This is a genomic window from Dryocola sp. LX212, assembly GCA_041504365.1.
Classification (GTDB): domain Bacteria; phylum Pseudomonadota; class Gammaproteobacteria; order Enterobacterales; family Enterobacteriaceae; genus Dryocola.
In genome coordinates this window covers 3,392,149-3,449,819 of record CP167917.1, presented here as the reverse complement: position 1 = coordinate 3,449,819, position 57,671 = coordinate 3,392,149, and the positions used below count along the sequence as shown (strand labels likewise).

50 protein-coding genes (2 of these 50 only partly in view) are annotated in these 57,671 nt (G+C 55.8%); 40 read left to right on the top strand and 10 right to left on the bottom strand.

What is annotated here, in order from left to right:
* The 7 genes from lepA to acpS form a co-directional block, all read left to right on the top strand.
* Positions 1-953, top strand: the 3' portion of a protein-coding gene (gene lepA / locus ACA108_16640; GenBank protein ID XEX94980.1) for a translation elongation factor 4. The gene continues 847 nt to the left of window position 1, outside the view; the window shows 953 of its 1,800 coding nt (coding positions 848-1,800); its start codon lies off the left edge, out of view; it ends in the stop codon at positions 951-953.
* A gap of 14 nt (positions 954-967) precedes the next feature.
* Positions 968-1,942, top strand: a complete 975-nt coding sequence (gene lepB, locus ACA108_16635; protein XEX94979.1) for a signal peptidase I — start codon at positions 968-970, stop codon at positions 1,940-1,942.
* A 172-nt stretch (positions 1,943-2,114) separates the two neighbouring features.
* Complete coding sequence (gene rnc, locus ACA108_16630; GenBank protein XEX94978.1) at positions 2,115-2,795, top strand: ribonuclease III; 681 nt, start codon at positions 2,115-2,117, stop codon at positions 2,793-2,795.
* The gene (era, locus tag ACA108_16625; GenBank protein ID XEX94977.1) at positions 2,792-3,694 is read left to right on the top strand and encodes a GTPase Era; all 903 of its coding nucleotides are present in this window, start codon (positions 2,792-2,794) and stop codon (positions 3,692-3,694) included. The genes rnc and era overlap by 4 nt, the downstream gene beginning before the upstream one ends.
* 3 nt (positions 3,695-3,697) lie before the next feature.
* Complete coding sequence (gene recO / locus ACA108_16620; GenBank protein ID XEX94976.1) at positions 3,698-4,435, top strand: DNA repair protein RecO; 738 nt, start codon at positions 3,698-3,700, stop codon at positions 4,433-4,435.
* 75 nt (positions 4,436-4,510) lie between these two features.
* On the top strand, positions 4,511-5,242 hold the full coding sequence (gene pdxJ / locus ACA108_16615; protein ID XEX94975.1) for a pyridoxine 5'-phosphate synthase: 732 nt from the start codon (positions 4,511-4,513) through the stop codon (positions 5,240-5,242).
* Entirely contained in the window at positions 5,242-5,622 is a 381-nt protein-coding gene (acpS, locus tag ACA108_16610) for a holo-ACP synthase (protein XEX94974.1), read from the top strand. Before pdxJ ends, acpS begins: the two co-directional genes overlap by 1 nt.
* Here acpS and ACA108_16605 read toward each other — a convergent pair.
* Positions 5,619-5,879 (bottom strand): YfhL family 4Fe-4S dicluster ferredoxin, encoded by a 261-nt coding sequence (locus ACA108_16605; protein ID XEX94973.1) that lies wholly within the window; start codon positions 5,877-5,879, stop codon positions 5,619-5,621. The two genes, acpS and ACA108_16605, sit on opposite strands and share 4 nt — an antisense overlap.
* A 780-nt stretch (positions 5,880-6,659) precedes the next feature.
* Between ACA108_16605 and ACA108_16600 the strand changes: the two genes are divergently transcribed.
* On the top strand, positions 6,660-7,409 hold the full coding sequence (locus ACA108_16600; GenBank protein ID XEX94972.1) for a S24 family peptidase: 750 nt from the start codon (positions 6,660-6,662) through the stop codon (positions 7,407-7,409).
* A 426-nt stretch (positions 7,410-7,835) separates the two neighbouring features.
* On the top strand, positions 7,836-8,138 hold the full coding sequence (locus ACA108_16595) for a hypothetical protein (GenBank protein ID XEX94971.1): 303 nt from the start codon (positions 7,836-7,838) through the stop codon (positions 8,136-8,138).
* Between the two features lie 265 nt (positions 8,139-8,403).
* Here ACA108_16595 and ACA108_16590 read toward each other — a convergent pair whose 3' ends face one another.
* The gene (locus ACA108_16590) at positions 8,404-9,252 is read right to left on the bottom strand and encodes a MurR/RpiR family transcriptional regulator (GenBank protein XEX94970.1); all 849 of its coding nucleotides are present in this window, start codon (positions 9,250-9,252) and stop codon (positions 8,404-8,406) included.
* A gap of 202 nt (positions 9,253-9,454) precedes the next feature.
* Between ACA108_16590 and yfhb the strand changes: the two genes are divergently transcribed.
* Both yfhb and tadA read left to right on the top strand, forming a co-directional pair.
* Positions 9,455-10,123 (top strand): phosphatidylglycerophosphatase C, encoded by a 669-nt coding sequence (gene yfhb, locus ACA108_16585; GenBank protein XEX94969.1) that lies wholly within the window; start codon positions 9,455-9,457, stop codon positions 10,121-10,123.
* Positions 10,124-10,220: 97 nt separating this feature from the next.
* A complete protein-coding gene (tadA, locus tag ACA108_16580; GenBank protein XEX98140.1) occupies positions 10,221-10,691 on the top strand; it encodes a tRNA adenosine(34) deaminase TadA in 471 nt (156 codons plus the stop codon).
* Here tadA and mltF read toward each other — a convergent pair.
* Complete coding sequence (gene mltF, locus ACA108_16575) at positions 10,582-12,132, bottom strand: membrane-bound lytic murein transglycosylase MltF (GenBank protein XEX94968.1); 1,551 nt, start codon at positions 12,130-12,132, stop codon at positions 10,582-10,584. The genes tadA and mltF overlap by 110 nt on opposite strands.
* Positions 12,133-12,399: 267 nt before the next feature.
* On the opposite strand from mltF, the gene purL reads away from it, so the two are divergent.
* Complete coding sequence (purL, locus tag ACA108_16570; GenBank protein ID XEX94967.1) at positions 12,400-16,284, top strand: phosphoribosylformylglycinamidine synthase; 3,885 nt, start codon at positions 12,400-12,402, stop codon at positions 16,282-16,284.
* Between the two features lie 358 nt (positions 16,285-16,642).
* Here the strand turns inward: purL and ACA108_16565 are convergent, their stop codons facing one another.
* Complete coding sequence (locus ACA108_16565) at positions 16,643-16,942, bottom strand: hypothetical protein (GenBank protein XEX94966.1); 300 nt, start codon at positions 16,940-16,942, stop codon at positions 16,643-16,645.
* Positions 16,943-17,000: 58 nt separating this feature from the next.
* Here ACA108_16565 and qseE point away from each other — a divergent pair, with 58 nt between their 5' ends.
* The 4 genes from qseE to glnB all read left to right on the top strand — a co-directional run bounded on the left by qseE (position 17,001) and on the right by glnB (position 20,941).
* Positions 17,001-18,437 carry a two component system sensor histidine kinase QseE/GlrK gene (gene qseE / locus ACA108_16560; protein ID XEX94965.1) on the top strand — a complete coding sequence of 479 codons (1,437 nt, stop codon included), beginning with the start codon at positions 17,001-17,003 and terminating at the stop codon, positions 18,435-18,437.
* A gap of 2 nt (positions 18,438-18,439) precedes the next feature.
* Positions 18,440-19,195 (top strand): two-component system QseEF-associated lipoprotein QseG, encoded by a 756-nt coding sequence (gene qseG / locus ACA108_16555; GenBank protein ID XEX94964.1) that lies wholly within the window; start codon positions 18,440-18,442, stop codon positions 19,193-19,195.
* Positions 19,192-20,529 (top strand): two-component system response regulator GlrR, encoded by a 1,338-nt coding sequence (gene glrR, locus ACA108_16550; protein ID XEX94963.1) that lies wholly within the window; start codon positions 19,192-19,194, stop codon positions 20,527-20,529. The genes qseG and glrR overlap by 4 nt, the downstream gene beginning before the upstream one ends.
* A 73-nt stretch (positions 20,530-20,602) precedes the next feature.
* Positions 20,603-20,941, top strand: a complete 339-nt coding sequence (gene glnB, locus ACA108_16545) for a nitrogen regulatory protein P-II (GenBank protein ID XEX94962.1) — start codon at positions 20,603-20,605, stop codon at positions 20,939-20,941.
* Positions 20,942-21,025: 84 nt separating this feature from the next.
* Here the strand turns inward: glnB and hmpA are convergent, their stop codons facing one another.
* Positions 21,026-22,216, bottom strand: coding sequence for an NO-inducible flavohemoprotein (gene hmpA, locus ACA108_16540; protein XEX94961.1), 1,191 nt, complete (start codon positions 22,214-22,216; stop codon positions 21,026-21,028).
* Positions 22,217-22,269: 53 nt separating this feature from the next.
* Complete coding sequence (locus tag ACA108_16535) at positions 22,270-22,440, bottom strand: hypothetical protein (protein XEX94960.1); 171 nt, start codon at positions 22,438-22,440, stop codon at positions 22,270-22,272.
* A 102-nt stretch (positions 22,441-22,542) separates the two neighbouring features.
* Here ACA108_16535 and glyA point away from each other — a divergent pair, with 102 nt between their 5' ends.
* Positions 22,543-23,796, top strand: a complete 1,254-nt coding sequence (gene glyA / locus ACA108_16530) for a serine hydroxymethyltransferase (GenBank protein ID XEX94959.1) — start codon at positions 22,543-22,545, stop codon at positions 23,794-23,796.
* 90 nt (positions 23,797-23,886) lie between these two features.
* Here the strand turns inward: glyA and ACA108_16525 are convergent, their stop codons facing one another.
* Positions 23,887-25,086 (bottom strand): ROK family protein, encoded by a 1,200-nt coding sequence (locus ACA108_16525; GenBank protein XEX94958.1) that lies wholly within the window; start codon positions 25,084-25,086, stop codon positions 23,887-23,889.
* Between the two features lie 115 nt (positions 25,087-25,201).
* Between ACA108_16525 and ACA108_16520 the strand changes: the two genes are divergently transcribed.
* The 4 genes from ACA108_16520 (at position 25,202) to ACA108_16505 (ending at position 32,088) form a co-directional block, all read left to right on the top strand.
* Positions 25,202-28,474 carry a DUF5107 domain-containing protein gene (locus ACA108_16520; protein XEX94957.1) on the top strand — a complete coding sequence of 1,091 codons (3,273 nt, stop codon included), beginning with the start codon at positions 25,202-25,204 and terminating at the stop codon, positions 28,472-28,474.
* A gap of 85 nt (positions 28,475-28,559) precedes the next feature.
* The gene (locus tag ACA108_16515; GenBank protein ID XEX94956.1) at positions 28,560-29,999 is read left to right on the top strand and encodes a sugar porter family MFS transporter; all 1,440 of its coding nucleotides are present in this window, start codon (positions 28,560-28,562) and stop codon (positions 29,997-29,999) included.
* Positions 29,999-30,835 carry an aldose 1-epimerase gene (locus ACA108_16510; protein XEX94955.1) on the top strand — a complete coding sequence of 279 codons (837 nt, stop codon included), beginning with the start codon at positions 29,999-30,001 and terminating at the stop codon, positions 30,833-30,835. Before ACA108_16515 ends, ACA108_16510 begins: the two co-directional genes overlap by 1 nt.
* Positions 30,836-30,957: 122 nt before the next feature.
* Positions 30,958-32,088, top strand: coding sequence for a 3-phenylpropionate MFS transporter (locus tag ACA108_16505; protein XEX94954.1), 1,131 nt, complete (start codon positions 30,958-30,960; stop codon positions 32,086-32,088).
* Positions 32,089-32,159: 71 nt separating this feature from the next.
* Here the strand turns inward: ACA108_16505 and csiE are convergent, their stop codons facing one another.
* Positions 32,160-33,440 carry a stationary phase inducible protein CsiE gene (csiE, locus tag ACA108_16500; GenBank protein XEX94953.1) on the bottom strand — a complete coding sequence of 427 codons (1,281 nt, stop codon included), beginning with the start codon at positions 33,438-33,440 and terminating at the stop codon, positions 32,160-32,162.
* Positions 33,441-33,565: 125 nt separating this feature from the next.
* Between csiE and ACA108_16495 the strand changes: the two genes are divergently transcribed.
* Both ACA108_16495 and ACA108_16490 read left to right on the top strand, forming a co-directional pair.
* On the top strand, positions 33,566-34,213 hold the full coding sequence (locus ACA108_16495) for a DUF1007 family protein (protein ID XEX94952.1): 648 nt from the start codon (positions 33,566-33,568) through the stop codon (positions 34,211-34,213).
* Positions 34,204-35,184 carry a nickel/cobalt transporter gene (locus ACA108_16490; GenBank protein ID XEX94951.1) on the top strand — a complete coding sequence of 327 codons (981 nt, stop codon included), beginning with the start codon at positions 34,204-34,206 and terminating at the stop codon, positions 35,182-35,184. The genes ACA108_16495 and ACA108_16490 overlap by 10 nt, the downstream gene beginning before the upstream one ends.
* Positions 35,185-35,259: 75 nt before the next feature.
* On the opposite strand, the gene suhB is transcribed toward ACA108_16490, so the two are convergent.
* Positions 35,260-36,063, bottom strand: coding sequence for an inositol-1-monophosphatase (gene suhB, locus ACA108_16485; GenBank protein ID XEX98139.1), 804 nt, complete (start codon positions 36,061-36,063; stop codon positions 35,260-35,262).
* A gap of 131 nt (positions 36,064-36,194) precedes the next feature.
* On the opposite strand from suhB, the gene trmJ reads away from it, so the two are divergent.
* The 11 genes from trmJ to sseB all read left to right on the top strand — a co-directional run bounded on the left by trmJ (position 36,195) and on the right by sseB (position 44,879).
* Positions 36,195-36,926, top strand: coding sequence for a tRNA (cytosine(32)/uridine(32)-2'-O)-methyltransferase TrmJ (gene trmJ / locus ACA108_16480; GenBank protein XEX94950.1), 732 nt, complete (start codon positions 36,195-36,197; stop codon positions 36,924-36,926).
* Positions 36,927-37,056: 130 nt separating this feature from the next.
* Complete coding sequence (gene iscR / locus ACA108_16475; protein ID XEX94949.1) at positions 37,057-37,545, top strand: Fe-S cluster assembly transcriptional regulator IscR; 489 nt, start codon at positions 37,057-37,059, stop codon at positions 37,543-37,545.
* Between the two features lie 118 nt (positions 37,546-37,663).
* On the top strand, positions 37,664-38,878 hold the full coding sequence (locus tag ACA108_16470; GenBank protein ID XEX94948.1) for an IscS subfamily cysteine desulfurase: 1,215 nt from the start codon (positions 37,664-37,666) through the stop codon (positions 38,876-38,878).
* 31 nt (positions 38,879-38,909) lie between these two features.
* Positions 38,910-39,296 carry a Fe-S cluster assembly scaffold IscU gene (gene iscU / locus ACA108_16465; GenBank protein ID XEX94947.1) on the top strand — a complete coding sequence of 129 codons (387 nt, stop codon included), beginning with the start codon at positions 38,910-38,912 and terminating at the stop codon, positions 39,294-39,296.
* A gap of 24 nt (positions 39,297-39,320) precedes the next feature.
* Positions 39,321-39,644: an iron-sulfur cluster assembly protein IscA gene (iscA, locus tag ACA108_16460; GenBank protein ID XEX94946.1), complete on the top strand. Its 324-nt coding sequence runs from the start codon at positions 39,321-39,323 to the stop codon at positions 39,642-39,644.
* Between the two features lie 62 nt (positions 39,645-39,706).
* Positions 39,707-40,222 (top strand): co-chaperone HscB, encoded by a 516-nt coding sequence (hscB, locus tag ACA108_16455; GenBank protein ID XEX98138.1) that lies wholly within the window; start codon positions 39,707-39,709, stop codon positions 40,220-40,222.
* 12 nt (positions 40,223-40,234) lie between these two features.
* A complete protein-coding gene (hscA, locus tag ACA108_16450; GenBank protein XEX94945.1) occupies positions 40,235-42,085 on the top strand; it encodes a Fe-S protein assembly chaperone HscA in 1,851 nt (616 codons plus the stop codon).
* A gap of 1 nt (position 42,086) precedes the next feature.
* The gene (gene fdx, locus ACA108_16445; protein ID XEX94944.1) at positions 42,087-42,422 is read left to right on the top strand and encodes an ISC system 2Fe-2S type ferredoxin; all 336 of its coding nucleotides are present in this window, start codon (positions 42,087-42,089) and stop codon (positions 42,420-42,422) included.
* Positions 42,423-42,432: 10 nt separating this feature from the next.
* Complete coding sequence (iscX, locus tag ACA108_16440) at positions 42,433-42,633, top strand: Fe-S cluster assembly protein IscX (protein XEX94943.1); 201 nt, start codon at positions 42,433-42,435, stop codon at positions 42,631-42,633.
* A gap of 73 nt (positions 42,634-42,706) precedes the next feature.
* A complete protein-coding gene (gene pepB / locus ACA108_16435) occupies positions 42,707-43,993 on the top strand; it encodes an aminopeptidase PepB (protein ID XEX94942.1) in 1,287 nt (428 codons plus the stop codon).
* 109 nt (positions 43,994-44,102) lie between these two features.
* Positions 44,103-44,879, top strand: a complete 777-nt coding sequence (sseB, locus tag ACA108_16430; protein ID XEX94941.1) for an enhanced serine sensitivity protein SseB — start codon at positions 44,103-44,105, stop codon at positions 44,877-44,879.
* A 39-nt stretch (positions 44,880-44,918) separates the two neighbouring features.
* Here the strand turns inward: sseB and sseA are convergent, their stop codons facing one another.
* Positions 44,919-45,761: a 3-mercaptopyruvate sulfurtransferase gene (gene sseA, locus ACA108_16425; GenBank protein ID XEX94940.1), complete on the bottom strand. Its 843-nt coding sequence runs from the start codon at positions 45,759-45,761 to the stop codon at positions 44,919-44,921.
* Positions 45,762-46,009: 248 nt separating this feature from the next.
* Here sseA and ACA108_16420 point away from each other — a divergent pair, with 248 nt between their 5' ends.
* From ACA108_16420 to ispG, 6 genes are all read left to right on the top strand, one after another.
* Positions 46,010-50,977 (top strand): alpha-2-macroglobulin, encoded by a 4,968-nt coding sequence (locus ACA108_16420; protein XEX94939.1) that lies wholly within the window; start codon positions 46,010-46,012, stop codon positions 50,975-50,977.
* 12 nt (positions 50,978-50,989) lie between these two features.
* On the top strand, positions 50,990-53,311 hold the full coding sequence (gene pbpC, locus ACA108_16415) for a peptidoglycan glycosyltransferase PbpC (protein ID XEX94938.1): 2,322 nt from the start codon (positions 50,990-50,992) through the stop codon (positions 53,309-53,311).
* A gap of 165 nt (positions 53,312-53,476) precedes the next feature.
* Entirely contained in the window at positions 53,477-53,908 is a 432-nt protein-coding gene (gene ndk, locus ACA108_16410; protein ID XEX94937.1) for a nucleoside-diphosphate kinase, read from the top strand.
* A 175-nt stretch (positions 53,909-54,083) separates the two neighbouring features.
* The gene (locus ACA108_16405; GenBank protein XEX94936.1) at positions 54,084-55,250 is read left to right on the top strand and encodes a bifunctional tRNA (adenosine(37)-C2)-methyltransferase TrmG/ribosomal RNA large subunit methyltransferase RlmN; all 1,167 of its coding nucleotides are present in this window, start codon (positions 54,084-54,086) and stop codon (positions 55,248-55,250) included.
* A 439-nt stretch (positions 55,251-55,689) separates the two neighbouring features.
* Positions 55,690-56,691 carry a cytoskeleton protein RodZ gene (gene rodZ, locus ACA108_16400; GenBank protein XEX94935.1) on the top strand — a complete coding sequence of 334 codons (1,002 nt, stop codon included), beginning with the start codon at positions 55,690-55,692 and terminating at the stop codon, positions 56,689-56,691.
* A gap of 37 nt (positions 56,692-56,728) precedes the next feature.
* A protein-coding gene (gene ispG, locus ACA108_16395; protein XEX94934.1) for a flavodoxin-dependent (E)-4-hydroxy-3-methylbut-2-enyl-diphosphate synthase crosses the window boundary here: on the top strand, positions 56,729-57,671 show its 5' portion. It continues 179 nt past the right edge of the window; 943 of the gene's 1,122 nt are visible here — the first part of the coding sequence; the start codon lies at positions 56,729-56,731; its stop codon lies beyond the right edge, outside the window.

Here is a 57,671-nt window from a genome sequence, read left to right as displayed (position 1 = left end):
AGGCGCTACCGGGCTTTAAGAAAGTGAAGCCTCAGGTTTATGCCGGCCTGTTCCCGGTCAGCTCCGACGATTACGAGAACTTCCGTGATGCGCTGGGCAAGCTCAGCCTGAACGATGCTTCACTGTTCTATGAGCCAGAAAGCTCAACGGCGCTGGGCTTCGGCTTCCGCTGCGGCTTCCTCGGCCTGCTGCATATGGAAATTATTCAGGAGCGTCTGGAGCGCGAATACGATCTGGACCTGATCACCACGGCACCAACGGTAGTTTATGAAGTTGAAACCACCGGCGGCGAAACGATCTATGTTGATAGCCCATCCAAGCTGCCAGCGCTGAACAATATCGCCGAACTGCGTGAGCCGATCGCCGAGTGTCACATGCTGATGCCGCAGGAATACCTGGGCAGTGTCATCACTCTGTGTATCGAGAAGCGTGGCGTGCAGACAAACATGGTTTACCACGGTAACCAGGTTGCACTAACCTATGAAATCCCAATGGCGGAAGTGGTCCTCGACTTCTTTGACCGTCTGAAGTCGACCTCCCGCGGCTATGCGTCACTGGATTACAACTTCAAACGCTTCCAGGCATCAGACATGGTGCGTGTGGACGTACTGATCAACGGCGATCGCGTGGATGCGCTGGCGCTGATCACCCACCGCGGCAACTCCCAGTTCCGTGGGCGTCAGCTGGTCGAAAAAATGCAGGAACTCATTCCTCGTCAGCAATTTGATATCGCTATTCAGGCGGCAATCGGTGCGCACATCATTGCCCGTTCTACCGTGAAACAGCTGCGTAAAAACGTGCTGGCTAAATGTTACGGCGGTGACGTAAGCCGTAAGAAAAAGCTGCTGCAGAAGCAGAAAGACGGTAAGAAACGTATGAAGCAGGTTGGTAACGTTGAGCTGCCGCAGGAAGCGTTCCTCGCCATTCTGCACGTTGGTAAAGACGGCAAATAATCTAAGGAGTTGGCATGGCGAATATGTTCGCTTTGATCCTCGTGATAGCCACGCTGGTGACAGGCTTGTTATGGTGCATTGATAAGTTTATTTTTGCGCCAAAGCGTCGTGAAAAGCAGGCGGCGGCTCAGGCTGCTGCCGGTGAAAGCATCGATGCAAAAACCCTCAAGAAAGTGGGACCTAAACCCGGCTGGCTGGAAACGGGCGCGTCCGTATTCCCGGTGCTGGTAATCGTACTGATTGTGCGCTCGTTCGTTTACGAGCCGTTCCAGATCCCGTCAGGTTCAATGATGCCGACGCTGCTAATTGGCGATTTTATTCTGGTCGAGAAGTTTGCCTACGGCATTAAAGATCCTATTTACCAGAAAACGCTAATTGAAACTGGTCATCCTAAGCGCGGCGATATCGTAGTGTTTAAATATCCTGAAGATCCGCGTCTTGATTATATTAAGCGTGCAGTTGGTTTGCCGGGTGACCGAGTAAGCTACGATCCGGTCGCTAAACAGGTCACCGTACAGCCAAACTGCAGTTCCGGTCAGGCCTGTGAAAACGCTCTGCCGATTACTTACAGTAACGTTGAGCCAAGTGATTTCGTCCAGACCTTTGCGCGTCGTAACGGCGGTGAAGCAAGTTCAGGCTTCTTCCAGCTGCCGCTGAACCAGACAAAAGAGGGGGGCATCCGCCTCGCGGAACGTAAAGAGACGCTGGGTAATGTCACCCACCGCATTCTGACCGTGCCGGTCGCACAGGATCAGCTGGGGATGTATTACCAGCAGCCAGGTCAGCAGCTGGCCACCTGGATTGTCCCGCCGGGACATTACTTTATGATGGGGGATAACCGCGACAACAGCGCCGACAGCCGCTACTGGGGCTTTGTTCCGGAGCAAAACCTGGTGGGCAAAGCAACGGCCATCTGGATGAGCTTTGAAAAGCAGGAAGGTGAATGGCCAACCGGCGTTCGTCTGAGTCGTATTGGTGGAATTCATTGATCAAATAAAACTATTCAGATAACGACTTTCTATGTCGTTATCTATAGAATATCCCCCCGTAATAAGGTTGGCTCCTCAATGAGGAGCCACGGCACACGAAACAGCGTTGGTTTCCCTTTTTCAGGTCTGTTCCGTGTGCTGAATAATTGACGCATTCATTAATTGGTATCGCATGAATCCCATCGTAATCACCAGGCTGCAGCGAAAGCTGGGCTACACTTTTGTACATCAGGATCTGCTACAGCAGGCTTTAACCCACCGTAGCGCCAGCAGCAAGCACAACGAGCGTCTGGAATTTCTCGGTGACTCCATTCTGAGCTATGTTATCGCTAATGCGCTTTATCACCGTTTTCCTCGTGTCGACGAAGGTGATATGAGCCGCATGCGTGCCACGCTGGTGCGAGGCAATACGCTGGCGGAAATTGCCCGGGAATTTGATCTGGGCGAATGCCTGCGTCTGGGGCCGGGCGAGCTGAAAAGTGGTGGTTTCCGTCGGGAATCTATACTGGCTGATACCGTGGAAGCCTTAATCGGCGGCGTGTTCCTCGACAGCGATATTCAGAACGTCGAGCGCTTGATTCTTGCGTGGTATCAAACCCGTCTGGATGAAATCAGCCCGGGCGACAAGCAAAAAGATCCGAAAACGCGTCTGCAGGAGTATCTGCAGGGTCGCCATCTGCCGCTGCCGTCCTATCTGGTAGTGCAGGTCCGTGGTGAAGCGCACGATCAGGAATTTACCATTCACTGTCAGGTGAGTGGCCTGCCTGAGCCGGTCGTTGGGACCGGGTCAAGCCGCCGTAAAGCGGAACAGGCTGCAGCTGAGCAGGCGCTTAAAAAGCTGGAGCTGGAATGAACGAAGAACAAACATTTTGCGGGTTCGTAGCCATCGTCGGGCGCCCGAACGTCGGCAAATCCACGCTGCTAAACCAGCTGCTTGGTCAGAAAGTTTCTATTACCTCGCGTAAGGCGCAAACCACGCGTCACCGTATCATGGGCATCCATACCGAAGGGGCATATCAGGCGATTTACGTCGATACCCCGGGGCTGCACATGGAAGAAAAACGCGCCATCAACCGCCTGATGAACAAAGCTGCCAGCAGCTCTATCGGCGACGTTGAGCTGGTTATCTTCGTGGTCGAAGGCACCAAGTGGACCGCCGACGACGAGATGGTGCTTAACAAGCTGCGCGATGCGCGAGCGCCGGTTATCCTAGCGGTAAACAAGGTGGATAACGTACAGGATAAAGGCATACTGCTGCCGCATCTGCAGTTCCTGGGCAGCCAGATGAACTTCCTGGATATTGTGCCGATCTCTGCTGAAACCGGCATGAACGTCGATACTATTGCCAGCATCGTGCGTAAGCGTCTCCCGGAAGCGATTCATCACTTCCCGGAAGATTACATCACCGACCGCTCCCAGCGCTTCATGGCTTCTGAAATCATCCGTGAAAAACTGATGCGTTTTCTGGGCGCTGAGCTGCCGTACTCCGTTACCGTTGAGATCGAACAGTTCGTGACAAACGCGCGTGGTGGTTACGATATCAACGGTCTGATTCTGGTGGAGCGTGAAGGCCAGAAGAAGATGGTTATCGGCAACAAAGGCGCCAAGATCAAAACTATCGGTATTGAAGCGCGTAAGGACATGGAAGACATGTTCGAAGCGAAAATCCATCTGGAGCTTTGGGTTAAAGTGAAATCCGGCTGGGCTGATGACGAGCGCGCGCTGCGCAGCCTCGGTTATACAGACGACTAACTAATGGAAGGCTGGCAGAGGGCTTTTGTCCTGCATAGTCGCCCCTGGAGCGAAACCAGCCTTCTCCTTGACCTGTTTTCTGAAGAGTCCGGACGAGTTCGTGTTATTGCCAAAGGCGCACGCTCTCGTCGCTCTAACCTGAAGGGCGCTTTACAGCCTTTCACCCCCCTCCTGGTACGCTGGGGAGGACGTGGCGAAGTTAAAACGCTACGTAGCGCCGAAGCAGTCTCCCTTGCACTTCCTCTCAGCGGTATCTCCCTCTACAGCGGTCTTTACGTTAACGAGCTTGTCTCCCGCGTGCTGGAGCAGGAATCGCGATTTTCAGAGCTTTTCTTCGATTATCTGCACTGCATTCAGGCACTGGCCGGAACCAACGGATCCCCGGAGCCCGCGCTGCGTCGCTTTGAGTTAGCGCTGCTGGGGCACCTTGGCTATGGGGTCGATTTTCTGCACTGCGCCGGAAGCGGTGATGAAGTTGCGGATACAATGACCTACCGCTATCGTGAAGAGAAAGGATTTATCGCCAGCCTGGTCATTGACAACAATAGCTTCACCGGCCATGAGCTAAAGGCGCTGGCAACTCGAGAATTCCCGGACGTCGCCTCTTTGCGAGCGGCTAAACGCTTCACTCGCATGGCGCTTAAGCCCTACCTCGGCGGCAAGCCGCTCAAAAGCCGCGAGCTGTTCCGTCAGTTTGTGCCGAAAAAACCACCGCTCAAATCCCCGGAAGACCCTCAATAACATCCTGGTCATAGCCATACTTTCTCTCCCCGGTGTACACTGCCGGACATATCGTTCTGATTTCCGAGGATAGTCATGGCTGAATTATTGTTAGGCGTAAACATCGATCACATCGCAACGCTGCGCAACGCGCGCGGCACGGCTTATCCGGACCCGGTTCAGGCTGCGTTTATCGCCGAACAGGCAGGGGCCGACGGCATCACCGTGCACCTGCGTGAAGATCGCCGCCACATCACCGACCGCGACGTGCGCGTCCTGCGCCAGACCCTCGACACCCGTATGAATCTTGAAATGGCCGTCACCGAAGAGATGATCGGCATCGCCTGCGAAACCAAACCGCATTTCTGCTGCCTGGTGCCCGAAAAGCGTCAGGAAGTGACCACCGAAGGCGGTCTGGACGTGGCGGGCCAGCTCGACAAAATGCGCGATGCCTGCAAACGCCTGGCGGATGCCGGTATTCTGGTTTCCCTGTTTATCGATGCCGACCATGCGCAAATTGATGCCGCAGTAGCGGTGGGGGCGCCCTACATTGAAATTCATACCGGCTGTTATGCCGATGCGGAAGATGAAGCGACCCAGGCAAAAGAGCTGGCACGCATTGCCGAAGCTGCGACTTATGCCGCGGGCAAAGGCCTGAAGGTCAATGCCGGGCACGGCCTGACCTACCACAACGTGCAGGCTATTGCGCGGCTGCCAGAAATGCACGAGCTGAACATCGGCCACGCCATTATTGGCCGTGCGGTGATGAGCGGTCTGAAAGAAGCAGTGTCGGAAATGAAACGTCTGATGCAGGAAGCGCGTCGCTAATGGCTATTCTTGGCCTCGGTACGGATATCGTGGAGATTGCGCGCATTGAGAGCGTGATCTCCCGCTCGGGCGACCGCCTTGCGAAGCGTGTGCTGAGCGCCAGCGAATGGAAGCAGTACGAAGCGCACCAGCAGCCGGTGCGCTTTCTTGCCAAACGCTTTGCCGTTAAGGAAGCGGCAGCGAAAGCCTTAGGCACGGGGATCCGCAACGGGCTGGCGTTCAACCAGTTCGAAGTCTTTAACGATGCTTTAGGGAAACCGCAGCTGCGATTCTGGGAAGAAGCGGAACGCCTTGCCGAGCGGATGGGGGTGCGCTCAGTACATGTGACGCTGGCTGACGAACGTCACTACGCCTGCGCCACGGTGATTATCGAGAACTAGATCTTATCGGCGTGGTGGAGCTGAACAAATTTGTCCCACAGCTGCTCTTCGCTTTCAATATGTGCCGGGTCGGCGATAATCGTATTCACAATCGGGCAAACCTGCTGGCAGGTAGGTGTTTCATAATGGCCGATGCACTGCGTACAACGATCGACATCGATCTGATAAATGCTGTCGCCCATGGAGATGGCCTGGTTCGGGCACTCCGGTTCGCACATATCGCAGTTAATGCATTTCTTTGTGATTAATAATGCCATTTCAACGAGTTACCAGTTTCTTTCAGCAAGCGCATAAGTTTCGAAGGGCGCACTTTACCACAATAGCCGGTTTCGCCCAATAACGACGAATATTTAATCGTCGCAAGGCGCAAGCAATGACTGTCGACCATGTTCCACTATTGAACGAATGTAATAAACCAATACAGTCAGCGGGAATATCAGCAACCAGGTTTAAAAATAAATAAAACTGGCATTTACTTTTCCCGATGGCCGAGCGGGATAATTAAACTGGAACAGTATGCGCTGCTATTACTGGGGTGAGTTGGAATCATTGAGCGTCACATCTTCCGGGAATATCGTGTTAGCAACGTGAATCAACGCGACGCCAGTAAGTAAAGAAAGGCTAATAATTACAATGGCTAATGTCAACATTATGATCATTCCTTCAGGCGATAACAGAGAACAGGGCGAACAGACCAAAGACCGAAGCAAAGAAAAGTATTGCATCAGCGATAGTAATAAATCCATGCATGATCATACTCCCCTTAAAGATTAGGGAGTGATGATTGTTTTTTTTGCTGTCGGAATATTAACCAAAAATGCTTTTGGCTATTTAAAAATAAACTGCCGCTTAACTTTCTTATGCATGGAATAGTAATAAAGATATATGTGGTTTTCGATATGTCAAAGCGCTGTTTTTTTATACAGCGCTGGGTGTAAGATACTTACCATTACTCGTGCCTAAAGCGCATTTATGAGCTTTAAGTACGTGTTATACTGTGAACCATTAGTCACGCAGAAAAGGTTATAAACGTACTTATGGTACAACGAGATCAGCTTCGCCAGGCTTTCTCGCGCCGCCTGGCTCAGGCCTGCGCTCAGGCTAACCTCGACGAGTTCGGTCGCGGAATGGCGATCGCAAGGGCATTAGGCGTGTCATCGAAGGCAGTCAGCAAGTGGCTGAACGCCGAGTCGGTTCCCCGCCAGGATAAAATGTACGAACTCGCAGCATTTTTGGGCGCGGATGTGCTTTGGCTGCAGCACGGCAGTGAGGGTAGGTTATCCGGGGAGAGCAGGGAAGTCATGCAGTCTTTCTCGGCGAATGACGTCTCGCCTTTTTATATCCCGAACCCCGAAGCCAGTTTCCGGGTTGACGTGCTGGACATTGAAGCCAGCGCGGGCCCAGGCTGCATTACCTCAAGCGATGTGACAGAAACTATAAATTACATCGTCTATGACAGCCAGGAAGCGCTGGAGCTTTTCGGCCACCGACCCGCCTCCAGTATCAAAGTTATCACCGTTACGGGTGACAGCATGTCCGGCACTATTGAGCTGGGTGACTACATCTTTGTCGATATTGCGAAGGATTACTTCGATGGTGACGGCATTTACGTTTTCCTCTACAAAGGCCAGCTGCTGGTCAAGCGTCTGCAAATGACTCACGACAGCCTGCTGGTGCATTCAGATAATCCCAAATACGCCGACTGGAACATTTACGAGGAAAATGAGCAGTACCTCAAAATCATCGGCAGGGTGATGTACAGTCATTCAATTCGCCGCCACGCCTGAAGTCGCACTGCCAAAATAAAAAATCCTATAAATCAGTAGCAAACGTAATAAGATGATCTTTTATTTTTAAATCGTACTTTTGGTTCTTGATTAATTGGTACTCTTGGTTCAATATTCATTCATCAGCTGAAGGTTGAACTTACAGAAGGTGAATGCTCATTTACAGCCAGCCCTGAAAAAGGGTGCATACACCAAAGCAACAGGCTTTGGGATATCTTAGGATATCGCCAAAGTTCATAGACAGGAGGTTGTATGGATGCACAGGCTCGCCGCCGAAAGCGCCGTGAGGCGAAACAGGCGGCACCCAAAACACTTTCCGGCCAGGCTGACGCTGACGCTAAAGAATCGCGACCCGACAAATCCAGGCCACTGATTTAAATATTTTATTTGTCCACTCCCCAAAATAAATCGCAGTGAGACTTTCCCATGAATGATCATCCAGTAAATTTAGTGACGCAGGCCTTTGCATGGCTTGCGGCCCTGGCTGCCGGTCTGGGTATCACAACACAGGATGTGGCTTACATGATATTCGGCCTGGCAGGCGTCGCAATTTCCTTAGCTTCATATATCAGCGGACGCGTGGACGCGCATCGGCGTCAAAAAGAGGAAGAGAAAAGAACCCTGATATTACAGGACTGTCTGGCTAGTTTAAAAAATATAAACGTGGCCGAGCGTGCAGAGGCAGTGAGCGCCGTCAGCGAGGTTGTTAAACGCGCAGGAGGAAAATAAGTATGTCTCCAGGTCTCAGTAAAATATTATTCAGCCTAACGGGTGTCAGTGTGCTAACAATAGCCAGCGTCATGCTGCCCGTTCTATTTCTCACCACTATCAGGAAGTTACAGGCGTAAGAACGCACTCGGACTGACAGCATTCCCGACAAACGCTACAGCCAGAAAGCGTGCGAAAAAAACCTGCTTGATCGTTTTCTAATCTGATTTACGGAACAAGGCATCCCATTCTCGAAGGATAAGCCGGTTTCTTAGATGTTTAACTCTCAAACCAATTTCTTAACCAAAGCTTCGCTATGCCTGATACGCCCCGGTGCGTGTTCCAGATCCTGCTGCACCAGTGCCATAAACAAAAGGTCAGCCAGCATCATCTGGGCGCTGGTGGAAGAGATGGCTGCGCTGCGCGTGGCCTGCTCTTCGGCAATGGTATAGAGGCACAGCGAGGCGCGCTGCTGCAGGGCGTTTGGCGTGAAGCCGGTGATGGCGAGGATTTTTGCACCGGTTCGCAGCGTCTCGTCAGCGGCGAGGTTTATCTCGCGGCGTTCACCCGAGTAAGAGATTGCCAGCAGGACGTCGTCCGGGCTTAAGGCCTGTGAGGTTGCCAGCAGGGCGTGCATATCCTGTTCGGCAACCGCGTTAATGCCGATTTTCATTAGCTTCCAGGCGAAGTTTTTCGCCACCAGCCCGGAAGCACCAATGCCAACCAGCAGCACCCGGCGGGCACTCCGCAGCATGGCGACGCTGGCCAGCAGTTTATCTTCACTGTTGATATCAAGGGTGGCGTGCATTGCGGCCAGATTATCTTTAATCAGCTTCTCACCGACCAGCCGCAGGGGGTCATCTCCCTGAATCTGGTTATGCACCAGCACCGAGTGGGGGACCTGACCGCTGGCGAGAGCTTCACTGATGGCAAGTTTCAGCGCCGGGAAACCTTTAAACCCCATTTTCTGGGAGAACTTCACCACGCTGGACTGGCTGACTCCGGCTTCCAGCGCAAGCTGCTGCGAGCTGAGATGGCGGGCATGTTCTGCGTTTGCTAACAAAAAGTCCGCCAGTTTGCGGTCGCTCTGGGCAAGCGTCGTGTAACGCTGGCGGATACGCAGTAAACAGTTCATTTCTTCTCCGTTAAGTCTGAGCCAGTTAAGATTGTTAAAGAGTAACGTATTTTTCCCAATGGCATGATTGTTAAATTCCATTTATGCGAGGCCCGGTGGAATTAAAAATTCAGTTCGCGTCGGGTGAGGCAACCGGAAAAGTCGCGGTCTATCTGTTAGGCTTGTAGGTACGGCTATCGCCGGTTCTACAACATCAGGACTAATGGGATTCATCGATCCAGAGGAGCTGCGTTTGGCAAACCAGAGTGAGCGTCGGGTAGTCTTTTTCGATTTGGATGGCACGCTGCATCAGCAGGACATGTTCGGCAGCTTTTTGCGCTACCTGCTGCGCCATCAGCCTCTCAATCTGTTACTGGTTGTTCCGCTCCTGCCAGTGATTGGTGGGGCGCTGCTGATCAAAGGCCGGGCCGCGCGCTGGCCGATGAGCCTACTGCTGTGGGGCGCAACCTTTGGCCATAGCGAGGCGCGCCTCAAGGAGCTTGAAATGAGCTTTGTCACCTGGTTCCGGCATCGGGTCACCGCGTTTCCCGTGGTGCAACAAAGGCTAACGGAATACCTCACCAGTTCCGATGCGGACGTCTGGCTCATCACCGGATCGCCTCAGCCGCTGGTCCAGCAGGTCTATTACGACACGCCGTGGCTGCCGCGAGTCAAACTTATTGCCAGCCAGATTAAACGCTCTCACGGCGGCTGGGTGCTGACGATGCGCTGCCTGGGGCACGAAAAAGTCGCGCAGCTCGAACAGCAAATCGGCACGCCGCTGCAGCTCTACAGCGGCTACAGCGACAGTAATCAGGATAATCCGCTGCTCTATTTCTGTCAGCACCGCTGGCGCGTCACGCCGCAGGGGCAGCTACAGCAGCTCGAGTAACGCGTTTCGCAACGGATAACGGCTGTGTATAATGCGCCGCCCTTTAGCCCGTCAGGAGTTAGCCGTGTCAGAAAGTGAATTTACCCATGAGTACTGGATGCGCCACGCGCTTACGCTTGCACAGCGTGCCTGGGATGAGGGGGAGGTTCCGGTCGGCGCGGTGCTGGTGCATGGCAACAAAGTGATTGGCGAAGGCTGGAATCGACCCATTGGCCGTCACGACCCCACTGCCCACGCCGAGATTATGGCGCTGCGCCAGGGCGGGATGGTGTTACAAAATTATCGTCTGCTGGACACCACGCTGTACGTCACTCTTGAACCCTGCGTGATGTGCGCCGGGGCGATGGTTCACAGCCGCATTGGTACGCTGGTTTTTGGGGCACGCGATGCAAAAACCGGTGCGATAGGCTCACTGATGGACGTCCTCCGGCACCCGGGCATGAATCATCAGGTGGGCGTTATTGAGGGCGTAATGGCAGACCAGTGTTCGGTAATGCTGAGTGATTTCTTTCGCGCCCGTCGACTGGAGAAAAAGGCCCTAAAGGAACTGGCCCGTAGCGGGGAATAGCCAGCTCAACCGGGGCGACCGCCGGGTACGCCTCGGCAAATTTCTCCTCCTGCGCCGCCTGCTTCTCTTTTTCCAGCAGATATCCTTCCAGGCTCAGCTGGTACTTACGGATATTCTCGACGTAGGCGTAGGCCTCATGGCCGCGCGCGTAGCCGTAAGTCGTTTTGCTGTAGTACTGCTTCTGGCTTAACAGAGGCAGCCGCATTTTCACATCCGCCCAGCTATCCGGGTTTCCCTTAAGTTTCGCGGTCAGCTGACGCGCATCAAGCATGTGGGCATAGCCCATATTGTATGCCGCCAGTGCAAACCAGATCCGCTCATCTTCCGGTACCGTCTCGGGCACTTTCCCCATCATATCCTTTAAGTAACGACTTCCCCCGCCGATGCTCTGCTCCGGGTCGAGCCTATCCGTCAGGCCCAGGCTCTGGGCGGTATTTTTGGTCAGCATCATCAGGCCGCGTACCCCGGTGGGGGAGGTGGCCTGGCTGTCCCAGTGCGACTCCTGATATGAGATAGCCGCCAGCAGCCGCCAGTCGATATCCGTGGCGTATTTCTCGAACAGCGGCTGAAGATCCGGCAGCACGGTATCGACGGCTTTCAGGAAGGTGCGGGTATCGACATAATCAAAGTCGCCGATATGACCGAGATATTTCTCTTCAAGGCGCGCGAGCGTGCCGTCACCGCTCAGCTTATTGTAAAAGTCGAGCAGGGTGGCGCTGAGGCTGTCGTCGCTGTCGCGCTGGCTGTACCAGGTTACCGGCTGCTCGTCCGTGATATCCAGCGCAACGGCAAGCTGCGGATGAACCCGCTGGAAAATGCTGATGGCGATGGAATCAGAAATCGTAAAGGCGATACTGCCATTGATAACCTGTTGCAGCAGTTCGTTGCTGGTGCGTTTGTCGTCAATGCGCCATGCGAGGTCGGGATATTTACTCTCTTTAAGGGCCTGCAGGTCGCTCAGCACCGCAAGGCCAGGCGAAAGCACCAGCTGGTTCTCTTTTACTCCGCCCAGCGTTCGTGGACGTGGGCTACCCACGCGATACACCATCTGCTGAGAAACGGAATAGTAGGTCGGCCCCGCCTGATAGTGCTGGCTACGATCGTTGTTAAAGATCAGGCCCGCGGCCAGCAGGTCTGCCGCATTGTTGTCCAGGTCATCAAACAGCGCGTTAATCGTTGGGCGGACGGTGATTTCCAGCTTCACGCCGAGGTAATCGGCATACTGCTGGGCCAATTCGTAATCCAGCCCGGAAGCTTTACCATTAAAGCTGGTATAGGTCAGGGGTGAGGCTATGGTACTGACGCGCAAAACTCCCCGCGCCTGGATGGCGGCGATGCGGTTTTCGGCTTTCCCGAACCACGGCACGGAGGGCCACAGGGCCACTGCCAGCAGCAGGGTTACGACGCCGATGAGAAAATAATTAAATTTGAATCTTTTCAAATGGTTATTGTTTTTATATGCGCCACATGGTCGCTAACAACTGGTCATGCTAACAGTAGTTCCATCGTAAGATGTTGCGCATTTTGCTTAACTAAACGGCAGTAAGCAACTTATTCGGATATATCGTGCGTTATTTGTACCGAAAAAACTTATCGGCTTATTTCGACGCAAACGGTTTCGTCGCAGGCCTGGATTCTCTATAATGACGCCCGTTTTCCCCTTGCGCCCACGTGAGCGTCGCTCACGCTTGAAGACGAGAGATCTTTGATGATGGAAATTCTGCGTGGTTCCCCCGCTCTATCGGCATTTCGTATTAACAAACTGCTGGCCCGCTTTAAAGACGCCCACCTCCCGGTGAGCGATATCTATGCCGAGTATGTTCATTTTGCCGATCTCGATGCGCCGCTGACTGATGAAGAGCACGCACGCCTGCAACGGTTGCTGAAGTACGGTCCAACCCTTGCTGACCATGCCCCGACGGGCCACCTGATTCTGGTCACGCCGCGTCCAGGTACCCTCTCCCCATGGTCCTCGAAAGCTACCGATATCGTTCACAACTGCGACCTGGCGAAAGTGAAACGCCTTGAGCGGGGTGTGGCTTATTACGTCAGCGGTGAGCTGACACAGGCGCAGTGGCAGGAGGTTAACGGCCTGCTACACGACCGCATGATGGAAACCGTTTTTGCCTCCCTCAATGACGGCGAGAAGCTGTTCTCCCACCACGAACCGGCTCAGGTACAAAGTGTAGACCTGCTGGGGCAGGGCCGTGGTGCGCTGGTTGAAGCAAATATACGTCTGGGCCTGGCGCTGGCGGAAGATGAAATCGACTATCTTCAGGCTGCCTTCATGCAGCTTGGGCGCAACCCGAATGACATTGAGCTATACATGTTTGCGCAGGCTAACTCCGAGCATTGCCGTCATAAAATTTTCAACGCCGACTGGGTGATTGACGGTGAGCAGCAGCCGAAGTCGCTGTTCAAAATGATCAAAAATACCTTCGAACAAACGCCGGACTACGTGCTGTCAGCTTATAAAGACAACGCGGCGGTGATGGAAGGTTCTTCAGTGGGGCGCTTCTTCGCAGATCGCGAGGCGGGCCGCTACGATTTCCATCAGGAAGAAGCGCATATCCTGATGAAAGTGGAAACGCACAACCACCCGACGGCGATCTCTCCGTGGCCGGGCGCGGCTACCGGTTCCGGCGGCGAAATCCGAGACGAAGGCGCAACGGGGCGCGGCGCGAAGCCGAAAGCCGGGCTGGTCGGTTTCTCCGTTTCTAACCTGCGTATTCCGGGCTTTGAACAGCCGTGGGAAGAAGATTTCGGCAAGCCGGATCGCATCGTTACCGCGCTGGACATCATGACCGACGGCCCGCTTGGCGGCGCGGCGTTCAACAACGAATTTGGCCGTCCGGCGCTGACCGGCTACTTCCGTACCTATGAAGAGCAGGTCAACAGCCACAACGGCGTGGAGCTTCGCGGCTATCACAAGCCGATCATGCTGGCGGGCGGGATCGGCAACATCCGTGCTGACCACGTGCAGAAGGGCGAAATCCCTCCTGGCGCGAAGCTTATTGTGCTGGGCGGCCCGTCGATGAATATCGGCCTGGGCGGCGGCGCGGCATCCTCTATGGCTTCCGGCCAGTCCGATGCGGATCTGGACTTTGCCTCCGTGCAGCGCGACAACCCTGAAATGGAACGCCGCTGCCAGGAAGTGATCGACCGCTGCTGGCAGATGGGTGATGACAACCCGATTCTGTTCATTCACGACGTGGGCGCGGGCGGCCTGTCTAACGCCATGCCGGAGCTGGTGAGCGACGGCGGCCGCGGTGGCCGCTTCGAACTGCGCGAGATCCTCAACGACGAGCCGGGCATGAGCCCGCTGGAAGTGTGGTGCAACGAATCTCAGGAACGTTACGTTCTGGCCGTAGCGCCGGAGCAGGTGGCGCTGTTTGACGAGCTGTGCCGCCGCGAGCGGGCACCCTATGCCGTCATCGGCGAAGCCACAGCAGAAAAGCACCTGACCCTGAACGACAGCCATTTCGACAATCAGCCTATCGACATGCCGCTGGACGTGCTGCTGGGCAAAACGCCGAAGATGGAGCGCAACGTTGCCACCCTGAAGGCGAAGGGCGATGCGCTGGACAGCAGCAGCATTACCCTTGCCGACGCGGTAAACCGCGTTCTGCATCTGCCTGCGGTTGCAGAAAAAACCTTCCTGATAACCATCGGCGACCGCAGCGTGACCGGCATGGTTGCCCGCGATCAGATGGTCGGCCCGTGGCAGATCCCGGTTGCCAACTGCGCGGTAACAACTGCCAGCCTGGACAGCTACTACGGTGAAGCGATGTCTATCGGCGAACGTGCACCGGTTGCGCTGCTCGACTTTGCCGCGTCAGCTCGTCTGGCCGTAGGTGAAGCATTGACTAATATCGCAGCGACGCAGATTGGCTCGCTGAAACGCATTAAGCTCTCCGCAAACTGGATGGCTGCGGCAGGTCATCCGGGTGAGGATGCTGGCCTCTACGAAGCGGTGAAGGCCGTTGGCGAAGAGCTTTGCCCGGAGCTGGGCATCACCATTCCGGTGGGCAAAGACTCCATGTCCATGAAAACCCGCTGGCAGGAAGGCAACGAACAGCGCGAGATGACTTCACCGCTGTCGCTGGTTATCACTGCCTTTGCCCGAGTGGAAGACGTGCGTCGTACCGTAACGCCGCAGCTGAGCACGGTAGATAACGCCCTGCTGCTGATCGACCTTGGCGCGGGCCACAACGCGCTGGGTGCAACCGCGCTTTCTCAGGTTTATCGCCAGCTCGGCGACAAGCCGGCGGACGTGCGCAGCGTAGCGCAGCTCAAAGGTTTCTATAACGCCATGCAGGCGCTGGTGGCAGAACAAAAGCTGCTTGCCTACCACGACCGCTCCGACGGCGGCCTGCTGGTGACGCTGGCAGAAATGGCCTTCACCGGCCACTGCGGCGTGGAAGTGGATATTGCTACGCTGGGTGAAGATCGTCTGGCTGCGCTGTTTAACGAAGAGCTTGGTGCGGTTATCCAGGTGAAAGCGGCGGATCGCGCAGCGGTTGAGACAATCCTTGCCGACCATGGTCTGGCAGATTGCTCTCACTTTATTGGTAAAGCAGTTTCCGGCGACCGTTTCACCATCCAGTCCGCAGGATATGCGGTCTACAGCGAAAGTCGCTCCACGCTCCGTATGTGGTGGGCAGAAACCACCTGGCAGATGCAGCGACTGCGTGATAATCCGGCGTGTGCCGACCAGGAACATGAAGCGAAGGCGAACGACAGCGACCCGGGTCTGAACGTAAAGCTGAACTTCGATATTAAAGAAGATATTGCCGCGCCGTTCATCGCGACGGGCGCGCGTCCAAAAGTTGCCGTCCTGCGCGAGCAGGGCGTTAACTCCCACGTAGAGATGGCTGCGGCCTTCCACCGTGCGGGCTTTGACGCCATCGACGTGCACATGAGCGACCTGCTGGCGGGCCGTCGAGGTCTGGAAGAGTTCCAGACGCTGGTGGCGTGCGGCGGGTTCTCTTACGGCGACGTGCTGGGCGCTGGCGAAGGCTGGGCGAAGTCCATTCTGTTCAACGAGCGCGTGCGCGACGAGTTCGAAACCTTCTTCCATCGTCCGCAAACCCTGGCGCTGGGCGTTTGTAACGGCTGTCAGATGATGTCCAACCTGCGCGAGCTGATCCCGGGCAGCGATCTGTGGCCGCGCTTCGTGCGTAACGAATCGGACCGCTTTGAAGCTCGCTTTAGCCTGGTGGAGGTTGCCTCCAGCCCGTCGCTGCTGCTGCAGGGCATGGTCGGCTCGCAAATGCCAATCGCCGTATCCCACGGTGAGGGTCATGTGGAAGTGCGCGATGCAAACCACCTTGCGCAAATCGAAAGCAAAGGGCTGGTGGCGCTGCGCTTTGTCGACAACTTCGGCAAGGTGACGCAGAGCTACCCTGCGAACCCGAACGGCTCGCCAAACGGGATCACGGCGGTCACCAACGAAAGCGGGCGCGTGACCATCATGATGCCTCACCCGGAGCGCGTGTTCCGCACCGTGAGCAACTCCTGGCATCCGGCAGAGTGGGGCGAGGACAGCCCGTGGATGCGTATTTTCCGCAACGCGCGTAAACAGCTGGGATAACCGAACCCGGTTCGTCGCGGTCCTGATAATCCCTTCGCTCTGGTGAAGGGATTTTTTTGTCTGCAATTCCCGACACGGGCTGATTTTTAGTGTCTCCAAAAGGAGACATTTAACTTATTGTTTTTAATTGGGTTTATTTAAGTGTTATGAACCTGTAGCTAATTAGCGACAGGGTGATGAATTTTCACTCAACCTCAGTTTTAACGATATTTGTTAAAAAACCTTTAAATTCATCATTGTATGTATTCGCCTTGTAAAGTGGCACGCATACTGCATTACTTAGCCTAGTGGCTCATTCACTCTCTTATGTCAGACCTCTGTTAACAGAGCGCGCTACATAAACCCTCGAATGACGCACTCAAGGTGCCTGCCGTCCACCTTTTGCCAATAGTCTTCGAGACCTGGCATACATCGGGCGAAACGTTGAGTAAGGCACCGCCTGTTTCCGAAAGCAAAGGCAGAGAAAATTCTCTGCCTTTGTCGTTTCTGACAAAGAAGGAAAAAGCGTGGTTTTTCCTTCTTTGTGGTTGAACAGCTGAAAATCAATAAATTGATTTTCCTTGTTTTTATAGAATGACACCTCTTTATCCTTTGGCGTTACGGCGTGGATCATCAGTCCGAGGCAGAGAAAATTCTCTGCCTTTGTCGTTTCTGGCATTCAAAACTTTAAACTCCCGCCAATCCCAGCTAGCATCAGGTCTCGCAGGTAAAATGAGATGAAGCTATTGAACCAGTGGCACTTTTTTCCCCGCTCGCTCCGACAGCTCGTGATGATGGCCTTTTTGCTGGTGCTGGTGCCGCTGCTGGTACTTGCCTGGCAGGCCTGGCAGAGCCTGAATGCGCTGAGCGCCCAGGCCGCGCAGACCAACCGCACCACGCTAATTGACGCGCGTCGCAGCGAGGCGATGACCAATGCCGCCCTGGAAATGGAGCGTAGCTATCGCCAATACTGCGTGCTGGATGACGCGACGCTGGCGAAAGTTTATGAGGGGCAACGCAAGCGCTACGCGCAGATGCTTGAGGCCCATGCGGGCATGCTGCCAGACGAACATCTCTATCAGCTCCTGAGCCAGTCCCTGAAAGATCTGGCGCTGCTGCAGTGCAAAAATAGCGGCCCTGATGCGGCGGCGGCGGCGCATCTTGAAACCTTTGCCAACGCTAATGCTGAAATGGTGCAGGCGACGCGCGCAGTCGTTTTCTCTCGTGGCCAGCAGCTGCAGCAGGAAATCGCTGAACGGGGCCAGTTCTTTGGCTGGCAGGCGCTGGTGCTCTTTTTGCTGAGCCTCGGGCTGGTTATCGTCTTTACCCGCATGATTATTGGTCCGGTGAAGGGCATAGAAAGAATGATCAATCTGCTGGGGGAAGGGCGCTCGCTTGGGGATTCCGTTCTGTTCAAAGGCCCGCGTGAATTACGCTCCGTCGGGCAGCGCATCGTCTGGCTTAGCGAACGTCTTTCCTGGCTTGAATCCCAGCGCCATGAATTTCTGCGCCATATTTCTCACGAGCTAAAAACGCCGCTTGCCAGCATGCGCGAGGGGACGGAATTACTGGCCGATCAGGTTGCCGGGCCGCTGACGGCGGACCAGAAAGAGGTCGTGGAAATCCTCGACAGCAGCAGCCGTCACCTGCAAAAACTTATAGAGCAACTGCTGGATTACAACCGCAAACTGGCGGACGGCCAGGTCGAACTTGAAAAAGTTGAGCTTGCACCGCTGGTGGAAGGGGTGATCTCGGCTCATAGTTTGCCTGCAAGGGCTAAAATGATGCATACGGAATGCGATCTGAGCCCGGTAGCCTGCCTTGCTGAACCTATGCTGCTGATGAGCGTGCTGGATAATCTCTATTCCAATGCGGTGCACTATGGCAGTGAATCCGGTACCATTTATCTGCGCAGCGCCCGGCTTGGTCAGGTACTGCGTATCGAGGTCGCTAACACGGGAGAACCCATTCCGGCGACCGAACGGGAGATGATCTTTGAGCCTTTTTATCAGGGCAGCCTACAACGTAAAGGTGCGGTCAAAGGCAGTGGCCTGGGGTTGAGCATTGCCCAGGACTGTATACGTCGGATGCACGGCGAGCTGCATCTGGTTGATGATGACACGACGGACGTCTGTTTCCGTATCGAATTGCCTGTTTTTCCCGAGAATGAATAACAATGAAAGTTTTTAATCTTCGTCGCCGTATTGGCATGATTCTGCTGCCGTTACTGCTCGCAGGCTGCGTGCAAAATCCGGTGACCAGCATCATTAAACAACCCCATCAGCCTCAGGAGCCGGAACAGCAGCTGGCGGATTATCTTTCCACCGACTGCCAGGAAATCTGGCATATCCAGGCCCACGAGTCGTTGAACAACCCGTTGTTCTGGCTACGCGGCATGGACTGCGCGGAACGTCTGCCGCCAGCGGAAGCTCGCGCGGAAGCCCGTCGTTGGCCATCAGAGAGCTGGCAGGACACCTTCAAGCGGGGCATTCTGCTCGCCAACGCAAAAATTACCCCCACCGAACGCCGTCGTTATATGACGAAGCTGGATGCGATGACCGGCGAAGTGCCCACCCAGGTGCGGCCGCTGTTCCAGGTCTGGCGCGACGGTCAGGCTTCTTTACTGGAGCTTTCGGATGAGCGCAGCCGCTACAGCAAGCTGCAGCAATCCACGGACGGCGAGCTGGATACCCTGCGCGAGCAGCAGCAGCGTCTGCGCAGCCAGTTAGATCTGACCACCCGCAAGCTGGAAAATCTGACCGATATTGAACGCCAGCTCTCCAGCCGCAAGCCTTCCAGCAGCTATCTGCCTGAAAGCAAAGGTGCAGAAAAACCAGCGGCACCGGCTGCTCAGGGCGACGCGGAAGATGAAATCACCAGGCCTGCGCCGGCGAGCGACGCAGACAAACCCGAGCAGGAGGCTAAACCATGACGCAGCGTAAACCGGCACGACTGCTGCTAGTAGACGACGACCCGGGCCTGCTTAAGCTGCTCGGCATGCGGCTGACCAGTGAAGGCTATACCGTAACGACTGCGGAAAGCGGCGCAGAGGGGCTGCGGCTGCTGGGGCGTGAAAAGATTGATCTGGTGATAAGCGACCTGCGCATGGATGAGATGGACGGCATGGCCCTGTTTGCCGAAATCCAGAAGTTGCAGCCCGGAATGCCGGTGATTATCCTCACCGCCCACGGATCCATCCCCGATGCCGTGGCAGCCACCCAGCAGGGCGTGTTCAGCTTCCTGACTAAACCAGTCGATAAAGACGCGCTGTATAAGGCGATTGATGATGCGCTGGAGCACACGGTTGCCGCAGGTGACGACATGTGGCGCGAAACAATTGTCACCCGCAGCCCGAACATGCTGCGTCTGCTGGAGCAGGCCCGCATGGTGGCGCAGTCGGACGTCAGTCTGCTGATAAACGGCCAGAGCGGCACCGGCAAAGAGATCCTGGCGCAGGCCATTCACAACGCCAGCCCGCGCGGCAAAAATGCGTTTATCGCTATCAACTGCGGCGCGCTGCCGGAACAGCTGCTGGAGTCCGAACTTTTCGGTCACGCGCGCGGCGCCTTCACGGGGGCGGTCAGCAGCCGTGAAGGGCTGTTCCAGGCGGCAGAAGGCGGCACGTTGTTCCTGGATGAAATTGGCGATATGCGGATCCCGCTGCAGGTGAAGTTACTGCGCGTGTTGCAGGAGCGCAAAGTACGCCCGCTGGGCAGCAACCGCGATCTGGATATCAACGTCCGTATTATCTCCGCAACCCACCGGGATTTACCGAAGGCCATGGAGCGCGGCGAGTTCCGCGAAGACCTCTTTTATCGTTTAAACGTGGTGAATCTGAAAATCCCGGCGCTGCATGAGCGGGCGGAAGATATCCCATTGCTGGCCAATCATCTGCTGCGCCAGTCCGCCGACCGCCACAAACCCTTTGTACGCAGCTTCTCCACGGACGCCATGAAGCGCCTGATGGCCGCCAGCTGGCCGGGCAACGTACGTCAGTTGGTTAACGTTATCGAACAGTGCGTGGCCCTGACCTCTGCGCCGGTCATCAGCGAAGCGCTGGTGGGGCAGGCGCTGGAAGGAGAGAACACCGTACTGCCGACGTTTGTCGAGGCCCGCAACCAGTTTGAACTGAACTACCTTCGCAAGCTGCTGCAAATCGCCAAAGGAAATGTGACCCACGCGGCGCGCATGGCAGGGCGTAACCGTACCGAATTCTACAAATTACTCTCCCGGCATGAACTCGATGCCAATGACTTTAAAGAGTAGTCTGTGTTAATTTGGGCAACCGATTACTATGCTTGCAGCACACGAGAGTTGTGCGGGAATAACAGAGAAAATCATGAAGAAAATTGATGCGATTATTAAGCCGTTCAAACTGGATGACGTGCGCGAAGCGCTGGCAGAAGTGGGCATCACCGGCATGACGGTAACGGAAGTGAAAGGATTTGGTCGCCAGAAGGGCCATACCGAACTGTACCGCGGCGCGGAGTATATGGTCGACTTTCTGCCGAAGGTGAAAATTGAAATCGTGGTGACCGACGATATCGTCGATACCTGCGTGGATACCATCATCCGTACCGCGCAAACCGGTAAGATCGGCGATGGTAAAATCTTTGTTTTTGACGTGGCGCGCGTGGTTCGTATCCGTACCGGCGAAGAAGACGACGCGGCGATTTGATTTGAAGGTTCAAGGCCCTCTCCTGACGAAGAGGGCCTTGATTTTCGCCCTCGCCCCTTTGGGGAGAGGGCGGGGTAAATGATTTTACATCACCTTATGCGGGCCAAAGCATTCGTAATGAATACGTTCCTGCCCCACGCCCAGCTTCACAAGCTGTTCCGCCGCAAAGCGCATAAAGCTGACCGGTCCGCAAAGATAGAACTGCATTTCCGGCGCGCTGATTTTCCCTTCCTGAGCCAGTAGATCCATCAGGCCTTCGCTGTCGAACTTCGCCTGTGCACGGTCGCTCTCGGCTGGCTGGCGATACCAGATGTGACGCTCAAAGCGCGGCAGTTTCTTGCCAGTCGCGTCCACCTCATCGGCAAATGCATGCACGTCGCCGTTATCCACCGCGTGGAACCAGTTCACCTGAGCGGTATGGGCGCTGTTCGCCAGCGTATCCAGCATTGCCAGCATTGGCGTCTGGCCTACGCCTGCGGAAATCAGCGTAACTGGCGTTTGCGGCGCAACGTCCATAAAGAAATCACCGGCAGGTGAGGCGAGATAAATTTCATCGCCCACAGTGGCGTGGTTGTGCAGCCAGCTTGATACCTGCCCCTGGTCTTCACGCTTCACCGCAATACGGTAGGTTTTGCCATTCGGCTTACGGGTCAGGGAATACTGGCGGATCTCCTGGTGCGGGAACCCTTCAGGCTTCAGCCATACGCCCAGGTACTGGCCCGGCTGATAATCGGCAACCGGCTGGCCGTCGACGGGAGCAAATTCAAAGCTGGTGATAAGTGCGCTTTGCGGGGTTTTCTCGACGATGCGGAAAGCACGGGTGCCTTCCCAGCCGCCGGTTTTCGCCGCGTTGGTCTGATAGATTTCGGCTTCACGGTTGATAAACACACCGGCCAGCACGCCGTAGGCTTTGCCCCACGCATCCAGCACTTCCTGGCCTGGACTGAACATCTCATCAAGCGTCGCCAGCAGGTGGCCGCCCACGATATCGTACTGCTCAGGTTTAATCTGGAAGCTGGTATGTTTCTGGGCGATCTTCTCTACCGCAGGCAACAGCGCCGCAAGATTCTCAATGTTGGTGGCATAGGCGCAAATCGCGTTAAACAGCGCTTCACGCTGATCGCCATTGCGCTGGTTGCTCATATTAAAGATCTCTTTCAGCTCCGGGTTATGGCTGAACATACGATCGTAAAAATGGGCGGTCAGCTTAGGGCCGGTAGCGGCGAGAAGGGGGATGGTGGATTTCACAACGGCGATGGTTTGTGCATCAAGCATGAGGCGCTCCTGATTATCAAGGATGTTTCTATAAGTTGTATTTTATATGCATGTTATATGCAAATACCGCTACGTTGTAAAGGGTCTATTTTGTTAGCGGCCTCACGGTAATGAATTTTTCGCATGCGGTTGATGAAGAAATATCCTGATTTCACCGCCAGCCCATTTGCCATCAAACCCTTGTCGGACGCCTTGCCAATCGTTTGCGTAAAAACCTCTGTCAAGCCCTATCTCCGGATACTAATTCGGTTTACACTGTTGCCCGTCGCCCAATCCGGGCCCCCTTCTGGGGTAAAATTTTTACCGTTAGCTGAGTGGAGATGCGAATGTTAAAGCGTGAAATGAACATTGCCGATTATGACGCCCAACTGTGGCAGGCTATGGAGCAAGAAAAAGTACGTCAGGAAGAGCACATTGAACTGATCGCCTCCGAAAACTACACCAGCCCGCGAGTGATGCAGGCGCAGGGTTCTCAGCTGACCAACAAATACGCTGAAGGGTATCCGGGCAAGCGTTACTACGGCGGCTGTGAATACGTCGACGTGGTAGAGCAGCTGGCTATCGACCGCGCTAAAGAGCTGTTTGGCGCAGATTACGCCAACGTGCAGCCGCACTCTGGCTCTCAGGCTAACTTCGCGGTCTACACCACTCTGCTGGAGCCAGGCGACACCGTACTGGGCATGAACCTGGCGCACGGCGGCCACCTGACCCACGGCTCCCCGGTAAACTTCTCCGGCAAGCTTTATAATATCGTGCCTTACGGCATCGATGAGTCCGGCCATATCGATTACGCGGATCTGGAAAAACAGGCGAAAACCCATAAGCCGAAAATGATCATCGGCGGCTTCTCTGCTTATTCCGGCGTGGTTGACTGGGCTAAAATGCGTGAAATCGCCGACATGGTTGGTGCTTACCTGTTCGTGGATATGGCCCACGTAGCCGGTCTGATTGCGGCGGATGTTTACCCTAACCCGGTTCCACACGCGCACGTTGTTACTACCACCACTCATAAAACACTGGCTGGCCCACGCGGTGGTCTGATCCTCGCCAACGGCGGTAGCGAAGAGCTTTACAAGAAGCTGAACTCCGCCGTCTTCCCTGGCGCACAGGGCGGCCCGCTGATGCACGTTATCGCCGGCAAAGCGGTGGCGCTGAAAGAGGCGATGGAGCCAGAGTTCAAAACCTATCAGCAGCAGGTTGCCAAAAACGCCAAAGCGATGGTTGCTGTCTTCCTGGACCGCGGCTACAAAGTCGTTTCCGGCGGCACCGACAACCACCTGTTCCTGCTGGATCTGGTTGATAAAAACCTGACCGGTAAAGAAGCGGATGCCGCTCTGGGACGCGCTAACATTACCGTCAACAAAAACAGCGTGCCAAACGATCCAAAGAGCCCGTTTGTGACCTCCGGTATCCGTATCGGGACGCCAGCTGTGACCCGCCGCGGCTTCACCGAAGCAGACGTTCGCGAGCTGGCCGGCTGGATGTGTGACGTGCTGGACAACATCAACGACGAAGCGACTATCGAACGTACCAAGAACAAAGTACTCGAGATCTGCGCTCGCCTGCCGGTTTACGCATAAGCTGCCTGTCATTTGCCGGATGACGCTTCGCTTATCCGATCTACGAAGCCAGGTTTGTCATCAGTCTGAAGGCCGCGAAAGCGGCCTTTTCTATGCGAGCGAGTTTAGTTCCTCTTCCACATACAAATAGCCAATGCCCATCACCTGCTGGGGCCGGGTTAGCTGCCCGAAGCCTATCTGCGTGGCGTTTACCTTCAGGGCATCGCCGTGGTCAAACGGGTTGAACCCTATCTGCCGGTTTATCGTCGCCAGCCACTCCTCCCCAAACCCGCAGCTCCTGCCGTAAAACCAAATCTGGTTGATATTTAAAATATTCAGGAAATTATAAAGGCTCAGGCCAATGGCGTTGGCGGCATTTTCTACCCAGCGCCTAACCTGTTCGTCTCCTTCGTGCCAGGCGCTGATAAGCTGCGTGGCGGTGACAGAGTCTGGATCGCGCTGCTGTGACTCAGGCTGCGACTTCAGCCAGATACGCGCCTGCTTTTTCAACGCGGAGAGCGAGGCGACGGTTTCCAGGCAGCCGTAGCGTCCGCAGTTGCAGGCCATACCGTCCGGATTCACGATGGTGTGCCCAATTTGCCCGCTGCCGTACAGGCTGCCACGATAAATCTGCCCGTTAATCACGAACGACGAGCCAATGCCGTAGTCGACGTTGATCACGCAGAAATCCTGGCGGTTGTCCGGATTCTGCCATTTTTCAGCCAGCGCCAGCATCACGCAGTCGTTATCCAGCCGCACCGTGATCCCCAGCTTCTCCTCCAGCAGATACTTTATCTCCAGCGGTTCGCGCCAGGGAGCCTGCGGCATGGTTTGCGAGACGCCCGTCACCGGATCGACCTGCCCGTGTATGCCCAGCGCCAGATTAATTCTCTGCTTAGGCCAGGCTTTACGCTGCTGCTGCCATACCGCTTCGATGGCTGTCAGTAGCGCCTGCGGCGTCATCGTATTAACCTGAATACGCTCAAAATTCCCCAGCGCGGATAGCTGGGCGTTGCACAGCTGGCTTTCGATGCTGGTGGGCGTCACGTTCATGCACAGGATGTAGTCGCCCTCGGGAGGGATCTGATAGCTGCCGCTGTTGATCCCCCGGTTGCTGAGATTTTCGGCGGAGTGGCTGAGTTTGCCGTCGGTGACCAGCTCCTCAAGGATCTTACTGACCGCCGGGATCGACAGGCCGGTCAGCTGCGCAAACTGTGATTTGCTCAGGCGCTTATGCTGCCAGACCAGCCTCAGCAGCGTCTGCCGGTTGATGTGCCTTACCCGCTGGTTATTCAATCCTGAACTGTGCATTTAACTAAACCCCGTTAACTGTATTGCGTGAGCATTAAGCGCTTTCGGCCTGCGTGAGTTCTCTACACTGCAAACATATCGTATTTCACTATGACTTGTTTACTGGAGAAGAGAAATGTACGGAGCCGTTACTGTCAGGCAGGAAACCGTCACTTTGCCCACCTGGACCACCGGGGCAGAAGATCCGAATCCAATGTTTCTGGAGAATCGCGTTTACCAGGGATCGTCCGGCGCGGTTTATCCCTACGGTGTTATCGACACGCTGACCGGCAAGCGCGAAATGCGCGACTATCAGGCCGTATGGATTGAGAATGATTTTATTCGCGTCATGCTGCTGCCGGAGCTGGGCGGACGTATCCATCGCGCTTACGACAAAGTGATGGAGCGTGATTTCGTCTATTACAACGAGGTCGTTAAACCCGCGCTGGTGGGGCTTGTGGGTCCGTGGATTTCCGGTGGTATCGAGTTTAACTGGCCGCAGCACCACCGCCCAACGACCTTTATGGCGGTGGACGTAACCTTCCAGCAGCGCGAAAACGGCGCGCAGACCGTCTGGCTTGGAGAAGTAGAACCGATGCGCGGTTTACAAGTGATGACCGGTTTCACGCTCTACCCGGATAAAGCGCTAATTGAAATCACCGGTAAAGTGTTCAACGGCAACGCCACGCCGCGTCATTTCCTGTGGTGGGCCAACCCGGCGGTGAAAGGCGGTGACGATCATCAGAGCGTCTTCCCGCCGGATGTGACAGCCGTATTCGACCACGGTAAGCGTGACGTTTCCGCTTTCCCGATTGCTCAGGGCACTTACTACAAAGTCGACTATTCCGCAGGGGTTGATATCTCGCGCTACAAAAATATCCCGGTGCCTACGTCCTACATGGCGGACAAGTCAGAGTACGATTTTGTCGGTGCTTATCATCATTGCGAAAAGGGCGGGCTGCTGCACATTGCCGATCACCATGTTTCGCCGGGGAAAAAACAGTGGACGTGGGGCAATTGCGACTTTGGCCTGGCCTGGGACCGCAACCTGACCGACAGCAACGGCCCGTATATCGAGCTGATGACCGGCGTGTTCACCGACAACCAGCCGGACTTCACCTGGCTTGCCCCTTACGAAGAGAAGGTCTTCGTTCAGAACTTCCTGCCTTACAGCCAGCTTGGCACTTTGCAAAATGCCAACACCCGGGCCGCCGTGAAACTCGAGCGCCACAGCGGGCAGCTTCAGCTCGGCGTCTATGCCATTACCCCTTTAAGTGAAACAACGCTTGAGCTTGAGGCTGAAGGAAAAACGATCTGGCAAAGGGCTCTCTCTCTGCAGCCCGCGCAGGCCTGGCAGGAAAACGTGCAGGATAGCTGGCCACAACGCTTAACCCTCCATCTGCGCGATGCTCAGGGCCGCATTATTCTCAGCTACTGCGAGCACGTTGCCGCCGAGCTGCCGCTGCCGCAGCCGGCAAGCGTGCCGGCCAGGCCGCAGGACATTGATAACTGCGACGAGCTCTATTTCATCGGCCAGCATCTGGAACAGTATCTGCACGCCAGCCGATCGGCGTTCGATTACTACCAGCGAGCGCTGGCGCTGGATCCGCAGGACTATCGCTGTAACGTCGCGCTGGGTACGCTGGAATTTAACCGGGGGAACTGGACGCTTGCAGAAAAACTTGCGGATGCCGCCCTTAAACGCGGCCATCGCCTTAACAAGAACCCGCAGAACGGCGATGCCAGCATGCTGCGCGCGGGTGCGAAAGAGCGTCAGGGGGACGATCGGGGCGCATTTGATGACTACTTCAAAGCCAGCTGGAGCGGCAACTGCCGTGATGCGGCGTACTACAATCTGGCGCGTCTTGCGATGCGCAAAGGGGACGCTGCCCAGGCGCTGGCCTTTGTCTCGCAAAGCCTGAAATTTAACGCCAGCAATAATCTGGCGATGGGGCTGAAGGCGCTGGCGTTATGCCACACGGCAGCGACCAGCCAGGCTCTGGCCTGGATAAGTCAGCAGCTGGAAGAGTATCCGTTAAGTTACGCTCTGCATTATGCGCGCTGGGCCATTACACAAAGCCCTGCTGACAGGGCGGAGCTGCTGCGGGTGACCGGGCAGCGTGGCGAGAACGCCAGTATCCTGGCGGGCTGGCTGGTAGGAATGGGGGCGGAAGCTGCGGCGAAAGCGATGCTGACCGCGCTGGATTCACAGGAAGCTATGCCTCTACTCTGGCAGGCTGCGCTTGCAGAAGGCGAGGTGCGACAGCAGTTCCTGACGCTTGCACAGCAGCGCTTTGCCGCCAAAGTCCGCTTCCCGAACACGCTGGATGAAGTGCAGATGCTCCAGCGCCTGCCGCAGGACGGCTTTGCTCAGTACCTGCTCGGTTGCTTCTGGTACAGCAAACGGCGCTATCACGAAGCCGTGGAGTGCTGGATGTTCACCGTTAAACAGCTGCCGGACTTTGGCCCGGTACAGCGCGTACTGGGCATCCATAGCTGGAACAAAAAGCACGATGCGCAGCTTGCCGAACGCTATCTGCAGCGTGCCGTTGAGCTGGAGCCGGATAACGCCCGCTTCCTGTTCGAACTCGACTATCTGCAAAAACTAACCGCTCGCACAACGGAACAGCGTCTGGAGCTGCTGGCTTCACGACGCGATGTGGTGCTTAAGCGTGACGACCTCACCGCCGAACTGCTCAGCCTTTGGAATATCCATGGCCAGACCGAGGCCGCCGCTCAGGTGCTTAGCGAGCGTAAATTCCATCCGTGGGAGGGTGGGGAAGGAAAAATCACCGGCCAGTACCTGATCAACCTGCAACGGCGCGCCCTGAAATGCATTGCGGATAAGCAATATGTACAGGCTGAGACGCTGCTGAACCAGGCGCTTAGCTATCCGGATAATCTGGGAGAAGGCCGTCTGGTTGGCCAGAGCGATAACGATATCTGGTATCTGCTGGGCTGGTGCGCCACGCAGCGGCAGAACTTCGAACGTGCGCAGGCTTGTTTTAGCCGCGCGCTGGAAGGCGGCTCGACGCTGGAAGCCGGACGCTACTACAACGACCAGCCGGTGGATTATCTGTTCTATCAGGCGATGGCGCTTGCCCGTTCAGGTGAGGTCGTGGAGGCGGGGCAGCAGTTCCGCAACTTCCTCTCCTGGGCCGATGATCACCGTAACGACCGGGTAGAGCCAGATTTCTTCGCCGTCTCCCTGCCCGATCTGGTGGCGCTGGATGCCGATCTTCAGGCAAAACATCAGCAGCACTGCCTGTTTGTCGCCGCTCTTGGTCATCTGGGATTAGGGCAACTTACCGAGTTTGAAACGGTCATTAAGGCCTTGCTTTTGCAAAACCCTGCTCATGATAAAGCCCATTTGCTGCGTCTGGCCGCGCAGCACGGCGTCTTTGCATGAGTCAGCTATAACAAAAACGGCGGGTGGTCATCTCCGGATACACGCCCGCTCCTCTGTATCTCTACAAGAAGAATGAGGAATGACCATGAATACTGTGCAGACAAAATTACACATGGGCTATGTCTGGACCATCTGTCTGGTGGCCGCCTGCGGAGGCCTGCTGTTTGGCTATGACTGGGTGGTGATCGGCGGTGCGAAACCGTTTTATGAAGCTTACTTTTCCATTACTGACCCGGCGCAGTCCGGCTGGGCAATGAGCTCGGCGCTGGCGGGGTGCGTGTTTGGTGCGCTGATCTCCGGCTGGTGCGCGGATCGTTTTGGGCGCAAACTGCCGTTAATGCTTTCCGCTATTCTGTTCACCGCTTCGGCGTGGGGGACGGCGATGGCGACCAGCTTCGACATGTTTATTGTTTACCGTATCGTCGGTGGCGTGGGGATTGGCCTGGCCTCGGCGCTGAGCCCAATGTATATCGCGGAAGTCAGCCCAGCGCAAAAGCGCGGCAAGTTCGTGGCGATTAACCAGCTAACCATCGTTATTGGCGTGTTGGCCGCGCAGCTTATTAACCTGCTGATTGCCGAACCGGTGGCCGCGTCGGCAACTATGCAGCAGATTACCCAGACCTGGAACGGCCAGGTGGGCTGGCGCTGGATGTTTGGGGCCGAGCTGGTACCTGCACTGGCTTTCCTGGTGCTGATGTTCTTTGTGCCTGAATCGCCGCGCTGGCTGGCCCGAGCGGGTAAAAATGAGCGTGCGCACCAGATGCTTAAGCGCATCGGCAACCAGAGCTATGCGGATGAGACGCTAAAAGAGATCCAGCAAACGCTTAATCAGGATAACCAGAAAGTCTCCTGGTCGGCACTCTGGCAGCCTCAGGTTAAGCCGATCATCATTATCGGCATGGTGCTGGCCGTCTTTCAGCAGTGGTGCGGAATTAACGTCATTTTCAACTACGCGCAGGAGATTTTTGCCTCCGCTGGCTTCGACATTAACAGCACTCTGAAATCCATTGTGGCGACGGGGCTTATCAATCTGATCTTTACGATTGCCGCTCTGCCGCTGGTGGATAAAATTGGCCGTCGTAAGCTGATGCTGTTTGGCGCCGCTGGCTTGACAATTATCTACGCGCTGATTGGGGCAGCCTACGGTCTGGGCATCATGGGCCTGCCTGTGCTGATTCTGGTGCTGGCGGCGATCGCCATTTATGCCCTGACGCTGGCCCCTGTCACCTGGGTCTTGCTCTCTGAGATCTTCCCTAACCGCGTGCGCGGCCTGGCTATGTCCCTGGGGACGCTGGCGCTGTGGGTTGCCTGCTTCCTGCTGACCTATACTTTCCCGTTGCTGAACGCGAGCTTAGGCGCAGCGGGGAGCTTCCTGCTATATGGCGTAATTTGTGCGGCGGGTTTTGTCTACGTTCGCCGTTACGTGCCGGAGACTAAAGGCGTGAGCCTGGAAGCGCTGGAGGCCCGTATGGCAAAACAGCACGGTGATGCAGCCGAAGCGCGTGCGCAGCGGGCGGCGCACTAATGGACAGGCTGCTGCTTGAAAATGACTTTCTGAGCTTAGGCGTCGCCTTGCAGGGGGCAACGATCCTCAGCCTTGAGTCGCTGGAGCATCAGCAGCCGATTCTTCACCCCGGCGAAAAGGCTATGTTCCCGATGCTGCCGCTGGCCAATCGCGTGGCCGATAATTGCTTTCGGCTGCATGGCCGCGTCGTCGAGCTGCCGCCAGGCCCAGCAGACGCGCGCTTCTTTTTACACGGCGACGGCTGGACGCGACGCTGGCAGGTTGAAAGCGGCGACAGAAATCAGATCGTGTTAACGCTTCGCAGCAGGCACGATTGCGGTTTTGATTACCTGGCGCGGCTGCACTACAGGCTGATGGGGAGGCGGTTTTTCGCTGAACTGGAACTGACGCACGTGGGCGTACAGCCCATGGTTTACGGCCTGGGAATGCATCCGTTTTTCCATCTCACGCCCGAAACCCGCGTACAGTTTGGTGCGACGGGATTCTGGCCAGAAGGGGAGCTGCATTTGCCGCTGGTATGGGAAGGAGAACTGACGCCGCAGACTGATTTCGCCGAGCTGAAAGTCCCGGAAAATAAATGGCTGAACGTGGGTTACTCCGGCTGGAGTGGAAAAGCGATCATCGACAGTGGCGCCATGAAAGTTCAGCTGAGTAGCGGCGCGCCATATCTCATGGTATTTCGTATGGCCGACGAACCCTTTATCTGCCTTGAGCCGCAAAGCCATGCCGTTAACGCCCACAATATGCCGGGCCAGCCTGGATTAATATTATTAGGTGAGGGTGATACCACGCGTCTGACATTGGAAATTCAGGTTTCGCCGCTCGGATGTGGTTGACATTATTCCCTCCTGGAAAGCAAATAAAACCCTATTAACTTCAGGTGTTATTGTTCTGTTAATGATTGCTTGCAAGCTTTACAGCTCTCCCCCAAACTAGCGCCACGAAAACGGGAGGGATCATGAGTTTGCATTCAACGCGCTGGCTGGCGCTCGGTTACTTTACCTACTTCTTTAGCTACGGTATTTTCCTGCCATTCTGGAGCGTCTGGCTGGCCGGGATAGGGCTTCCGCCCGAGACGATAGGGCTGCTGCTGGGCGCTGGTTTAATCGCTCGTTTCCTTGGTAGTTTGCTGTTAGCCCCCCGCGTTACCGACCCCTCCCGACTTGTTTTTGCTTTACGCCTCCTCGCGCTTCTCACCTTACTCTTTGCTGCCGCCTTCTGGTTCGGCCAGACCGCGACCTGGCTGCTGGTGGTGATGGTTGGCTTTAACCTCTTTTTCTCGCCGTTGGTGCCCCTTACGGATGCACTCGCCGGAACCTGGCAGAAGCAAATCACCATGGATTATGGGCGGGTGCGCCTGTGGGGCTCGCTGGCCTTCGTGATTGGCTCGGCGATGACCGGCAAGCTGGTCAGCATGTTCAGCTACCAGGCGATACTGGTGCTGCTGAGCGTAGGGGTTGCGTCAATGCTGATTGGCATGATGCTGCGGCCTTCGGTGATGCCGCAGGGAGAGGCGCGCCACAAAGAGACGGCGGGCTGGCAGGCGTGGAAGACGCTGGTGCTCAGCTCATGGCGCTTCCTGGCCTGCGTCTCGCTGCTGCAGGGCGCGCATGCGGCCTATTATGGTTTCAGTGCAATCTACTGGCAGGGGGCTGGCTATTCAGCTTCAACCGTGGGCTATCTGTGGTCGCTGGGCGTGGTCGCAGAAATCGTTATCTTTGCGCTGAGCAACAAGCTGTTCCGCCGCTGGAGCGCGCGCGACCTGCTGCTGCTGTCGGGCGTGGCGGGCATTATCCGCTGGAGCCTGATGGGCTGGACGACAGAGCTGCCGTGGCTGCTGGTGGCGCAAATCCTCCACTGCGGCAGCTTCACCGTCTGCCACCTTGCCGCCATGCGTTATATCTCGGCGCGGCAGGGCAACGAGGTGATTCGTTTGCAGGCGGTCTATTCCGCGGTGGCGATGGGCGGCGGCATCGCCGTGATGACGATGTTCTCCGGCTTCCTGTACCAGCATATGCAGGGGGGGATGTTCTGGATTATGGCGCTGGTGGCGCTACCCGCGCTGGTGCTGCGTCCGAAGGTAAACTAACGGGGGATGGCGCTTATCTCTCCTGCGTATGCCCAACCGTAGGTCGGATAAGCGCAAGCGCCATCCGACGTTTAACCTTCAAGGATCTCACGGATACGCTGCTGCATATGTTCCCCAAGCGGCAGCGTGGCGTGCAGCAGCGGCGGTGAATAGAGCGGCAGGCTGGTGGAGTAAGGCGTTATAACCAGAACCACTTCCTTCGGCGCGCCCCCTTTCTGAAAACCGTGTACCGTCAGGTGTTTGATATTCAGCGGCAAAAGCGTCAGTTCACGCAGCTGCTGCTCTATCTGCTGCTCCAGCTCAAGATTATTCCCCGTCAGCAGCAGCACCTGCTTCTCCTGCAAATCGTTCTCCTGCATCAGCCACGCGCCAAAAATTACCGCCACCAGACCAATCTCCTCATCGGAAAACCGCACGCCGTAATCAGCTTCAAACTGGCTGAACGCCTCGCGAGTCGTGCGCATCAGCTTAGGATAGAGGCGCGTGATCTCCTCCGGCAGGCTGTTGTCGATGCCGATGAAAAACAGGTTGCGGTCAAGCGCCTGGGCCAGGTGAATATAGAGCTGGTCGCTCAGCCCCTGATCATCGCTGAAGGACATGCCGGCCAGCTCGCGAAAGCGGGCGATGGTCTGCGAAATAGCCGCCCGCAGGCGTAAATCCTGTTCATGGTTATCGCGAACGGGGTCCGGCATGCGCAGCATCTGGAACAGCAGGGCTAAGAAGAGCTGTTCGTCTTCATGTGCAGGCTGGCGAACGCGGCGGGTCCAGTGGCGGGCGATTTCCTGCGCGGCCAGAAACTCCGGGCGTGCTCGCGTCCACTCCCGCTGCCGGTCATTAAACTCCGGCGTGACGCCTAGCTGATGCTGATGAAGGCAGTACTGCAAAAACAGGCTCAGGAACTGCATGTCCCGGCTGTCAAACTGGCGCTGCAGACGCCGCGAGCAGAGGCTGACCAGCGCCTGCAGATTGGTTTCGTCATACAGCGCTTTGGTGATGCCTTGCTTTCTGAGCTGCTCTTTCAGCGTCGGGGCAAAGTGCTGCTGAACAAAATGCGGGCAAAGCCGCAGCCCCCGTCGCAGCCAATGAAGCAAACACAGGCGGCGGTCAAGCGCGGTGCCATCAATCCGGTAGCTGCCATCAGGCTCGGTGATCATAGCCAGGCGGTGATAACGCTGGATTTCATCACCCGTGTCGGCTATATCTTGCAGGGATACATTACTGTCCACCCCGTTAATCCTGGCCAGAATCTCCGGCGTTACCGTCAGGCCCGGCAGGTAAAGCATCAGCAGCAGATGGCAGCGTCGCTGCGGACTGGAGAGCACAGATGGTGGTGGGGAGAGCAGTGTCATCATCCGTCAGGTCCAGTTAAATTGAGTATTGCTAAGAATAGCTAAAGCTTTTGCAGGAGATCGTAGCGGCAGGGGTTTTTAATTACGTAATCTTGACTGGCTCACAGAATTTTCGATCTAAGGGTTATATGCACGTGAAAACGGGTTGGGCGAAAGGGACAATCATGCTGGCTTCGGCGCTCTTGACGCCCGCTGCGCTGGCACACCCGCACAGCTTCATTTCGCTGGTCACTACAGTGATGGCGGATAAGGGCCAGATGACAGGCCTGAAAATGGTCTGGACGATGGATGAAATTACTTCAGCGGATCTACTGTATGACGCAGGGGACGCGAAGCCGGACTCCCCCGTCTGGAAGAAGCTGGCCGCAGAAGTCATGGCTAACGTGCTGGGTCAGCACTACTTCACCGAGTTCTGGCACAACGGCGAAAAGGTGAAATTCAACAATCTCCCCACGGAATATAGCCTGAAGGATGTCGACCATCAGGCGGTGCTGACTTTCGTGCTGCCGCTGGCGCATCCGCAGCCGCTGAAAGGGCAGACCTATACTTTCTCAACGTTCGACCCCACCTATTTTGTTGATATGAGCTATGACAAACCGACGGACGCCCGCCTGAGCGACGAGTTAACCTCAGGCTGTAAAATCGCCGTCAAAACGCCGCGGCCAACCCAGGATATGCAGGCGTTTGCCCTGTCGCTGGATAAGGCCGATGCGCCGCCGGAAGATATGGAACTGGGCAAGCAGTTTGCCCAGCAGGTAACTCTCCAATGTCAGTAATGCTTTCTTCGAAATCGACCTCTCGCCGCTGGCTCCACCTGTGGCCGCTGGCGCTATTTTTGCTTATTAGCGCGGCAGGACTTTACGCGCTCTGGCACTTCTGGCCGCAGATCCTGCTCAATAGCGCCGCGTGGCAGAAAACCATTAATCAGCAGCTAAGCGGCCTGCTGCGGCAGGTTGCGGAAAACCCGGCACGGGCGGGCTGGTCTTTGCTTTTGTTCAGCTTTGTCTACGGCGTGCTTCACGCGCTTGGGCCGGGGCATGGCAAAATTGTGATTACTACCTGGCTTGCTACCCATCCTTCCCGGCTGAGAAGCAGCCTTAACCTGACGTTTGCAGCTTCGCTATTGCAGGGGCTGGTGGCGATCGCGCTGGTGACGGTGGTGCTGGGCGTTTTACAGCTGCCTTCGCGGCAGCTGCATATGAGCAGCTTCTGGCTGGAAAAGGGGAGCTATCTGCTGGTAGGCGTGCTCGGGCTGATGCTTGCTCTGCGGGCGTTGAAAAAATTACGTCAGGCGCTGGGTCGGCCGAAGTTTACTTCTTTTACGCCGCAGCACGTCCACCACGAAAACTGCGGCTGCGGCCATCAGCATCTGCCAACGGAGCAGCAGCTGGCAGCCGGAGAGGACTGGCGGGCGCGCCTGACGATCGTGCTTTCTATGGGCCTGCGTCCGTGCTCCGGGGCGATTATGGTGCTGCTGTTCAGCAAGGTAATTGGCGTATTTAGCTGGGGAGTACTGTCGGCGCTGGCAATGGCGGCGGGCACCTCGATAACGATTTCCGGGCTTGCGCTGCTGGTGCACAGCTTTCGCAGATTTGCGGTGAAGATAAGCGGCAATAAGGCGCCGGTATCGTGGCGGCAGGTTGGCTGGGCAACGCTTGCATTAGCAGGAAGTCTGGTTCTGATTGCGGCGGCGGTGGTGATGTGGCTGAGTGCTCAACCTGTGGTGCGGGGGATAAGGCCTTTCTGAAGTTTTGGCGGACGACGCCGTGCTTATCCGCCCTGCAACAGCCGAAGCCGCTGCAGGGCGGGAAGCAAACCGAGATTAGCGCTTCAGCGCTTCGCTCAGCTCTTCACGCATAGAAGCAAGCATTGCTTTTACGACGCGTGGGTTACCCGCAACGATGTTGCCCGTCAGCAGGTGGTTGTGGCCACCGGTGAAATCACAGACCAGGCTGCCGGATTCACGAGCAATAAGTTCGCCTGCTGCAAAATCCCACGGCTTCAGGCCGATCTCAAAGTAGCCGTCTACGCGTCCAGCGGCAACGTAGGCCAGGTCAAGCGCTGCGGAACCGGTGCGGCGGAAGTCTGCACACTGGGTGAACAGTTTGCCGAGGATATTCATATAAGGAGTGGCGTGCTGCTTGGCTTTGAACGGGAAGCCGGTCGCCAGGATGGTGCCGTCCAGGTCGCGGGCAGTGCTGCCGCGCAGACGGTAACCGTTCAGCTGTGCGCCCTGACCGCGAACGGCAGTGAACAGCTCGTTACGCATTGGGTCATAAACCACAGCGACTTCGGTACGGCCTTTAACGCGAACGGCGATGGAGACCGCGAAGTGCGGCAGACGTTTAATGAAGTTGGTGGTGCCATCCAGAGGATCGATAACCCATTGTACATCCGGCTCGCTACCCGCTAATTCGCCGGACTCTTCGGCGATAATGGTGTGGTTCGGGTAGGATTTGCGGATGATTTCGATGATCAGACGCTCGGCGTCACGATCGACGTTAGTCACGAAATCGTTGCTACCCTTCTGGCTCGCTTCAACAGCGTCCGGGGTTTCGTAGTTTTTGGTAATTAAATTACCGGCCTTGCGCGCAGCGCGCACGGCGATGTTGAGCAGCGGGTGCAATGATCCCATCGGTATCTCTCTCACTGGATGTTAAAGAACGGAAAACGGGGCGCAGTATAGCAGAGCGTTCGGATTATGTCCCAGGGATATGATACGATATCGCGATATTCTTCCTGGACTATGAATTGAGCATGCTGGATAACGTACGTATTGTGCTGGTCGAGACTTCCCACACCGGCAACATGGGCTCCGTCGCCCGTGCAATGAAAACGATGGGACTAACAAACCTGTGGCTGGTTAACCCGCTGGTGAAGCCTGACTCCCAGGCTATCGCCCTTGCGGCCGGCGCCAGCGACGTCATCGGCGATGCGAAAATCGTGGATACCCTGGACGAAGCGCTGGCAGGCTGTAGCCTCGTGGTGGGCACCAGCGCGCGTTCCCGCACGCTGCCGTGGCCGATGCTTAATCCTCGCGAATGTGGCCTGCAAAGCATCTCCGAAGCGAAAAACTCCCCGGTTGCCATCGTGTTTGGCCGCGAGCGTGTCGGCTTAACCAACGACGAGCTGCAAAAGTGTCATTATCATGTCGCGATCCAGGCTAATCCGGAATATAGCTCGCTAAACCTCGCGATGGCGGTGCAGATCCTCGCTTATGAGGTTCGTATTGCGTGGCTGGACTCTCAGGAAAAAGACGAGCCGGAAGCCGAAATTGTTGAGTATCCGCTGGTGGATGATTTAGAGCGTTTCTACGGCCATCTGGAGCAGGTAATGCAAAATACCGGCTTTATTAAGCCAAACCATCCAGGCCAGGTGATGAGCCGACTTCGCCGCATGTTTACCCGCGCTCGCCCGGAAAGTCAGGAACTTAACATCCTGCGCGGCATGCTTTCCTCTATCGAAAGCGACAAAAAATCGAGCAAATAATACTTGAGTAAATTACTAGGTTAAATAGTTGACCATTTTACTCGGGAATGTCAGACTTGCGCCCTGCTATGTGACAATCACATTTTTGAAAAACCCCCGGCTCGAGGGGCTATCTGAGGTTAAGTAAGACATGAGACTGACATCGAAAGGGCGCTATGCCGTGACCGCAATGCTGGATGTTGCTTTGAACTCCGAATCGGGTCCGGTACCGTTGGCTGATATTTCTGAGCGTCAGGGAATTTCGCTCTCCTATCTGGAGCAACTGTTCTCCCGCCTGCGTAAAAATGGCCTTGTTGCCAGCGTACGTGGCCCGGGCGGCGGTTATCTGTTAGGGAAAGATGCAGGCAGCATCGCGGTTGGTGAAGTCATCAGTGCGGTAGACGAATCCGTGGATGCCACCCGTTGTCAGGGTAAAGGCGGATGCCAGGGCGGCGATAAATGCCTGACTCACGCGCTGTGGCGCGACCTGAGCGACCGTCTTACCGGCTTCCTGAACAACATCACCCTGGGTGAACTGGTTAATAACCAGGAAGTTCTGGATGTTTCTGGCCGTCAGCATAACGAAAACCATCGTAGTTCACGTTCTCAGGACGCTATTGACGTCAAACTGCGCGCATAAGCAGAAAGCAAAGAATTTTAGAATCAGGTCAGGGGTGTTTATCCGCCCCTTCTAAAAATGGCTGCACCCTTTTAAGCCTGATTCTTCGTATTGAAGTGATGTACGGAGCTTAAGAGCAATGAAATTACCGATTTATCTCGACTATTCTGCAACCACGCCTGTCGATCCGCGTGTTGCGCAGAAGATGATGCAGTTTTTGACGATGGATGGAACCTTCGGTAACCCGGCTTCCCGCTCCCACCGTTTTGGGTGGCAGGCAGAAGAAGCGGTTGATATCGCTCGTAACCAAATCGCAGACCTGGTGGGCGCTGACCCGCGTGAAATCGTCTTCACCTCAGGCGCAACGGAATCTGATAACCTGGCTATCAAAGGTGCTGCTAACTTCTACCAGAAGAAAGGCAAGCACATCATTACCGTTAAAACCGAACACAAGGCCGTCCTTGATACCTGCCGCCAGCTTGAGCGCGAAGGTTTCGAGGTGACTTACCTTGCGCCACAGAGCAACGGCATCGTTGACCTGAAGGCCCTGGAAGCGGCAATGCGTGACGACACTATTCTGGTGTCCATCATGCACGTAAACAACGAAATCGGCGTGGTGCAGGATATCGCGACAATCGGCGAAATGTGTCGTGCGCGTGGCATTATCTTCCACGTGGATGCGACCCAGAGCGTAGGCAAACTGCCTATCAATCTTGGCGAGCTGAAAGTCGATTTGATGTCCTTCTCCGGTCACAAAATTTACGGGCCTAAAGGCATCGGCGCGCTGTACGTTCGCCGCAAGCCGCGTATCCGTATCGAATCCCAGATCCACGGTGGCGGCCACGAGCGCGGTATGCGTTCAGGTACTTTGCCTGTTCACCAGATCGTCGGCATGGGTGAAGCTTACCGTATCGCAAAAGAAGAGATGGAGTCAGAAATGGCCCGTCTGCGCACGCTGCGTAACCGTCTGTGGAACGGCGTGAAAGATATGGAAGAAGTTTACCTGAACGGCGACCTGGAGCAGGGCGCACCGAATATCCTTAACGTGAGCTTTAACTACGTTGAAGGCGAGTCTTTGATCATGGCGCTGAAGGACCTTGCGGTTTCTTCCGGTTCCGCCTGTACCTCTGCAAGCCTTGAGCCGTCTTACGTGCTGCGTGCGCTGGGTATGAGTGACGAGCTTGCTCACAGCTCCATCCGTTTCTCTTTGGGCCGTTTCACGACCGAAGAAGAGATCGACTACACCATCGAGCTGGTACGTAAATCCATTGGCCGTTTGCGCGACCTTTCTCCGCTGTGGGAAATGTTTAAGCAGGGCGTGGATATTAATTCCATCGAATGGGCTCACCACTAATCGTCGGTATCGGATTCAGGAGAAGTAAAAAATGGCTTACAGCGAAAAAGTAATTGATCACTATGAGAATCCACGCAACGTGGGCTCGTTCGATAACAACGACGACAGCGTCGGGTCCGGCATGGTGGGTGCACCAGCCTGTGGCGACGTAATGAAGTTGCAGATCAAAGTCAACAATGACGGTATCATCGAAGACGCGCGCTTTAAAACCTATGGTTGCGGCTCGGCGATTGCCTCAAGCTCCCTCGTTACCGAGTGGGTAAAAGGCAAATCTCTGGACGAAGCGCAGGCGATCAAAAACACCGATATCGCAGACGAGCTCGAACTGCCGCCGGTAAAAATTCACTGCTCGATCCTTGCGGAAGACGCCATCAAAGCGGCTATCGCGGATTATAAAACCAAGCGTGAAGCGAAATAATCATTGTTGAATTGAGGTTGTTGTATGTCGATTACCCTTAGCGACAGTGCTGCCGCTCGTGTGAATGCCTTTCTTGCCAACCGCGGTAAAGGGTTTGGCCTGCGTTTAGGTGTGCGCACATCCGGCTGTTCTGGTATGGCTTATGTCCTCGAATTTGTTGATGAACCAATGGTGGATGACACCGTGTTCGAAGACAAAGGCGTGAAAGTGGTCGTCGATGGTAAAAGCCTGCAATTTTTGGACGGCACCGTGCTCGACTTCGTAAAAGAAGGCCTCAACGAAGGGTTCAAGTTTACCAACCCGAACGTGAAGGATGAGTGCGGCTGCGGCGAAAGCTTCCACGTCTGACTCCAGCTCATCCCCCACCAAGGTGGGGGATGACGCTTTACCACGTTAACCCCGAGTCTGTTATGGATTACTTTACCCTCTTTGGGTTACCGGCAGGATACACCGTCGATCGCGAACTGCTGGCTGCCCGTTACCAGGAGCTGCAGCGCCAGTTCCATCCGGATAAATATGCCAGCCGCCCTCAGGCGGAACAGCTGTTGGCGGTGCAACAATCTGCCACCATCAACCAGGCCTGGCAAACGCTGCGCCACCCGCTGCTACGCGCCGAGTATATTCTCTCCCTCAATGGTTTTGACCTCGCTAACGAGCAGCATACCGTGCGCGATACTGCTTTTTTGATGGAGCAGCTCGAACTGCGCGAAGAGCTTGATAATATTGAGCAGGCAAAAGCGGCTGACCGTCTTGAGTCCTTTGCCACCAATGTTAACCGCATGGTGAAAGCCCGCAGCGAACAAATGGTACAGCAGCTTGATGCTCAGGACTGGACGCAGGCGGCGGATACAGTGCGTAAACTCCGTTTTCTCGATAAACTGCGCAGCCAAATAGAACAACTCGAAGAAAAGCTGCTCGATTTTTAACTGGAAGCTAAAATGGCGTTATTACAAATCAGTGAGCCCGGCCTGAGCGCCGCGCCGCACCAGCGTAAACTGGCGGCGGGCATCGACTTAGGCACCACCAATTCCCTGGTGGCCACCGTGCGCAGTGGTCAGGCGGAAACGCTGGCGGACCGCGAAGGGCGCCATCTGTTACCTTCAGTCGTCCACTATCAGCAGGACGGCCTGAACGTCGGCTGGGACGCGCGTGCGCAAGCGGCAGCAGATCCGGCTAACACCATCAGCTCCGTTAAGCGCCTGATGGGTCGCTCGCTGGCCGATATCCAGACGCGCTATCCCCATCTGCCCTATAAGCTGCAGGCTAGCGAAAACGGTTTGCCGATGATCGCCACGCCTGCTGGCCTATTAAACCCAATCCGAATTTCCGCCGATATCCTCAAGGCGCTTTCCCTGCGCGCGACCGAAGCGCTGGAAGGCGAGCTGGATGGCGTAGTGATTACTGTTCCTGCTTACTTCGATGACGCACAGCGCCAGGGCACTAAAGACGCCGCGCGTCTGGCTGGCCTGCACGTATTGCGTCTGCTGAACGAGCCTACCGCAGCGGCCATTGCCTACGGCCTGGATTCCGGCAAAGAAGGTGTTATCGCGGTCTATGATTTGGGCGGCGGCACATTTGATATTTCTATTCTGCGCTTAAGCCGTGGAGTGTTCGAAGTGCTGGCTACCGGCGGCGATTCCGCGCTGGGCGGCGACGACTTCGACCATCTGCTCGCGGACTGGCTGCGAGAGCAGGCCGGCGTTGCCGACCGCAGCGACGATCGCGTACAGCGTCAGTTACTGGACGCAGCGATTGCCGCCAAAATTGCCCTCAGCGATGCAGAAAGCGCTCCCGTTGAGGTCGCAGGCTGGAAAGGCTCCGTGACGCGCGAACAGTTCAACGAGCTGATTGCGGCCCTGGTTAAACGTACTTTGCTGGCCTGCCGCCGTGCGCTGAAAGATGCCGCAGTGGAAGCCGGGGAAGTGCTGGAAGTAGTGATGGTTGGCGGTTCAACCCGCGTACCGCTGGTGCGCGAACGCGTGGGTGAGTTCTTTGGCCGCACGCCGCTGACGTCAATCGACCCGGATAAAGTTGTCGCCATCGGCGCGGCTATCCAGGCTGATATCCTGGTCGGCAACAAGCCGGACAGCGAAATGCTGCTGCTGGACGTCATTCCTCTGTCGCTTGGCCTGGAAACAATGGGCGGGCTGGTTGAAAAAGTGATCCCGCGTAATACCACGATCCCGGTGGCGCGCGCGCAGGACTTCACGACCTTCAAAGACGGCCAGACCGCAATGTCGATTCAGGTTTTACAGGGTGAGCGTGAACTGGTGCAGGACTGCCGTTCTCTGGCTCGCTTTACGCTGCGTGGCATCCCGGCGATGCCTGCGGGCGGTGCGCATATCCGTGTCACCTTCCAGGTGGATGCGGATGGCCTGCTGAGCGTAACGGCGATGGAGAAATCCACCGGCGTGGAAGCGTCTATCCAGGTGAAACCTTCTTACGGCCTGAGCGATGGCGAAATCGCCACCATGATTCAGGACTCCATGAGTTTTGCCGAGCATGACGTGAAAGCGCGCATGCTCGCGGAGCAAAAAGTCGACGCGGCCCGCGTGCTGGAAAGCCTGCAGGGCGCGTTAGCCACGGATGCCGCGCTGTTAAGCGCCGCAGAGCGCTCGGAAATCGACGCCGCGATGGTTGCGCTTAGCGCGGCCGCCGCAGGTGACGACACCGATGCGATCGAACAAGCCATTAAAAACGTAGACAAACAAACCCAGGATTTCGCCGCTCGCCGTATGGATCAATCGATCCGTAAAGCGCTGAAAGGCCACTCCGTGGACGAGGTTTAACATGCCAAAGATTGTTTTTCTGCCTCATCAGGACCTTTGTCCGGATGGCGCAGTTCTGGAAGCGAATGTCGGTGAGACCATTCTTGACGTAGCCCTGCGCAACGGTATCGAGATTGAACACGCCTGTGAGAAATCCTGCGCCTGCACCACCTGCCACTGCGTTGTGCGTGAAGGCTTCGACTCCCTTGCGGAAAGCACGGAGGATGAAGACGACATGCTCGATAAGGCCTGGGGTCTCGAGCCGGAAAGCCGCCTGAGCTGCCAGGCTCGCGTCACTGACGAAGACCTGGTTGTTGAGATGCCGCGCTACACCATCAACCACGCGCGCGAGCACTAAAGGGGGCTTAATGGGACTGAAATGGACCGACAGCCGTGAAATCGGCGAAGCGCTGTACGACAGCCGCCCGGATCTCGATCCGAAAACTGTGCGCTTCACCGATCTTCATCAGTGGGTATGCGATCTGGAAGATTTTGACGACGACCCGAACGCATCCAATGAAAAAATTCTGGAAGCGATTCTGTTAGTCTGGTTAGATGAAGCAGAATAGTTGAACCAAGCGGGCTGCCTCAGGCGGCCCGTTTCATATTGTGCATGTGCTAAAAAAATATAAGGAAAACAACATGTCTGAAGCCATGAAAATCACGCTTTCCACCGCGCCTGCCGATGCGCGCTGGGGTGAAAAAGCCGCTTACAGTATTAATGACGAAGGCATTACCCTGCACCTGAACGGCAAAGACGACTTAGGGTTAATTCAGCGCGCCGCGCGCAAAATCGACGGCCAGGGCCTGAAGCACGTTCAGCTGGCGGGTGAGGGCTGGGACGTAGAGAAAAGCTGGGCATTCTGGCAGGGCTACCGTGCGCCAAAAGGCACTCGTAAAGTTGAGTGGGCACAGCTGAGTGACGCTGACCAGAAAGAGCTGGATAACCGTCTGAAAATCATCGACTGGGTACGTAACACTATCAACGCACCGGCGGAAGAGCTTGGGCCTGAGCAGCTGGCATCGCGCACGGTCGATCTGCTTTGCGACGTAGCCTGCGATCGGGTTTCTTACCGCATCACGAAGGGCGAAGATCTGCGCGAGCAGAACTATATGGGTATCCACACCGTGGGTCGTGGATCAGAGCGTCCGCCGGTTCTGCTGGCGCTGGATTACAATCCGACGGGCAACCCTGAAGCGCCGGTCTTCGCGGCCCTGGTCGGCAAAGGCATTACCTTTGACTCCGGCGGTTACAGCATGAAGCAAAGCGCATTCATGGACTCCATGAAGTCCGATATGGGCGGCGCGGCTACTATCACCGGGGCACTGGCGTTCGCGATTACTCGCGGTCTGAACAAGCGCGTGAAGCTTTACCTGTGCTGCGCGGACAACATGGTCAGCGGCAACGCCTTTAAGCTTGGCGACATCATCAAATACCGCAACGGTAAAACCGTTGAGGTGATGAATACCGATGCGGAAGGCCGTCTGGTACTGGCCGATGGCCTGATTGACGCCAGCGCGCAAAAACCAGAGCTGATCATCGACTGTGCAACCCTAACGGGGGCGGCGAAAACCGCGCTGGGCAACGACTATCATGCGCTGTTCAGCTTCGATGACGGTCTGGTAAACAGCCTGATGGCGAGCGCTGCGCAGGAGAACGAACCGTTCTGGCGTCTGCCGCTCGCTGAGTTCCACCGCAACCAGCTGCCGTCTAACTTTGCCGAGCTGAATAACACCTCCAACGCCTCCTTCCCGGCGGGTGCCAGCACAGCAGCAGGTTTCCTTTCCCACTTCGTGGAAAATTACCATCAGGGCTGGCTGCACGTGGACTGCTCCGCAACCTATCGCAAAGGCGCGGTAGAGCAATGGTCAGCGGGCGCAACCGGCCTGGGCGTGCGTGCAATTGCTAACCTGTTGACGAGTAAATAACACCTTTTTGTAGGGCGGATAAGCATGCGCTATCCGCCGCTTTATCAGATAAGTGGTGGAAGGCAATACGCCTGTTCACCCTACAACTTATGCTTTTCCTGGAACCACAATGTCAGAACCAAAAAACGAACTTGAAACCCTGCTGGAGCAGGCGGCAACCGAGCCAGCGCATCGTCCGGCGTTCTTCCGGGTACTGCTGGAGTCCACCGTCTGGGTGCCGGGCGAAGCGGCCGAAGGCGAGGCGATAGATGCAGATAGCGCGGTTGAATTACAGCACTGGGAAAAAGAAGACGGCACCTCCGTTATCCCTTTTTTCACCTCTGTACAAGCATTACAGGAGGCCATCAGCCACGAGCAGGCCTTCGTGGCGATGCCTGTGCGTACCCTGTTTGAAATGACCATCGGCGAGACGCTGTTCCTGAACGCCAAACTGCCAACGGGCAAAGAGTTTACCCCGCGTGAAATCAGCCACTTGATTAGCAGCGAAGGTGACCCGCTGAGCCAGCAGGAAATCCTCGAAGGCGGTGCCTCCCTGCTGCTTTCAGAAGTTGCCGAGCCGCCAGCGCAGATGGTGGAATCGCTGACCACGCTGTTCAAAAGCCTGAAAACGGTGAAGCGGGCCTTTCTGTGCTCTATTAAGGAGCAGGCCGACGAGCAGCCGAACCTGCTGATTGGAATTGAGGCCGACGGCGATGTCGATGCGATTATCCGCCAGACGGGTAGCGTGGCGACGGACACCTTACCGGGTGATGAGCCGGTAGATATTTGTCTGGTTGCTGAAGGCGAGAAGGGGATTAGCCACTTTATGATGGCTCATATCACCCCGTTCTACGAACGCCGCTGGGGTAGCTTCCTGCGCGACTTCAAAACGAACCGTATAATCTGACAAGTTACCCCCTCTCCCTAAAAGTGAGGGGGTAACTGCTTACGCGGGTTCGACGGGAAGGTCGGAACGCGCGCCCCATTCGCTCCACGAACCGTCATACAGCGAGACGCCGTTTACACCCAGCGTGGTCAGTGCCAGTACGACCACGGCAGCGGTGACGCCGGAGCCGCAGCTGGCAATAATCGGCTTCTCAAAGCTCACGCCCTGGCGCTCGAAAATTTCACTCAGCTCATCCGTGGTTTTTAACTGGCCATTCTCGACCAGATCGACCCATGGCACGTTGAGCGCGCCGGGAATGTGCCCGCGTTTTAAACCCGGGCGCGGTTCATCCATTTGCGCATTGAAACGGGCAGCCGGGCGGGCATCTACCAGCTGGGCTGTGCCTTCGTGGCTGACCAGCAGGACATCCGTCAGGCGTTTGATCGTCAGCGGATCAAAATTGACCTCGAACTCGCCTTCAGGCAGTTCGACATTGCCCTGCTGGAGTGGGAACTCTTCACGCTTCCAGTCAGCCAGACCCCCTGCCAGAATCGACACGTTCTCAACGCCGAAGCTACGCAGCATCCACCAGGCTCGCGGCGCAGAGAACAGGTTACCCTCGTCATAAACTATCAGATGCTTATCACTGTTCACCCCCAGTTCGCGCATGGCAACGGCGAAAGCTTCCGGGCGTGGCATCATGTGCGGCAGCGGACTTGTGTGATCGGACAGCGCTTCAATATCAAAAAATACCGCACCGGGTAAATGGCCCGCCCGGTATTCATTCACTATATCCCTGTGCTCTTCACCGGGAGGGAGCATACGGGCGTCAAGTACCTGGATATCGGCATCAAAAATATGTTCTGCGAGCCAGTCGCCCGCAACGAAGTAAGAGGTGGACATAGTTGCCTCCGAATTATTTTGCACCTTTGGATTGTCGGCGCTTTTTACCAAACCGACAAGCGCGCATCGCCCGGCACGCGAGATAACTCGAAGTTCTGAAGTAAGTTTTCTGCCATTTGCATCCGTTACTTTTCTGTTTGCGAGACATCCCGCATTGGGCGGCTTTTATGCTTTCGCTTTTTCCTGCTTCGCGCATAATACTTTCCCTACGTTCTGGGATTGTAGGCCGCTATGGCCAGGGATACGAAATGAGAAACATGCGTTTAGTTGGCCTCGCGGCGGCTTTATTGGCGGCTTTAGCGCTGGGAGGATGTGATGATAAAAGCACTCCTGAGGCGACCACAGCACCTCCAGCTGCGACTGAAAAGCAAAGTGTAGCCCCTGCTAAGAAACCTGATGCCGCACAGCTTGAAAAGCTTTCTCAACTCTCTGCCGGTAAGCCGCTAAAGCTGCTGGATGCCTCGGAAGTTCAGCTTGACGGGGCAAGCGCCCTGGTGCTGAGTTTTTCCGTGCCACTCAATCCCGATCAGAATTTTTCTCGTGTAGTACACCTGGTGGACAAAACCAGCGGCAAAGTTGACGGCGCCTGGGAGCTTTCGGAGAATTTGAAAGAACTGCGTATGCGGCATCTCCAGCCGAAGCGTAATCTGATGCTGACCGTCGACAGCGGGCTGGCCGCACTGAATAAAAACACCTTTGATAGCAACGTTGAAAAGCAAATTTCCACGCGCGATATCCAGCCAAGCGTTGGCTTTGCCAGCCGTGGTTCGCTGTTGCCCACAAAAGTAATCGCCGGTCTGCCCGTCATGGCGCTGAACGTCGACAAGGTGGACGTGAATTTCTACCGTATTAAAAACGAATCGCTTACCTCGTTTGTCAGCCAGTGGGAATACCGCAACGCGATGTCCAACTGGGAGTCAGACAATCTGCTGAAACTTGCCGATCTGGTTTATAGCGGGCGATTCGACCTCAACCCCCAGCGAAACACTCGTGAAAAAATCATGTTGCCGCTCGGGGAAATTAAGCCGCTGCAGCAACCGGGTGTTTACCTGGCCGTCATGAATGAAGCGGGGCGCTACAGCTACAGCAACGCCGCTACGCTCTTCACTTTGAGTGACGTGGGGGTTTCTTTACATCGCTATCACGATCGTCTGGATGTCTTCACCCAAAGCCTGGAGAACGGTGGCGCGCAGTCAGCGGTGGATCTCACCCTTCTTAATGAAAAAGGTCAGACGGTTGCGCAGGCCAAAAGCGACGGTGACGGGCACGCTTTGCTTGAAAAAATAAACAAGGGCGTACTGTTGCTGGCCCGTAGCGGTGAACAGACCACGCTGCTGGATCTGAGCCGTCCGGCACTGGACCTGGCGGAGTTTGATATCGCCGGGGAAGAGGGCTACAGCAAACAATTCTTCATGTTTGGCCCACGCGATCTGTATCGCCCTGGCGAAACGGTAATTTTAAACGCGCTGCTGCGCGACGGTGACGGTAAGCCTTTGCCTGCCCAACCGGTAAAACTGGAGGTCGTAAAACCGGACGGGCAGGTAACAAGAACTCAGGTCTGGCAGCCAGAAAATGGCCTCTTTCAGTTCTCTTATCCGCTGGGCAGCGACGTTCAGACGGGCAACTGGCAGGTCAGGGTCAATACTGGCGACAACCAACCACGCAGTTGGGCATTTAAAGTTGAAGATTTTATGCCGGAGCGTATGGCGCTCAACATCACCAGCGGCCAGCAGCCGACGGCCCCTGACGAAGCCGTTGCCTTCCAGGTGAACGGCCGTTATCTCTACGGTGCGCCAGCCGCGGGCAACAGCCTGCAGGGACAGCTGTTCCTGCGTCCGCTGCGTGAAGCCGTTGCGGGACTGCCTGGCTTCCAGTTCGGTGATATCAACGAAGAGAATCTTTCCCGCAGCCTCGATGAGGTTCAGCTGCAGCTCGATGAGCAGGGGAATACCACGGTCAGTACGGAGAGCCAATGGGCCGATGTTCATTCGCCGCTGCGTCTGGTATTCCAGGCAAGCCTGCTGGAATCCGGTGGTCGTCCCGTCACTCGCCGCGCGGAGCAGGCAATCTGGCCGGCGGACGCACTGCCGGGCATTCGTCCTCAGTTTGCCAGCAAAGAGGTTTATGACTATCGCACTGACACCACCCGCACCCAACCAATTGTTGATGAAGACAGCAACGCTGGCTTTGATATCGTCTTTACCAATGCGAAAGGAGAGAAACTTGCAGCTTCAGGTCTTGATGTACGTTTGATCCGCGAGCGCCGCGACTATTTCTGGAACTGGGAAGATGGACAGGGCTGGCAGTCCCAGTACGATCAAAAAGATCTGGTTGAAGCCGAGCAAAAGGTCGATCTCGCCGCCGGGGAAACGGGCAGGGTCTCTTTCCCGGTCGAATGGGGATCGTATCGCCTTGAGGTACGTGCTCCTGACAGCGAGATAGTCAGCAGCGTGCGCTTCTGGGCTGGCTACAGCTGGCAGGATAACAGCGAAGGTACAGGCTCGGTTCGTCCTGACCGCGTGGTGCTGAAAATAGACAAGCCTGCCTACAAGCCGGGCGATACCATCAAGCTGCACATCGCAGCACCTGCTGCAGGCAAGGGCTATGCGATGGTTGAGTCCAGTGATGGCCCACTGTGGTGGAAAGAAATTGATGTCCCGGCAGAAGGCCTGGACATCTCGATCCCGGTCGATAAAAGCTGGCAGCGTCATGATTTATACCTGAGTACGCTGGTCGTTCGTCCCGGCGATAAAAACCGTGCCGCTACGCCGAAGCGCGCCGTAGGCATTCTGCATCTGCCGTTGGGTGATGAAGGCCGCCGCCTCGATATCGCCCTGAAGGGGCCGGCGAAGATGCGCCCGAACCAGACGCTGACGATGAAGGTGAAGGCAAACGTGAAAAACGGCGAGACGCCGAAGAAAATCAACGTGCTGCTTTCTGCTGTGGACAGCGGCGTGCTGAGTATTACCGATTATAAGACGCCCGATCCGTGGGAGGCATTCTTTGGCCGCAAACGTTACGGCGCCGATCTCTACGATATTTATGGTCAGGTAATTGAAGGTGAGGGCAAGCTGGCAACGCTTCGCTTTGGTGGTGACGGCGACGAAGGCGATGAGTTAAGCCGTGGTGGTAAGAAGCCGGTTAACCACGTCACAATTATTGTCCAGCAGGCGCAGCCGGTGATGCTGGATGATAAAGGTGAGGGAACGGTCACCCTACCGATTGGTGATTTCAACGGTGAACTGCGCGTGATGGCGCAGGCCTGGACGGACGATCGTTTTGGCAGCAGTGAAGACAAAGTGATCGTTGCCGCTCCGCTGGTGACAGAACTCGCCGCGCCGCGCTTTATGGCGGGTGGCGATAACAGCCGTCTGGCGCTGGATCTGACTAACCTGACGGATTTACCACAGCAGCTTACGGTGAATCTTAAAGCCAGCGGTTTACTCTCTCTTGATGCTTCATCTTCACTCCCTGTGAAGTTAGCGCCGGGGGCTCGTTCAACCCTCTTTATTCCAGTGCGTGCGCTGGAGGGCTATGGTGACGGGGAGCTAAGCGCGGAGATAACCGGTCTTAACCTGCCGGGTGAAACCATCGTGCCACAGGTGAAACAGTGGAAGCTGGGCGTCCGTCCGGCCTTCCCGGCCCAGACGGTAAACAGCGGGGCGGTTCTTGCACCGGGTGAGGTCTGGAATATTTCAGCTGGGCATCTTTCAGGCCTGGCTCCGAAAACGCTGGAAGGCCAGCTTCTGCTAAGCGGTCGTCCGCCTCTTAACCTGGCCCGCTATATTCGTGAGCTTAAAGCCTATCCCTATGGTTGCCTGGAGCAGACTACCAGCGGGCTGTTCCCGTCGCTTTATACCAATCGAGCCCAGCTTACCGCATTGGGTATTGAAGGCATCAACGACGAGCAGCGCCGTGGCGCTATCGACGTGGGGATCGGGCGCCTGCTGGACATGCAGCGAGACAACGGAGGCTTTGGCCTGTGGGACAAAGAAGGTCCGGAAGAGTACTGGCTGACCGCCTATGTCACCGACTTCCTTGTACGGGCAGGCGAGCAGGGTTACAGCGTTAACAGCGATGCGCTGAACAATGCCAACCAGCGGCTGCTGCGTTATCTTCAGGATCCGGGGCTGATTGCCCTACGTTACAGCGACGATACGGCAGCCAGTAAGTTTGCCGTGCAGGCCTATGCGGGTCTGGTGCTCGCTCGTCAGCAAAAAGCGCCGTTGGGGGCACTGCGTGAGCTGTGGCAGCATCATGAAACCGCAAAAGCAGGCCTGCCGCTGGTGCAGCTTGGCGTGGCGTTAAAACTGATGGGCGATGCACCGCGCAGCCAGCAGGCCCTGACGCTGGGGCTGCAAACCAAACGTGACGACCGGCGTATCTGGATGGCGGACTACGGTAGCGACCTTCGGGATAAAGCGATGATGCTAAGCCTGCTGGAAGAGAACAAGCTGATGCCGGAACAGCAAAACCAGCTGCTGCAGACGCTGTCGGATCTGGCCTACAGCCAGCGCTGGCTCTCCACTCAGGAAAGCAACTCGCTGTTCCTTGCCGGTCGTAACTGGCAAATGGCGAAAGGCGACTGGCAGGCTCAGACTTCATTCAGTAGCGATCCGCTAAAAGCGGAAAAAAGCATGACCCGTAATCTGGATGCGGATCGCCTTTCTGCCCTGCAGGTGACCAATACCGGCGCGGCAAATCTCTATCTGCGGCTTGATACAGTGGGTTATCCACAGAGCGCTCCGCAGCCTTACAGTAACGTCCTGCACGTTGAGCGTCATTTCCTGGACGCCAAAGGCAACGCTAAACCTGTTTCTGCGCTGAAGAGCGGTGAGCTGGTAATGGTCTGGCTGGACGTATGGGCTGATAAAAACGTGCCGGATGCGCTGGTCGTCGATCTGCTGCCTGCCGGTCTGGAGCTTGAGAACCAGAACCTTGCCAACAGCAGCGCCAGCCTGGGCGAAAGCAGCAACGAGGTGCAGGGGCTGCTGAACCAGATGCAGCAGGCGGATATCCAGCACATGGAGTTCCGTGACGATCGCTTTGTTGCCGCACTCCCGTTGAATGAAGGTCAGCATGCCACCCTGGTCTATCTGGCCCGCGCCGTTACGCCGGGTAGCTATACCATTCCTGTGCCGCAGGTGGAATCCATGTATATACCGCAGTGGCGGGCAACGGGTGTCGGCGCTGGTGTTTTGACGGTTCTGCCGTAATCCGGTGTTGAGGTGATTAAATTAGCCCGCTGGCGCCGCCGCTATCTTTTTACCGTGGTGCCGGTGTTACTGATGCTAAGCGTGTGGCTGGCGGATAAATGCTGGCCACTTCCTCTCGCGGAAGTACACCCCGCTCGCGTTGTTGTTGCTGTGGACGGTACTCCCTTATGGCGCTTTGCCGATGAAAAAGGTATCTGGCGCTATCCGGTAACGCTTAGTGACGTTTCGCCTCGCTATCTTGAAGCGCTCATTAACTATGAGGATCGCTTCTTCTGGGATCATCCGGGGATCAACCCTTTCGCAATCCTTCGTGCGGCCTGGCAGGATCTTCGCAGTGGGGAAGTGATCTCGGGCGGGAGCACCCTGACCATGCAGGTAGCACGGCTGCTCGATCCGCATCCACGGACTTTCGGCGGCAAGATCCGTCAGGTCTGGCGGGCAATACAGCTGGAGTGGCACCTTTCTAAAGAGCAGATCCTGACGCTTTATCTTAATCGTGCGCCCTTTGGCGGCACGTTGCAGGGCGTTGGCGCGGCAAGCTGGGCATATCTGGGTAAATCGCCTGCTCAGCTAAGTTATTCAGATGCCGCACTGCTGGCTGTGTTACCGCAGGCCCCCAGCCGCCTGCGTCCGGACCGCTGGCCGCAAAGGGCCGAAGCCGCGCGTAACAAAGTCTTGCGCCGCATGGCAGTGCAGGGCGTCTGGACAGCAAAGCAGGTCAACGAGTCGCTGGAAGAACCCGTCTGGTTAGCCCCGAGGCAGATGCCTCAGCTGGCACCTCTGTTTTCCCGCTACATCGCCAGCCATACTCATGCTCGCAAAGTTGCCACTACGCTGGATGCTTCCTTACAGAGGCAGCTTGAAGAAGTAGCGATGAACTGGAAGGGGCAGTTGCCGCCCCGTTCATCGCTGGCGCTGCTGGTGGTTGATCATACGACCATGGAAGTGCGAGGCTGGGTCGGATCAGCAGATATCAACGATGACAGCCGCTTCGGGCACGTTGATATGGTTACGGCTGTCCGCTCCCCAGGCTCGGTACTGAAGCCCTTCGTCTACGGCATGGCGCTGGACGACGGGCTCATCCATGCGTCATCCCTGTTACAGGATGTTCCCCGACGATTCGGTGATTATCGGCCCGGAAACTTTGATACTGGCTTTCACGGGCCGGTCAGCATGAGTGAAGCGCTGGTTCGCTCTCTTAATCTGCCGGCGGTGCAGGTGCTGGATGCTTTTGGTCCAAAACGCTTTGCCGCGAAATTACGCAACGTCGGGCTGGATCTGCGCTTTCCGGCAGGGAGTGAACCTAATTTATCTCTGATATTAGGCGGCGGCGGGGCGCGTCTTGACCAGATGGTTGCCGCCTATAGCGCTTTTGCTCGCCACGGACGGGCTGCGCAGTTACGCATCCAGCCGGGCCAGCCGTTAGTTGAGCGCCCGCTGCTTTCTCCGGGAGCGGCCTGGATAATCCGTAGGATCCTGGCTGGTGAAGCTCTGCCGCAGCCAGACTCCACGTTACCTGCCGTAGTGCCGCTAGCCTTTAAAACCGGCACAAGCTATGGCTACCGGGATGCCTGGGCTATCGGGCTTAACTCCCGCTACATTATCGGCGTCTGGACTGGTCGGCCAGACAGTACGCCGGTCGCCGGGCAGTTTGGGTTGGGTAGCGCAGTCCCGCTGCTTAATCAGGTGAACAATTTACTGCAGGCAAAGTCAGGCTTTCAGCAGGCTCGCTTACCCACCGATCCGCGCCCCGCGTCAGTTTCACAAGGGGAGATATGCTGGCCCGGCGGACAAAATTTGCCAGCCGGGGACAGCAACTGTCGCCGCAGGCTTTCGGGATGGCTGCTGGATAAAAGCGAGCCGCCTACGCTGCAGGCACCCGGACAGGAAAGTATTCAGGGTACCCGGCAGACGGTCTGGCTGGATGGCCAGGGTCAGCGGGTGGCGGCAGACTGTCCTGATGCAACGGATCGTAACATTTCTCTTTGGCCGCTGCCGCTGGAGCCGTGGCTACCTTCAGCAGAGCGCAGGGCTGCGCGTTTGCCTTCTGCATCCACGACCTGTCCTCCTTTGCAGAAAGATGACGTTACGCCTTTGTTGTTGTTAGGCATACGCGAGGGCGCTATTTTAAAACGCTTACCCGGGCAGACGCAGCTTTCGCTGCGCATAATGAGTCAGGGAGGGCAGGGTGAACGCTGGTGGTTTTTAAACGGCGATGCCGTTGGGGATAACCATCCCGGCGTAGCGCTGACCCTGGAAAATCCTGGTCGCTATCAGATTCTGGTGCTCGACGAGGCGGGCCAGGTCGCCGCAGCGACCTTTACTTTGCAGTGAGAAACCCCTTTTTTTGCCCGTTCGGGTTAAAAGTGTTGCCGACATTAGTCTTATTTTAAAAAAATGTTATCTTCATCCATAGGCAACGCCCGTGATGCTCATTATAATCTGCGCCAATTCATAACCGGGTAACCCGGTGCAAACAGAACAAACACAGAGGTAATCATGGCTATTGAACGTACTTTTTCCATCATCAAACCAAACGCGGTGGCAAAAAACGTTATTGGTAACATTTATGCTCGCTTCGAAGCAGCTGGGTTCAAAATTGTTGGCGCTAAAATGCTGCATCTGACTTCCGAGCAGGCTCAGGGTTTCTATGCTGAACACGAAGGCAAACCTTTCTTTGATGGTCTGGTTGCTTTCATGACTTCTGGCCCAATCGTTGTTAGCGTGCTGGAAGGTGAAAACGCCGTTCAGCGTCACCGTGACATCCTGGGCGCCACCAACCCAGCTAACGCACTGGCTGGTACGCTGCGTGCAGATTACGCTGACAGCTTCACCGAGAACGGTACCCACGGTTCTGATTCCCTGGAATCAGCGGCTCGCGAAATCGCCTACTTCTTCTCAGAAGGCGAAGTGTGCTCCCGCACGCGTTAATTAGGTGTCCACTGTGAGCGGTCTTTACACTTTATTTAAGTGATGCCGCTTTCAGTCGTGGCATCCGTGCCATAGAATTTGTACAATGCTGCGCCCCGGATGAGCCAACTCTCCGGGGCGTCTCTTTTTAACCCTCCTGGGGCCGTAACGTGTAACAACGAGGCCGGAAAAAAATATGTCTGAACAAACTGTCACCTCCCAGATGCCTGTGGCCGTAGCGCCTGGTAAATCTGAAAAAATTAACCTGTTGGATCTCAACCGTCAGCAACTGCGGGAATTCTTTGCCGAGATGGGCGAAAAACCGTTCCGTGCCGATCAGGTTATGAAATGGATGTATCACTACTGCAGTGATGACTTCGATGAGATGACCGACATCAACAAGGTGCTACGTAACCGGCTGAAAGAGGTCGCTGAAATTCGCGCACCTGAAGTGGCCGAAGAGCAGCGCTCTGCCGATGGCACCATTAAATGGGCTATCAGGATTGCCGATCAGCTGGTTGAAACCGTGTATATCCCAGAAGAAGATCGCGCCACGCTGTGCGTCTCATCCCAGGTTGGCTGTGCGCTGGAGTGTAAGTTTTGTTCCACGGCGCAGCAGGGCTTTAACCGTAACCTGCGCGTATCTGAAATTATCGGCCAGGTGTGGCGTGCGGCGAAAATTATTGGTGCTCAGAAAAAGACCGGCGTGCGTCCTATCACTAACGTAGTGATGATGGGCATGGGCGAGCCGCTGCTAAACCTGAATAACGTTGTCCCGGCAATGGAAATCATGCTCGACGATTTCGGCTTTGGCCTGTCCAAACGTCGCGTAACGCTCTCTACCTCCGGTGTGGTTCCTGCGCTGGACAAACTGGGCGATATGATTGATGTGGCGCTGGCCATCTCCCTGCACGCGCCGACGGATGATATTCGCGACGAAATCATGCCGATCAACAAAAAGTACAACATCGAAACGTTCCTGGCCGCCGTACGTCGCTATCTGGAGAAATCCAACGCCAATCAGGGCCGTGTCACCGTTGAATACGTTTTGCTTGATCATGTCAACGACGGCACCGAGCACGCACATCAGCTTGCAGAATGCCTGAAAGATACGCCGTGCAAAATTAACCTGATCCCATGGAACCCGTTCCCGGGGGCACCGTATGGCCGCAGCTCTAACAGCCGTATCGACCGTTTCTCTAAAGTTCTGATGAGCTACGGCTTTACGACTATCGTGCGGAAAACCCGTGGTGATGACATTGATGCTGCCTGTGGCCAATTAGCGGGTGAAGTTATTGACCGCACCAAGCGTACCCTGCGCAAACGCATGCAGGGTGAACCAATTGATGTAAAAGCAGTCTGATAAGCAGTTACTTACGACCGGGTAGCGTAAATTTTGCGCTGCCCGGTGCAAAAAAAACGCCAAATTATAACCAATATTGGGTCAGGTGAATCGGTACCTGATTCAGGTCAATAATTACGGTGCGTTTCTTTGCGCTTTAAGGCAGTATGTAGCCGCACAACAACAGTTTAGCGCCAGGCGTTTGGGTAGGCAGTGTGAAACGTTACCGACAGCATTTGAAAATGCAGTCTATGGTTAACAGAAGCGGCAGCATGAATACTTGCAGCCTCGGGCAGTGCCTTAATACTCAATATTTATAGTGTCGGGCGTGATTGACTGAAGGTTTACCCCTTAGGTGCCAGATTAGTCTCGTGGTTCGGGTAACTGTAGCGTAGCGGATGTGTTGCAATACAGGCTCGTGCCTAATTCCTCAATTGAACCGTACCAGCAGTTGTAGCTAATGAATACTGAAGCCACTCAAGAAACAAATGCAGCACAAACCACAGGCGTTCGTTTACGTAATGCTCGTGAGCAACTCGGTCTCAGCCAGCAAGCGGTGGCTGAACGGTTATGTCTGAAGGTTTCTACCGTTCGGGATATTGAAGACGACAAAGCACCTGCGGAACTGGCGTCTACTTTCCTGCGCGGCTATATCCGTTCTTATGCCCGTCTGGTTCATATTCCAGAGGAAGAACTGTTGCCGATGATGGAGAAACAGGCGCCGATCAGGGCAGCAAAAGTCGCCCCAATGCAGACCTTTGCGCTGGGTAAGCGTCGCAAAAAACGTGACGGCTGGTTAATGAGTTTCACCTGGCTGGTGCTGTTCGTGGTCATTGGCCTGACGGGCGCATGGTGGTGGCAAAACCATAAAGCGCAGCAGGAAGAGATCTCAACTATGGCCGATCAGTCCTCTGCAGAGCTTTCTGCAGGGAACACGGCTACCGGGCAATCTGTACCGTTGAATACCGGCAGCGATAACACATCTGCCCCTGATACTTCAGCGGCGGAAACTGCGCCAGCCACAGCACCACAGGCTCAACCTGCGCCAGTTGACAGCACTGCCCAGACCGCGCCACAGCAGACGCCAGCGGATAACTCCACTGTTATTTCTCCAAGCCAGGCACAGGTCGACAATGCACAAACGTCCCCAGCGCCAGACGCGGCAACAACGTTGCCAACGGATCAGGCTGCCGCCACAACGCAACCTGCTGTGGATGCAAACGCTCTGGTGATGAACTTCAATGCGGACTGCTGGTTGGAAGTGACCGATGCAACGGGAAAAAAACTGTTCAGCGGCATGCAGCGTAAAGACGGCAACTTAAATTTAACGGGTCAGGCACCTTATAAGTTAAAAATCGGTGCGCCGGCAGCAGTACAGATTCAGTTCCAGGGGAAGCCTGTCGATCTGAGTCGCTTTATCAGAACTAACCAGGTTGCCCGTCTGACCGTCAGTGCGGAATAATCGCCATCGGCGAGACGTGTAATTGTGGAGACTTGTAATGCATAACGAAAACCCGATTCAGCGTAGAAAATCTACACGTATCTATGTCGGGAATGTGCCAATCGGCGATGGGGCCCCTATCGCCGTCCAGTCCATGACCAACACCCGTACTACGGATGTTGAAGCCACGGTCAATCAGATTAAAGCGTTAGAAAGGGTCGGGGCGGACATTGTGCGCGTTTCTGTTCCCACGATGGACGCGGCTGAAGCTTTCAAATTGATCAAGCAGCAGGTTAACGTCCCGCTGGTTGCAGATATCCACTTTGACTATCGCATTGCCCTTAAGGTTGCTGAATACGGCGTTGACTGCCTACGCATCAACCCGGGCAATATCGGTAGCGAAGAACGTATCCGCCAGGTTGTCGACTGCGCGCGGGATAAAAACATTCCGATTCGTATTGGGGTGAACGCCGGTTCTCTGGAGAAAGATCTTCAGGAGAAGTACGGTGAGCCCACGCCTCAGGCGCTGCTAGAGTCCGCTATGCGTCACGTCGATCATCTTGATCGCCTTAACTTCAATCAGTTCAAGGTCAGCGTAAAAGCATCCGACGTTTTTCTGGCGGTGGAGTCCTATCGCCTGTTGGCAAAACAGATCGATCAGCCGCTGCACTTAGGGATCACCGAGGCTGGTGGCTTCCGCAGCGGCTCCGTGAAATCCGCGATCGGCCTCGGGCTGCTGCTTTCGGAAGGAATCGGCGATACGCTGCGTGTCTCTCTGGCGGCGGATCCGGTTGAAGAGATCAAAGTCGGCTTCGATATCCTGAAATCACTGCGCATCCGCGCTCGTGGTATCAACTTTATCGCCTGTCCAACCTGTTCGCGTCAGGAATTTGACGTCATCAGCACCGTTAACGCCCTTGAAGAGCGCCTGGAAGATATCATCACCCCAATGGACGTCTCGATTATTGGTTGTGTGGTCAACGGGCCGGGTGAAGCGCTGG

Bases quoted from the DNA above. Each gene is read 5' to 3' on its own strand.
- pdxJ (XEX94975.1), top strand. From the start codon at position 4,511: ATGGCTGAATTATTGTTAGGCGTAAACATCGATCACATCGCAACGCTG.
- ACA108_16490 (XEX94951.1), top strand. From the start codon at position 34,204: ATGTCAGTAATGCTTTCTTCGAAATCGACCTCTCGCCGCTGGCTCCAC.
- ACA108_16600 (XEX94972.1), top strand. From the start codon at position 6,660: ATGGTACAACGAGATCAGCTTCGCCAGGCTTTCTCGCGCCGCCTGGCT.
- iscX (XEX94943.1), top strand. From the start codon at position 42,433: ATGGGACTGAAATGGACCGACAGCCGTGAAATCGGCGAAGCGCTGTAC.
- ACA108_16595 (XEX94971.1), top strand. From the start codon at position 7,836: ATGAATGATCATCCAGTAAATTTAGTGACGCAGGCCTTTGCATGGCTT.
- tadA (XEX98140.1), top strand. From the start codon at position 10,221: ATGCGCCACGCGCTTACGCTTGCACAGCGTGCCTGGGATGAGGGGGAG.
- iscU (XEX94947.1), top strand. From the start codon at position 38,910: ATGGCTTACAGCGAAAAAGTAATTGATCACTATGAGAATCCACGCAAC.
- ACA108_16520 (XEX94957.1), top strand. From the start codon at position 25,202: ATGTACGGAGCCGTTACTGTCAGGCAGGAAACCGTCACTTTGCCCACC.
- qseE (XEX94965.1), top strand. From the start codon at position 17,001: ATGAAGCTATTGAACCAGTGGCACTTTTTTCCCCGCTCGCTCCGACAG.
- hscA (XEX94945.1), top strand. From the start codon at position 40,235: ATGGCGTTATTACAAATCAGTGAGCCCGGCCTGAGCGCCGCGCCGCAC.
- purL (XEX94967.1), top strand. From the start codon at position 12,400: ATGATGGAAATTCTGCGTGGTTCCCCCGCTCTATCGGCATTTCGTATT.
- pepB (XEX94942.1), top strand. From the start codon at position 42,707: ATGTCTGAAGCCATGAAAATCACGCTTTCCACCGCGCCTGCCGATGCG.
- ACA108_16470 (XEX94948.1), top strand. From the start codon at position 37,664: ATGAAATTACCGATTTATCTCGACTATTCTGCAACCACGCCTGTCGAT.
- rodZ (XEX94935.1), top strand. From the start codon at position 55,690: ATGAATACTGAAGCCACTCAAGAAACAAATGCAGCACAAACCACAGGC.
- glrR (XEX94963.1), top strand. From the start codon at position 19,192: ATGACGCAGCGTAAACCGGCACGACTGCTGCTAGTAGACGACGACCCG.
- iscA (XEX94946.1), top strand. From the start codon at position 39,321: ATGTCGATTACCCTTAGCGACAGTGCTGCCGCTCGTGTGAATGCCTTT.
- csiE (XEX94953.1), bottom strand. From the start codon at position 33,440: ATGATGACACTGCTCTCCCCACCACCATCTGTGCTCTCCAGTCCGCAG.
- fdx (XEX94944.1), top strand. From the start codon at position 42,087: ATGCCAAAGATTGTTTTTCTGCCTCATCAGGACCTTTGTCCGGATGGC.
- hscB (XEX98138.1), top strand. From the start codon at position 39,707: ATGGATTACTTTACCCTCTTTGGGTTACCGGCAGGATACACCGTCGAT.
- rnc (XEX94978.1), top strand. From the start codon at position 2,115: ATGAATCCCATCGTAATCACCAGGCTGCAGCGAAAGCTGGGCTACACT.
- ACA108_16405 (XEX94936.1), top strand. From the start codon at position 54,084: ATGTCTGAACAAACTGTCACCTCCCAGATGCCTGTGGCCGTAGCGCCT.
- ACA108_16525 (XEX94958.1), bottom strand. From the start codon at position 25,086: ATGCACAGTTCAGGATTGAATAACCAGCGGGTAAGGCACATCAACCGG.
- recO (XEX94976.1), top strand. From the start codon at position 3,698: ATGGAAGGCTGGCAGAGGGCTTTTGTCCTGCATAGTCGCCCCTGGAGC.
- qseG (XEX94964.1), top strand. From the start codon at position 18,440: ATGAAAGTTTTTAATCTTCGTCGCCGTATTGGCATGATTCTGCTGCCG.
- sseB (XEX94941.1), top strand. From the start codon at position 44,103: ATGTCAGAACCAAAAAACGAACTTGAAACCCTGCTGGAGCAGGCGGCA.
- ACA108_16510 (XEX94955.1), top strand. From the start codon at position 29,999: ATGGACAGGCTGCTGCTTGAAAATGACTTTCTGAGCTTAGGCGTCGCC.
- yfhb (XEX94969.1), top strand. From the start codon at position 9,455: ATGGGATTCATCGATCCAGAGGAGCTGCGTTTGGCAAACCAGAGTGAG.
- ACA108_16605 (XEX94973.1), bottom strand. From the start codon at position 5,879: ATGGCATTATTAATCACAAAGAAATGCATTAACTGCGATATGTGCGAA.
- sseA (XEX94940.1), bottom strand. From the start codon at position 45,761: ATGTCCACCTCTTACTTCGTTGCGGGCGACTGGCTCGCAGAACATATT.
- iscR (XEX94949.1), top strand. From the start codon at position 37,057: ATGAGACTGACATCGAAAGGGCGCTATGCCGTGACCGCAATGCTGGAT.
- ACA108_16420 (XEX94939.1), top strand. From the start codon at position 46,010: ATGAGAAACATGCGTTTAGTTGGCCTCGCGGCGGCTTTATTGGCGGCT.
- acpS (XEX94974.1), top strand. From the start codon at position 5,242: ATGGCTATTCTTGGCCTCGGTACGGATATCGTGGAGATTGCGCGCATT.
- lepB (XEX94979.1), top strand. From the start codon at position 968: ATGGCGAATATGTTCGCTTTGATCCTCGTGATAGCCACGCTGGTGACA.
- era (XEX94977.1), top strand. From the start codon at position 2,792: ATGAACGAAGAACAAACATTTTGCGGGTTCGTAGCCATCGTCGGGCGC.
- ndk (XEX94937.1), top strand. From the start codon at position 53,477: ATGGCTATTGAACGTACTTTTTCCATCATCAAACCAAACGCGGTGGCA.
- ACA108_16505 (XEX94954.1), top strand. From the start codon at position 30,958: ATGAGTTTGCATTCAACGCGCTGGCTGGCGCTCGGTTACTTTACCTAC.
- ACA108_16565 (XEX94966.1), bottom strand. From the start codon at position 16,942: ATGCCAGAAACGACAAAGGCAGAGAATTTTCTCTGCCTCGGACTGATG.
- ACA108_16495 (XEX94952.1), top strand. From the start codon at position 33,566: ATGCACGTGAAAACGGGTTGGGCGAAAGGGACAATCATGCTGGCTTCG.
- glyA (XEX94959.1), top strand. From the start codon at position 22,543: ATGTTAAAGCGTGAAATGAACATTGCCGATTATGACGCCCAACTGTGG.
- hmpA (XEX94961.1), bottom strand. From the start codon at position 22,216: ATGCTTGATGCACAAACCATCGCCGTTGTGAAATCCACCATCCCCCTT.
- glnB (XEX94962.1), top strand. From the start codon at position 20,603: ATGAAGAAAATTGATGCGATTATTAAGCCGTTCAAACTGGATGACGTG.
- ACA108_16590 (XEX94970.1), bottom strand. From the start codon at position 9,252: ATGAACTGTTTACTGCGTATCCGCCAGCGTTACACGACGCTTGCCCAG.
- trmJ (XEX94950.1), top strand. From the start codon at position 36,195: ATGCTGGATAACGTACGTATTGTGCTGGTCGAGACTTCCCACACCGGC.
- ACA108_16515 (XEX94956.1), top strand. From the start codon at position 28,560: ATGAATACTGTGCAGACAAAATTACACATGGGCTATGTCTGGACCATC.